We start from the raw sequence: 57,671 nt of genomic DNA on the forward strand, positions 1-57,671 counted from the left end.
TTCAGAACCGTAGCGAGAGCGAGGTTTAGCAGAATAGGATTTACCTTCTCTATCTACTCTCACTTCTGGGGATTGTTCAGAACCGTAGCGAGAGCGAGGTTTAGCAGAATAGGATTTACCTTCTCTGTCTACTCTCACTTCTGGGGATTGTTCAGAACCGTAGCGAGAGCGAGGTTTAGCAGAATAGGATTTACCTTCTCTATCTACTCTCACTTCTGGTGATTGTTCAGAACCGTAGCGAGATGTCCGAGGTTTTGCAGAATAGGATTTACCTTCTCTGTCTACTTTCACTTCTGGGGATTGTTCAGAACCGTAGCGAGAGCGAGGTTTTGCAGTAATGGGTTTACCATCACTTTTGCCTTGATTACGGCTAGGTTGAGGGACAACGCGTTTGCCCTTGATTTTCACTGGCTGACCACGTTTTGGTTGTCCGCCAGAATTACTTTTCTTTGGTTGACTTGTCATAACAGTATTGAGGTTTGATTTAAATGAGGGAACAGCCCGATGACATCAATTTAATGAACAATTACAAATCAGTAACAATCGCCAGATGTAGCTTCTCACTATTTCTCTAGGGGAAGTTTTTGTAATAGCTCGGTTAAACGGGGGTAATCAGTAAGATATAAGTAGCCAACTAAGGTTTCTAAACTAGTTGCCTGTTGATAAATTTCGGGATTCAGTCGTTTATGACGACTCGTAGCAGAGTTACGACCTCTGCGAACAATTTCTAATTCGTTACTCCTCAAGTAAGGAGTTAACATTCGCAAATGTAGCGCTTGTGTTTCTGCTCTTACCTGATCCACGACGGAACGATGGTAGTTGTCTAGTCGTTGTTGTGGCCACAGATAAAACATTCTAACATATAATTCATAAATTGCATCCCCCAAGTAGGCTAAAGCTGAAGGAGATATCTGTTTTATTTGGGCTGGGGATATTTGCTGGGGCAGTTGCGTCGCATTTACCAACCACGGGAAAATATCTGATGAATGCTGTGTAGCGGTTTCATCTTCTTCGTGTTCGCCTGTTTCCTCCTTGGACTTCACAGATTAATCATTCCTTAAAAAAGCACTACATCGGGAGACAATTTTTGCCGGCATTATCTAAAACAACTTAAATTATATTTAACTCTCAACTTGACACTCCCCGCTCTAAAGAGACGGGGATTCTTAAGAGATTACGCTCTTAATATCCTTATCACTAAGGTTCCCAGGCTCAACACGTTTGCCCTTTGGGCGTGCTGATATCTCCTCAAGATTTTCTGGGCGTAGACTTTCCCCCAGTCCGGGGGTAGGTTTTTAAATCTTGTACTGATAAGAGCATTCTAGCATTTTTAGCGCAGTATAAATGCTGCAATCAGCTTTCATCCCTTGCCTGAAGTCCGAAAAATGCAACTGCGTTGCTGTTTCTCAAGGGTTTTCAGCATTTTTCTTATAAGGGTTATTCCCTGATATAACAGTATGCACTTAAAAGACTTTCAACTCCATTCCCTACTATATCCAAAAATTAGGCTATCCAGATTTGACATCGGACAGCCTAATTTAGATTTTCCATTTAAGCAATCAAGCCGCAGAGGGGATGTTTTCTAGGGCTGCTTCAACTGTAAGTTGTAAGGAGAGAAATTTTTCTAAACGAACAAGCTTAACCGTTTGGGTTACACGGGCATTACTGACAATTTGGAAACTGCCTTCACCATCTGGTTCAGGTTTAGCCAGTTTGGCTAGTCTTACGAGCGCACCTAAGCCAGAACTGTCCACAAAGTCGATCTGTGAAAGATCCAAAATGATGTTTTTTGGACCGTCCTCAATTTTACTGCCGATTACTTTAATGAATGTTGGCTCAGAGAAAGCGTCTAATAAACCTGTGAGGCGGAATAGCTGACAGCTATCGCGGACTTCGCGTGTACCTCTCAGGCTCACGGTTAGATTCAGTGGTTCAGCTATGATTTTCTCCTCGTTCTTTTTACTAAAAGTAAACGTTCTAGTGTAGATGGTTTTTGAGCAATTTGTCTATGTTGGGGACTGGCAAAAATTTTTACTAATTACCAATATCCATCATGACATTTTTTATCCTCAAGTTAGGCGATTGCGCCTTGACGTGCTGCTTGCATTTTTAGTACAAACTGCTCAAACAAGTAATCAGCATCATGGGGTCCAGGACTGGCTTCTGGGTGATACTGAACAGAAAACACAGGTAGGGTCTTGTGACGAACTCCAGCTACTGTCAGATCATTGAGGTTCAAGTGGCTGACCTCGACTGTAGCAGTTGGTAAGGAGTCTGGATCAAGAGCAAAACTGTGATTTTGGCTGGTAATTTCCACTCTTGTTTGTAAACCAGCAGGTTGATTTAAACCCCGATGTCCAAATTTTAGTTTAAATGTTTCTGCACCGAGAGCATGACCTAAAATTTGGTGTCCCATACAAATGCCAAATATGGGTTTTTGGCTGTCTAGTAAGGCTCTTGTGGTGTTGATACCTTCTGTGACGGCGGCGGGGTCTCCTGGTCCGTTGGAGAGGAAAATACCATCTGGATTGTATTTGAGAATTTCTTCTGGTTGTGTATCGGCAGGAACAACTATGACGCGACATCCATAACTGGCTAGACGACGCAAGATATTCCGCTTGACACCAAAGTCTAGGGCGACGACGGTGAAGGTTTCGCCAATTTTAGCCACTGCTGCGGAATTGAATTCCCAAGGGGCTGTTGTGGCTTCCAGCCATTCGTAAACGGTTGGTGTGGTGACATCTTTGACTAGGTTTAAGCCTGTCATGTTGGGAGCAGCTTGTACCATTTCTAACAATTCTGCTTCGTCGAGAATTGCTGTGGAAATGCCGCCATTCATCGCCCCAAAGGTGCGAATTTTCCGAGTGAGGGCGCGGGTATCTATGCCGTAAATAGCTGGAATTTGGTGCTGTTGGAGGTAGTTGGGGAGGGATTGGGTGGAACGCCAATTGCTGGGTTTATGACAAATATTCCGAGCGATCGCTCCCTTAACATGGGGTTGATTTGATTCTTCGTCTTCGGAATTAATGCCAGTGTTACCTAATTCGGGATAGGTAAAAATGACAATTTGACCACAGTAACTAGGATCGGTTAACACTTCTTGATATCCGGTCATGCCTGTGTTAAATACGATTTCGCCAATGGCAGTTCCTGTCGCTCCGAAAGACCAACCGCGATAAATAGAGCCATCTGCTAGGACAAGTAGAGCAGGTATTGCGTCAGATAGGGGCATAGATTATTTGTAATTAGTAATTGGAGAGAAAAAAGGGTTTTATATCTTCTATAAATTATTTTTTTAGAAGACAGCAAAGGTATATCTTCTCATGGTTTATGAAGGTGGAGAGTCTACATCTACAATATTCATTTCTTCTATAATTGCAAATTGCTCTTTCAATTCCTGATCGCTAGGTCTTTGCCGATATTCTTCGTGTGTATAAATCCATACAGGATAGACAGAGCAAGAAGCTTGATGAACAACATACATAAATCTGCCTTGACGAGAAGCACCTTGAAGTTCCGGCATTAAAAACCGAATTTTTCTAAATTCAAAATCTGGTTTGTAAGCACCTTTAGGAAAATTCTCGCTATCTGATTCATCAAAAAGCGGATCTTTTGCAAGAGTCTCTATATACTTTTGTATCAAAGTCTCAAATGAATCTCTAGCTCTTTTATTTTTTTTGTAGTGAGTTTTAACAAGTTTAACAAGACTAATCTCAAACTTCGGCAATGGCCTTATCGAATATATTTCGCAACCAGGCACTACTATCCTCCGGCTTTACTTCTGGAATCCGTTCGTAATTTAAACGCAATTCCTCTAAAGTATCAGATAAAACAGCCTGATAGCCGGGATCATCTTGCTCAATACAATCAAGAATTGTATCAACCAAGAAATCAATAGCATCAACACAAGCATCAAAAGATTCTCTTTGGGAGGTAAGATTCAAAAAAAGCAAATAAATTTTTGATTTGAGGATATCCAAAAACCCTGTAGCTTCCTGCGTTGGTTCAATGAAAGAGTAGGCAAAATCTGTTAAGTAATCACGTTGTTCAGAAGAAAAATTGTTCCATTCAGTCTTGATCTCTCTTGATGCTTTTTTTAAACGTGAAGTAATTTCATCAAATTTTGCAGCAGAAGCAACCTTGTTGCCTCGAACTTGATAAATTTGACCAAAATCAATTAAAACTGCGCTAGACATGGTTAATACCTCTACTTGTATTTGACACTCTCCGCGTCTTTAGACGCGGAGATTCTATAGAGAGTTTCAGTCTATGTTTTCGGCATTTCCCTTATAATATCTGGTAATGCCAGACAGACAATATATTCATATTGTTGATCGAAAACTCAGAACCTTCCCGTAGTTACTATACAATCCTTTACAAAAAAAATCATATAAATCATATATATGTATATAAAATCACCAAAAATTCTTCATCAAAACTTTAATTTTAAAATGATTCAATAGTCACGCATCTTTAATTGGGTGGGAGGAGTACACTTGGGAAGAGCAGCCAGGGCGGTTAAAACATTCACTATGCTTCAGTCTTTTTTGTCCCGGACAGCCCTCATTTTTTGTTCCGTTAGTTTAGCGGTTTTGACTGTTGCCTGTGATCAAGATCAGCAGACAACGACAACTGATGAATCTAAGCAATCTTTGTCAACTGGGAGTTTGGCAGCCATCCATTCTCCCCGTCAACGTCAACAATTGTTAGCTAGTCCGAAATCAACGCCACGAGAATCTTCTCTCACCCAATTAAGTCCTTTGGCAATGGCACTAGATAAAGCTGCTGGTGCTAAAAGTATCAGCCAATCTGCTGTGTCTGTGGATGATTGGAATTTGGTAGTGAGTCAGTTGCAAGATGCGATCGCTCTCATGAAGCAAGTCCGCCGTGATAGTGGCAATTTTGCCTTTGCTCAACGCCAAATCGGTGAATATCGCCGTCAAATTGCTTTTGCTCGCCGCAAAGCCTACCCCAAAAATTTAGCATCTTCTTTAACTCAACCGCAATCGGTTGTCATTGATGTTCCTCAGCCACAGAGTCATGGCATAGTTCCCCCCCGTTCCTCTGTCAAAACCCTAAAACCATCCTTATCTAAGCCTAGTTTCCCGTCATCAACTATCCTCCCCCGCAATAATGAGGTATTTATTGCCCCAATTAAGCGGCGAATTGGTGGTACACCAATTATTGAAGTTACCTTCAACGGTACACAGCGATTTGAGATGATTGTGGATACGGGAGCTAGTGGGACTGTAATCACCCAAAAGATAGCAGCGGCTTTAGGAGTGGTAACGGTAGGAAAAGCTAAAGCGAATACGGCCAGCGCTAAGGCTGTGGAATTCCCCATTGGCTATCTTGATTCTATGGAAGTTGGGGGGATGACGGTAAATAAAGTCCCAGTAGCGATCGCTGGGACAGAATTAGAAACAGGACTTTTAGGACATGACTTTTTCGGTAATTACGATGTAACTATCAAACGTAACGTTGTGGAATTTCGTCCTCAAGCCTACTCAGAAGCTAATCCCCCAGGAATTCCACTAAATGTGCCAACTTTGTCCAAGGGCTACCGCTTTGTAAAATTTCTTTAGCTAAAGTCACTCCTTGAGCATGATTTAGCCAGGGAACTGCACCTGCTACTTGTAATGCTAGGGAAGCATTTAACGCCACTATATCCTGTTGCGCTTGTGTTCCTTTCCCTTGCAAAACTTCTTTCAGAATCACCGCATTTTCTTGAACGTTACCACCTTTGACGGCGGTAATGGGGGCAGGTGTGACACCGACTTCTTGGGGATCAACAGTAGTTAACAATACTTTACCATCTTTTAAGATCGCCAAATCGGTAATATCGCCTAAACCAGCTTCATCTAATTTTTCTCGTCCATGGAGAACCATTGCTGTTTGCGTCCCCAAGAGATTTAAGGCTTCGGCAACGGTTTCTATCAGTTGAGAATCAAAAACACCAATTACCTGACCGGTGGGATTCAGGGGATTTACCAAAGGTCCAAGTAAATTAAACACTGTCCGCACTTTGAGATTTCGCCGTAATGGGGCCACTGCTTTCAGGGCTGGATGCCAACCAGGGGCAAATAAAAATGTAATTCCTACCTCTTGCACTGCTGCTTGGACTTTTTCACTCGCAGCAGTCAAGTTTACTCCCAGTGCTTCTAAAACATCGGCGCTGCCTGTAAGACTGGAGGCTGAACGACTACCATGTTTAGCGACAGGTACACCAGCAGCAGCCACTACAAAGGCGACAGCGGTGGAAATATTAAAGGTTGATGCTCCATCACCACCTGTACCACAAGTATCAATTAACGGGACAAATGGGGTATGCTCACGTTTGTTTATGGGTACGGAAGACAGGGATTTTAAGACTTCGGCCATTCCTGTTAATTCTTCTGCACAAACGCCTTTGAAGTTTAAGGCCATTAAAATCGCCCCTGATAGTTCTGGGGGAATTGTTTCATTTATCCATCCTTGCATCAATTCTGCGGCTTGAGTGCGGGATAATGATTGACGTTCTAATAATTGTTTGAGTAAGTTAGACCAAATACTAAAATCCATTGTTCGGGTTTTTTATGATGTTGAATTTGATTTTACCGAAAAATGGCTTTTTGTTTCGCGCTATCGCTGTTAGTGGATATTTTATGGAATGAGAACGAACCGCAGAGGCACAGAGGTCACAGAGGTAGAGAAGGAAGAGATTTTTCGGGTTTTGGTTTTATTTCATAATTACTAATGAATAGTTCTTTACCTTTTTCGGCTTTTTTTTGTTTATAGTTATTCATGCCATATTGTAATTCCCATTCAATGATATTTGCCCATTGAAAATTTTCTCTAATTTCTGGGCAATCGTCGTATGTAATTAACCAGTTATGGGGACATTGCTTTAATATTTGTGCAAGTCTTTGATGATCAAATCCTATATGTAAATCTCCTTTTTTACCATACAATTTAGATTTTTCGGCTTTAACATAAGGAGGATCTAAAAATATAAATACGTCTTTTCCTGGTTCATTAATTAGATGACTATAATCTAAGTTGGTGATTTTCACATCTTGTGTTAGTATATTTTCTAATTTTTCCAGTCTATCTATTGATGAGTTAGTAAATCTTTTATGAAAAGATTCTAGGGAGAAACCTCCTGATTCTATAGTTCCCGAAAATGTAATTCTGTTAAGAACAAAAAAGCGCACTGCTCTTTCTAAATCAGATAAGGTGTTAACATCTACATGAGCTAATTTGGCAAAGAGTAATTTTCCATCTTGGGAGGTTTTTTTAATTTGCCAAACTTCGGAAACTAATTTTGATAAATCAGATTTTACAAAATGCCAAAATAGATATAATTCTGGGTTTAAATCGTTAATAGCAATCTGGAGATGAGGAAATTTTTGTTTAAGATAGATGAAAACTGAACCACCACCAACAAAGGGTTCTCTAAATTCAGAAAACTTTTTTGGGAGACATTCAGCGATGCTTTTAATTGCTCTTGATTTTCCACCAGGATAACGGAGAGGACTTTTGATATTCATTTTGTTCAATGTTCAAGAAGTGATAATATATATTTTACATTTTAATATTTACAACAAAATTACCCTTCTTCAAACTTACTACATCAATCTATGAACCGTTCAGCCCCCTATCAACCATTAATATTCAGAATCCTGCATGGTATAAGCGGGATTTTAGTCATTGGCGCAATTATTAGTGGATTCTTAGTGTACAACACTTTTGACAAAAGATTTGGATATATTCCCATTCCCAAAATCAATCCTATACAGGATATTCATGGGACATTGGCAGTATTTTTCTTGATTTTACTGCCATTTTTTGCTGTTTATAGTTTTCATGCTGGAAAAAGACGACTATTACAACCAGACTCTATCCAAAATTTAACTCAATTTGGTAAACCAATTTGGTGGGTAAGTCTCCAACGTTTAGTAAATACTAAAATGTTACTCGCTGCTGTTTTGGCGGTAGTATCTGGAAGAATGATGAAAGAAGAATGGCTGCCCACAGGAGAACTTGATCATATTTGGTATTATGCTCATTTAATAGCTTGGTTAATCATGATTTGTTGTTTAGCAATTCATGTTTTGATGTCTGCTAAAGTTGGTGGTGTGCCATTATTACTGTCAATATTATCATGGAAATTTCGTCCAGAAGATAGCCCTGCTAACTGGTATGATCGTTTACGTGCTTGGTTCAATGATTTTTCTAATAATCTTAGAGAAGAAATTAATCAATTTATGGCAGTTGGTTTATTAATGAAAATAATCGAGGTGATTGTATTGGCGGGAATTATCACAGCATTTGTTTTACCTTTGTTTTTTTCTAGTGGTGAATCATAAAAGGAGTTATTATTCCAGGTTTTAGTAATTTCTTACGAAGATGATTTATTAATAAAAAATTCTGATAATCAATTGTCAAATGAAGAATCTGAAACTTTGGAAAAATTACTAGCACAGATTGATAAATTGAATATTCTCAAATTGAAAACGTTATTTTGTAAACTATTACTTAAATAATAATTTATTATTTAAGTAATAGCAGCTTCTCTATGATCCGAAAACCCCACTTTAAATAAAAAATCACATCCTGTTAATCCTTAAATCCTGGTTATCCTGATTCAGACAGTCTAAGCAAACGCTACTCAAATCCCCGACTTCTTGAAGAAGTCGGGAATCTTAATTTCACGATAACGGAAATTAACCGAAATGTTTGATGATTGCGTCAGCAAATTCAGAACATTTTAATGGTTGTACAGGTGGTTCCATTAACCGCGCTAAGTCATAGGTAACTTGACCATTTGCTATGGCATCACCTAATCCTTTTTTAATCAAATCTGCGGCTTCTTGCCAACCCATATATTCCAGCATCATTACACCGGAAAGAATTACAGAACCGGGGTTAATTCTGTCTAACCCAGCGTGTTTTGGGGCTGTCCCATGGGTAGCTTCAAAAATCGCGCAGGAGTCGCCAATATTTGCCCCTGGACCCATGCCTAAACCGCCAACGATAGCAGCAGCAGCATCAGATAAATAATCACCGTTGAGGTTCATTGTCGCCAGAATAGAATACTCATCTGGACGAGTTTGAATTTGTTGAAAGATACTATCAGCAATGCGATCATTGACCATGATTTTTTCTTTCCATTTGCCGTTTCCGTGACTTTCCCAAATTGTATTTAGAACTGTTTCTACTTCTTTGACAATTTGCGCTTTTTTCTCTGGAGTCAAAGAATCAAAACCGGGATCAATTTCATGGGCATTTTCTTCTGCGGAAATATGGGGATTTTTTTCCTTATTACCCAAAATCCAAGATTCCCGTTCTGTTACAGTTTCTTGACGGAATTCCGTTGTGGCTAATTCATAACCCCAATCCCGGAAAGCGCCTTCTGTGTATTTCATGATATTGCCTTTATGCACCAAGGTGACTTGTTGCTTATTTTTGGGCAATAATAAGGCGTGTTTAATAGCACGTCTAACTAAACGCTGAGAACCAGTTTTGCTGATGGGTTTGATACCGATACCAGCATCGAGGGGAATTTGCTTTTTACCGTGTTCTGGGGTAGCGGGTATCAATTCTTCATTTAAGAATTTTATCAGGCGATCGCCGATTTCACTACCTTGCTTCCACTCAATCCCCAAATAAATATCTTCCGTATTTTCCCGATAAACAATCACATCCAGTTTTTCAGGAGTTTTGTGGGGAGAAGGTGTCCCAGCGTAATAACGACAAGGACGCACGCAAGTATAAAGGTCAAAGATTTGGCGTAATGCCACATTTAAAGACCGAATTCCACCACCAACGGGAGTAGTTAGAGGTCCTTTAATTGCTATGCCATATTCTTTAATAGCCGTCAATGTATCCTGGGGCAAATACTGATATGTGCCGTACAAATCACAGGCTTCATCACCAGCATAAACCCTAAACCAGCTAATTTTTCTTTGACCATTGTATGCTTTAGCGATCGCAGCATCAAGCACTTTTTCCGTCGCCGGCCAAATATCTATACCCGTACCGTCACCGCGAATAAAGGGAATAATGGGATTTTCAGGAACAACCGGTTCACCATTTTTGAAGGTAATTTTCGCGCCGGTGGTGGGAGGAGTAATCTTTTCGTACATAATTCACAAATTCCAAATAGAAGAAATTCACCGGGTATGGAGTCAGGAGTCATAATTTCTGTAACTCCTGGATTCTGTAACTCCTTACCTGATAAAGTATTGTGGGCTAGGATTTCGCTAAAGCCACCGTGAGTGATTCTTTCAGATATATACTCAAGGGCTTGCCAACTTTACCCAAGATTCGGAGTAAACTACTTTTCGCTATTCGGCTTTCATTTTGTAGAATAACCGATAGCAGTAGATAGTTTATTCACGCTCACGCTAACACGAGTAACGGCATGACAGACCCAATGATTGTATCAGGCACTACAAATGATCTCGACTCCCTCCGCCAAAAGTTAATCGCTGGGTCCGAAAAAGTCCAACAACAAATCATCCCGCAGTTAGCTGACTTGGGTAATGATGGGTTAGATGTGTTGAAGGAATTTTTGCTGAAACGTCGTGATACCCCAGCAACTTGGATTGATGGCAAAGTCTACCAAGTCATCTACAATACTGATGCACCGACAAGTCAAGGATTTCTACAAACTAACTTTCCTGAAGGAATTGTACCTCTAAAATCGGACTGTGGGATCAGTTACAATTCTTTGCAAAAGCTACTTGCAGATCAAGATTTTCAAGCCGCTGACCTCTTGACAATTCAAAAGATGTGTGAAGCAGCAGGTCCCCAAGCAGTAAAAAGAAAATGGCTATACTTTACAGAAGTAGAAAGTTTACCAATTCAAGACTTACGCACCATTAATCAACTCTGGGTAGTTCACTCAGAAGGTAAATTTGGCTTTTCTGTCCAGCGCGAAATTTGGTTAGGTTTAAGTAAAAATTGGGTCAACTTGTGGCCAAAAATTGACTGGAAGAATGGTAATAACTGGACAAGATATCCTAACGGGTTCACCTGGGATTTAACCGCCCCTAGAGGTCATTTACCCCTCTCTAACCAACTACGTGGGGTGCGGGTGATGTCTTCTCTGTTGTGTCATCCTGCTTGGAATAAGTAGTTATATCCCGTTAGATCCCCCACTTCTCAAAGAAGTCGGGGATCTGAAATTAACCAACTGCAAAGCCTGTATATTGTCTCATCAAAGGCTCATGAAAAGCTAAGACAATATCTTCTTTTGGTACACCTAATTTAACTAATTCATCGGCAATACCAATCTCCGTTCCATCATGTTGTATCCAAATCTTGTTGTTTTTAATATCAAGATGTAAAACACAACCATGCTGTCTGCGTCTGTTCTTCCAACCAACATACATTAACTGATAATGATTACCAACGGGATCAAAAATCAGTTGTTGCTCAATCTCATCTTTCTTTGAACCTATTTGAGCATACTCTCTGATAACTTGTTGAACATAATTTTGATATTGCTTTAGTTTTTCCATTCTAGAATCGCCTCCTGAATCGGATCATAAACAATGATTTTAAGTTGATAATGTTCGACAACTGTTTTGATAAATTGCAATTGAAAGAAAGCGTGATAAACACCCAAAGGAACAGCTAAATATAAAACTCTTTCTGATTCTTTTTGTTCTAATGCGAAACGATAATTAAAGAACTGGCCAACTGCTGTATGAAATTGAGAAATATTAGATGTACCAGTGAAACTCTTAATTTCCACTGCTATTTTTTCTCCAGTTCTTTCAGCAGCGAGAATTTCTTCAGCCCCAAGATCAATATACATTTCTACATCACCAACTTCAATCCTCAAAGGATCATCCGTGATTACCCAACCTTCTTTTTCTAATCCTTTCCTCACAGCATCATGAAAAATATCTTTAGCTGGCATTGGTTTAAAATTTAGTCTTTTTATATATTATTATATTTTACTATAGGAATCATAAATGATATTTGAAAAATTTTAAGTAGTGTAGGGTGGGCATTGCCCACCAAAATCCCCCTACGGTGGGCAATGCCCACCCTACGTATATTTCAAAAATCAAATATTAGTCCTATATATCTAACTTGAAATTTATTTTCTAGTATTTTGTACATAAATAAAGCACACATTTTAATACTATTGTGTGTGTTTTTACTCACCATTATATACTGGATCGAGATAAAATAGGCTGTATTGTACTTACTTAAACAATCTCCTAATTAATCTTAGGTAATTTTACGAATTTTTATATAGACAATATATTATTAAAAATAGTAAAATTATATATATTTGTATAATTTTATTGCAAAGTTCAATGGCCATTAGTAATCACGAGCGAATTAATAGAGCTTTAGCTACTCTATCTCAAGGATTATATTCCTATATAGAAAAAGAAATGCGAATAGTGCATGGTGATCGCTGGTTAGTAGTTGCAAAATCTTGTATATCTGAGGATCAAACACTTAGACGAAATTTAGAAGAAACTTTACAAGAAGATGTTTCAGTTCTACTAAAATTAATTATCAAGCAGTGGGATAATGTTTTCAAGAAAAAACTCAGTAATGCTGAACGTGCTTTAGTCAGTGAGTTAATTGACGTGAGAAATAAATGGGCGCATCAATCAAGGTTTTCCACAGATGATACTTATCGCGCTCTTGATAGTATGACAAGAATTATGAAAGCAATTTCCGCATCTGAACTAGATATTATTGAACAGCAAAAGCAAGATGTTTTGAAAATGTTGTCTCCAGAAAAAGCGGAAGAAGCTCGTATTAAAGAAAAACTATCTGATGTACACAAACTTCTGATATTTTCTAACGAAAAACTCCTGCGTCAAGCATTAACCCATCGTTCCTATGTTAACGAAAACCCCGGAGAAGGGGAACATAACGAGCGCTTAGAATTTCTCGGTGATGCTATTCTCAATTTTTTAAGCGGTGAATATCTCTATGAAAAGTTTGCTGAAAAAGGAGAAGATGAATTAACTCGTCTTCGTTCCGCATTAGTAGAAGAAAAACAACTGGCAAAATTTGCTATAGAAGTAGGTTTAGACTTTAGAATGAGATTAGGAAAAGGAACAATTAGAGATGGCGGTTTTCAAAATCCTAACTTACTAAGTAGTACATTTGAGGCTGTAATTGGCGCTTACTATTTAGATAATAATCGTAATGTTGAACCACTCCGTGAGATTGTTAAAATATTATTTAATGATGCCTCAAAACACATTGTAGAAATCCGTTCTAATGTAGATTCCAAAAATCGGTTTCAAGAATTGGTACAAGCTAAAGGTATCACAAATCCCCCTAAGTATGTAACGGAACAAATAGGGGGACCATCTCACGCGCCAGAATTTAGAGCTAAAGTATTAGTAGAAGGTAAAGAAAAGGGAGAAGGTAAAGGAAAGAATAAAAAAGAAGCCGAAAAAGCTGCTGCTGAAGATGCGTTAGCGAAATGGAAAAATCAGGTTTATTAGATTGATAATTGTTGATTTTCTGCTTGATTTGGCGACTAGAAGTCGCAGCTACATAGACAAGACCCAGCTACGTGGGTTCAAAGGTCTTGATTTTTAATAAGTCCACGCAGGTGGACTTTGTTTGTGTAGTAGCGATTTATAATCGCCGGAAATTAATATTCATGACAACTACTGATGTTATTACTGAATATAAATGTTAATGTTCTATCATTATTCATGATTGAGTAAGTCAGCTTAATCCAGTACATTTCAGTTAATAGTGCTGGAACGGAGGAACCAAATTGTGGGGCGTATTTTTGTCTTGATGAGTTTAGGAATTTAAGCTTTAAAACTCAAATCAAATCTAAAATTGAGCAAAAAAGGGGATCTCTCAACCCTAGCCCGTCAGCTAACTTCGTAGGCATTGAGAGGAGACTGAAGAGACAGAATTTTAATTATGTTCTGATCTCATCAGTGTCCAAGGTTGGTACTAGTTAATATTTGCGTATCCAAGCTTAACTCTGCTGAGGTGAAATAAATGATATTGCAACTAAATATAGCTGCCATTTTTGCAGTTGCGGGACAAACTGTTTGGAGAAAAGCCAAACTTGTAATTTTTCAAGATACTTTTTTATTCCCAGCATTAGGCTGTTTAGGAATTATTTTATTGTGGTGGATAGTAGCATTAGCTAATCATGAATTAATGCCCACACCACCAGAAGCTTTAATTGCTAATTGGGACTATATCTTACATCCATTTTATCAAAGAGGTCCCGGTGATTTAGGAATTGGTTGGTTATTATTAGCAAGTTTACGGCGGGTAATATTAGGATTTGGTTTGGGTGCATTAGTCGCCATTCCCTTGGGATTTTTGATCGGAATGTCCAGACCGGCAATGCTGGCTTTTAATCCCATTATTCAGATTTTTAAACCAGTATCACCACTGGCTTGGTTGCCCATTTCTTTATCTCTGTTCAATTTAGCAGATCCTTCTGCTATTTTTGTGATTTTCATTACGTCGCTGTGGCCAACTATTATTAATACAGCGTTGGGAGTTTCTAATGTTCCTAAAGATTATTTAGATGTAGCACAAGTTTTGGGAATGAACCGCTGGGGACAGATTACCAAAATTATTTTACCTGCCAGTTTACCTTATATTTTTACAGGTTTGCGAATTAGTTTGGGGATAGCTTGGCTGGTAATTGTGGCTGTGGAAATGCTGACTGGTGGGGTAGGAATAGGATTTTTTGTTTGGGACGAATGGAGTCGTTTAAATCTGAGTTCTGTATTTTTAGCCGTGTTTGTAATTGGCTTAACTGGGTTGATTTTAGATTACGGTGTGGGGAAACTTCAAGAGTTAGTTACTCACCGTCCTGGAAATTAATGATTTAAACGCTGATAGAAGATGATGAACGCGGATAAACGCAGATGAATTTGTACTTTCATAAAATCCCAAATGATAAATTATGACTGAAAATCATTTAACTCGCAGAGATTTTATTACGGGAATAGGTGCGACTACAGCAGGTTTATTTTTATCATCCTGTGCAGTTTCTGGAGATAGGTCTGCTAGGGGATTAACAGAAGAAGCTTTAGCGGTGACACCTGTAGTTAAATCCCAAGATTTAGAAAAATCGGACATTACTGTGGGTTATGTTCCTGTTAATGATTGTGCGCCATTTGCGATCGCTTGGAAAAAAGGATTTTTCCGCAAATATGGTTTAAATGTCACACTCAACCGCGAAGCCAGTTGGGCTACTTCCCGCGACGGCTTAATTTTTGGTCGTCTCGACGCTTCCCCCGTCGTTTCTGGTGCAGTTACCAACGCTAGAATAGGGGCTGAAGGGGCGCGTCATGCTCCCTTGTGTGCAGCAATGACCATTCACCGACATGGTAACGCTATGACCATGAGTAAGGATATGTGGGACTATGGCATCCGTCCTTGGTTTGAATATCAGCAAAAATACGGTGATGGGGCTTTGGAAGCCTTTGGGCGGGACTTTCGCGGCTATTTTGACAAACAACCCCCGGAAAAGAAAGTTTGGGCTGTAGTCCTCAGTTCTGCCATTTATGAATACTTTGCTCGCTATCTTTCTGCTGCTGCGGGTGTTGATCCTTTAAAGGAATTTCGGGTAATCATTGTTTCTCCACCGCAAATGGTGACAAACATGAGAATTGGGGCAATGGAAGCTTACATGGTTGCTGAACCTTGGAACACTAGAGCAATTACAGGTAATGAAGGTATCGGTTTTACCTTTGCCCAAGGTAAGGAAATTTGGCAAGGACACCCAGATAGACTCCTGGGAGTAATGGAATCTTTTATTGTCAATTATCCCAAAACTTACCGTTCTTTGGTGAAAGCAATGATCGAAGCTTGTCAATATTGTGGAAAACCCGAAAATCGCCAAGAAATAGCCGAATTACTCACACAACGTTCTTTCACTGGGGCAAAACCTAAAAAGCCGGGTGTTCCTATTACTAAGTTTACTGGACCGGGAATTATTGGCAATTATAATTATGGTGGTTTTGATGGTAAAGACAGAACTATCAAAGCAGATGATACCACAATTTTTTATGATCTTCCTAATAGTATTCCCCATGAAATAGGAGAACATTCCACATTTTTATGGCGTTCTCGCAGTCTTTGGTTAATGACTCAAGCAGCCCGGTGGGGACAAATCAAAGAAATTCCTAAAAACGCCAAAGAAGTAGCTGCAAAAGGTTGGAGAACCGATTTATATCGAGACATAGCCGCAGAAATGGGAATTGAATGTCCCCAGGATGATTATAAAGTTGAACCTCCTGAAGCATTTATAGATAAAAAAGGATTTGATCCTAGTGATCCTGTAGGATATCTCAATAGTTTTGATATTCGTGCTAACGCTCCTTCTCAGTTTTTCATGTCTTAAAAATAGCTAATTATATCAAAAGGAATTAATCATGGAATATACGATTTCAAAAGATCATACTTCTCCAGAAATTTTACCCCGTAACGGATTTTTGGAAGTAGAGAATTTAGTTAAATCTTATCCAACCCAGGATAAAGGAGAATTCACAGTTTTAGATAATGTTAATTTGACCATTGGTGAAGATGAATATATTTCTGTAATTGGTCATTCTGGTTGTGGTAAATCCACATTATTAAAAATAATTGGTGGTTTTGAAAAAGCTACATCTGGTTCAATTCGCTTAGATGGTAAAGAGATTCGGAAACCAGGAGCAGATAGAATGATGGTATTTCAAAATTATTCATTATTACCTTGGTTAACAGTCCGTGAAAATATCCGTTTAGCAGTAGATGAAGTTTTGAAAAATGCCAATCGGGCTGAAAAAATTAGCATTGTCAATGAACATTTAGCAATGGTAAACTTAACCGCAGCCGCAGACAAATATCCTGATGAAATTTCTGGAGGAATGAAACAAAGAGTGGGTATTGCCAGGGCTTTAGCAATTCGTCCCAAAATGTTATTAATGGATGAACCTTTTGGGGCTTTAGATGCCTTAACTCGTGGTAAATTGCAACGTCAAGTATTAGATATTTGGGAACATCATCGGCAAGCTGTTATGATGATTACCCATGATGTTGACGAAGCAATTTATATGTCTGACAGAATTATTTTGATGACTAATGGACCATCTGCAAAAATAGGAGAAATTTTAACAGTTCCTTTTGAACATCCTAGAGATAGAGTGGCCATGCGGAACTCTACAGAATATTTTGAACTTCGCAATCATGCTCTTAATTTTCTGGATCAAAATTTCACACCAGAGTAGGGACAAACCCCCCGTGGTTGCCCAGATTTGCCGAGTAAAAGTATGATTTTATTGGGCTTCGCCCCGCTTCGCCCCGCTTCGCTAACACGCTCCAGACGCAGAGGCTCAGAGAGTCAGAGTTTGAGAGATGGAATTTTTGAATTTTATCCCTCAATTCAGCAATTTCAAGTCTGTAGCCTTCAAAATTTCAGTATTATCTTTTCTCACTCTTAAAGTAGAAGTAGAATTACCATCTTCAGTTATCGGTTGTTCTAAAATGTAGACATAATCCCCATTTTTCCAACCTGTAACACATTTACCATCTCGACAGGAAACTTTACCACCTGTTAACTTGAGACATTTACCATTAGTATCACATCCTTGATAATTCACATTTCCTGTACCATTAACCCCATTCCAAGAATCAGTATTACTCAAAGTAATTGTCCATTTACCATTACTTAAAGTTTGTGAATTACCACTTTTTGAATTATCGCTTGAGGATCTTCTCTCTGAACCTTCACTGACAACTTGCATTTTTGTAATGATGGATTCTTTGCGAGTTTTACCGCAAGGTTCTGCACTTTCACAATCACTAACTGATTGTATTTCATAAACAGCACGGACTTTTTTATTGACAAACTTCTTCTCGTCAGCACAAATATCAAAACTCGCACCAACATTGTGTTCAATGCCTTTTTTATCTACTAAGGTAACGTAGCACATTAAATCACCATTAACTAACTCCTTTACTATTCCTAATTTTGGTTTTTTACTTCCATCTCTTTTAGTATTTTTATCCAGGTTTTTACGAACAGGGGTTTTCTCCTCTTCTTTATTATTTTCATCTTCTTGAGTTTCTGATTCTGGAGAAGATTCTTGTTTATCTTCTTGTTCCCTTGGTGCTACTGAAGAAATTTCCCTTTGACTTTGTGTGACAGTATTACTCGAATCTTCTTTAAACATATCCTTTGGTGCGTTACCACAACTTACCAGAGATATGCAGCTAAGAAATAAAGAAGTTGTGAGAATTAATTTTTTCATGGTACAAATTACAATAGTTGAGAATATTCCTATATTCTAACATAGACCTCATTTAATCAGATTTACAGCGGTTTCCGCTCTTATGAGGTACAAAGTTGAATCATGAAACTCTTGTAGTGCGGGCATACTATGGCTAACGCCACGCTGCGCTATCAACAAGCTCAGTACAAGTCTTGCCCGCTAGATATGTACCTAATAACACCGGGAAGTGCTGTATTCTATATTTTCACTTATCAGAATTATTTGCAGATAAAATCTGAATTAATTGATAATCTTTAAAACTACCAATAATCCGATAAGGTATTGGTAACTTAACAAAACTTGGTTGATAAATCCAAGCATAACTAAAAATAGGTAACTGAGAAATTGAATCTACACTTTTACCATGCTGGGGTGTATAAAAGTAAATTAACAGAGATTCTTTATCATTAAATCCTGTTCCTTTGACAAAGTTAATAGGATGATTATGCAAAATTTTATTAATTGATTCTTGTTGATAAAATACTCTAAAATTCGGGTTAAAATCACCTAATAAACCTAAATTACCCGCTGTAGCTAGAGATAACCAACAACTAATTAATAATCCACCTAGCCAATAACGAGAAGTCAAAAACTTGTGGTGATAGTGAAAATTACCTATCCAGATTAATGGTACAATTAAGCTGCCAAAACCAGAATATATTCCTAGAATTGCATATTTGTGAATATCTACTTCACCCCAAATTAAAATACCTGTTCCAGCTAAAACTAAAATAACGCCTAATATTCCCCAAGCATAACTAATATTTCTGGGTAAATAAACTATCTTGTGAGATGAATATTGATCATCAAATCCTTTTTGGTAAATTTTTCCTAACCAATCTAAACCCACCGCAGCTAGAAAGGCAATAAATGGATAAATGCCAAGACTATAATGAGAGAAACGAGTAGAAAATATACTCAATTCAGTAAATAAGACAACAGGAAACCCGATTAATATTAATGGATATTTAGAAATTGAACGCCGTATGACTAATACTAAACCTAATAAACTAAAAAATAACCAAGGAAAAGATTTTAAAGCTAGATTCCACACATAAAAGAAAATGCCATTTTTATGTTGTTCATGACTACCTAGTTCTATGACAAATCCCAATAAAGCCCCAATACTATCGCTACCATAACGCAACCAACTAAAATAAAGCCAAATTAAGCTAGGAATTAAACCCACTAAAAACCCTAAATACAACATGGGGTTAGTTAAATGACGATGACGGCGATGATCTATAATTAAATAAGGTAATAATGCTATCATTGGTAAAAAAATCATTAAGCTTCTCATTAAAAAGCCTAAGCCAAAACTTAACCCAGTTATAAAACCATAAAAATATCGTTTTCGAGGATCTATGTCAGATTTTAATAGGGAGAAAATTCCCATAAATACTAATAAGATAGTTGGGACATCTGGTGTGGCTAACCGACAATATTCTAACCACAAAAATGCTACATTTAAAATCATAATTCCCAAAAATGCTAATTCTTGAGATAGTAAAATTTTCCCAACTTTATAAATAACAAATATGCTCAAAATTCCCGCAATCATTGCCGGTATTCGCGCAGTTGTATCACTAACACCAAATAGCTGATAAAAAATAGCAATTAACCAATAAAAACCAGGGGTTTTATGATGAGGATTACCCCAAGGAGATACCCAGTCACCAGTTTCAAACATTTGTCTGGCTCTTAACGCATAAAGGGTTTCATCATGAGCCATGAGACTGGTTTCCCCAGAAGTAAATAACAACAAAGGAAGTAGCCAAATTAACAACTTGGGATATGGTAATTGCCAAAATAGCCGAATTAATTGGATAATCAAAATAATTAGGGGTGATTTAAAAAACATTTATGAATAGTAAATATAGTATTTACTCATGTAGAATAAGTTAAGTTATCAAAAATAACTTATCAATTAGAATACTATTCAAAATTTTCCAATCGGGGAAAAAAGACGTTTATGCTCCTGCAACCAAGTCAACGCATTAAATTAGATGAATCGGATGATCTGTTATTCTATAGTTACCCTCGCTTTGTCACTCATGTAGATGAGGGTTTTATTCAACAATTAACTGATTTATATCGTCAGCGACTGCAATCAAATACTCGTATTCTTGATTTGATGAGTAGTTGGGTATCGCATCTACCCACAGATATAGATTTTGCTCATGTAGCAGGACATGGACTAAATGCTGAAGAATTAGCCCGGAATCCCCAGTTAAATCATTACTTTGTCCAAAATATCAACACAAATCCCCAGTTACCTTTTCCAGATCAAGACTTTGATGCTGTTATTAACTGTGTTTCTGTGCAATATATCCAATACCCAGAGGCTATATTTTCGGAAATACACCGCATTCTTAAACCCGGTGGGATAGCAATTATTAGTTTTTCTAACCGGATGTTTTTTCAAAAGGCAATTCAAGTCTGGCGAGACGGTTCGGAAGCTTTTAGAGTAAAATTGGTCAAGGGCTATTTTGCCTCAGTTCCTGGATTCACCACCCCAGAAGTGATTTGCTCAAAGTCAGCAGCACCAGGTTTTTTACAGTGGTTGGGGGTACCAGGCGGAGATCCTTTGTATGCAGTGATAGCTCAACGTCTTGCGTAGTATTATTTAAAAGTAAATTTCTAGTTTGTAAATGGCAAAATAGTTGATAATTGCCTCACAAGCTCAAGTATTAAGGAGAAGCCAAAAATGGTGAAAAATCATGGGCGGAGAGTTTTAGCTGCTGTATTGCTATCAATCGTACTACTAACTACAGCCTGCTCGACAAAAGCACCTAGTCGTTTTGATCAAGTACAACAGGAAAGTACCAAGCAAAGAAGTGGACAGGCAGTAGTTAAAAGTGCAACTCAGGGTAGTAAATTAAATAAATTCTTCCCCAGTAGCGAAGATGGCTATGATCGTGTCTATACCCAAGAGAAAAAAGGCTTTTCTGAAGCAAACTTGAAAAAAGGTGGCAAAGTAGTTGCTCAACTCGCTATTTCTGATACTAGCAGCATACCAGGAGCAGCAGCTAAATTTGCTAACAGCACTGAAAAAATAGGCGGTTATCCTGCGGTAAAAGTTGGTAACACTCAAACTTCGGTTTTGGTGGATAAGTACCAAGTCAAGGTAATTTCTAAAAGTCCATCATTTACTGCGAGCGATCGCGCAGCCTGGATAGAAAAATTTAATCTCGATGGTTTAGCAAAGTTGAAATAGGTCAGCAACCGCTTTCCTGATTAGCAACTGACATTAATACAAAACATAGATAAGGAGACTTTTGTGAGTAAACCAATTCAGCAGTTAGTTGATGAACTTCCTAGCAGTAACTTGACTGTTTCCATGTTGAATGCTTTAGATTTTGTTGCTCCTGGTGAATGGCAAAATACTGTTGGTTTTGTGAATACCATTAAAACTGTTACTGGTGAAACTGACGAAGACCTAATTCAACAAATTGGCGAAAGAGCGATTTATCTATTTAACGACAAATCCCAAGGCTATCAAACCGCCCTCTGGCTGTATCAAACCGTTGACGGTACAGATAAAGTTTTAGGTGCAGCCGCTTTAGCTAACAAAGTTGGTCAAACAATTCCCCTGTTCGGTTTTTTAAACTCTTTGACCCCCAAACCTGACAAAGCGCAAACTATTGACTTAACCTTGAAAGTAGTTGCTGAATTAGTCGCCTTTTGTCAAATTAATGGCATTCCTGGGGACAGCATTGGTGATTTTGTTGCTGCTTTAGGTGAGTATGGTGGCGAATCACTGATCCGCATGGTGGCATTAATTTGTGTTGATGGTTTAATTCCCCTCGGACCCGACTTCATTGATAAATCATTATCAATGATTAGTCAAATGAACCCTCAAGAGTTACAACAAAACCCGACTTTTAGAACCATCCAAGATACAATTCCCGGTAATGGTGTGGGTGGTAAAATCGACTTTATTGGCAACAGTTTAGACGGAGTTAAAGGCTGGATGAATGGTATTGTTACAGCTAATGCTTTAACAGCCCAAAAAGTCTTAGGACATTGCAAAGGTTTTCTCGACTTTGCTGATGATAAATTGGACTATGTAGCCGCATTCCTAGACGTGTCTACAAACTACTATGAACACACAGGTACGCAGACATTAGCACGCCGCTTAATTGAACGAGCGATCGCTGAAATCTAGCAGTTAATTGCACAAAAAATCAAATAGGGGCAGGATAAACTCGCCCCTAACCACTGCATAAATTGTACTTGATATCATTAGTAACTACTTGTAATTTGTTTCAATTAACAGGAAATCCGTCGGGATTTCCAGTTGCAGCAGACAAGACTAAAAACTTATCGTTTGAAGCGAGAACGTTGTTGACGACGTTGTTTGTGTCTAGCTATAGCTTTGCGCTTTTCTTTTTCTAAAGGTGTCTCAAAGTGACGCTTTTTCCGCATATCTTGGAAAATTCCCGCTTTGGAAACTTCCCGCTTAAATCTTCGCAGTGCTGATTCAATTCCTTCATTTTCACCTAAGACCACTTGTGTCATTCCTGTTCCTCCGTAGTTTAAATTAATATTTGAGAACTAAAGTCAAAGTAAAATATTCCAGCGGCGTTTAGTCTAGGACTGTATCTGCTGGATACTCTAGATTTTAATTTTTTTTACTGGACTTAATAGCGATTGCGATCTCAACCGAAAATAATCCTTACCTCCCCCATTATAACACTATATGAGAATATTAACCCATGATGAGCAAAATTTCCCCACAAAACTTTGAGCATTGTTAGGGAATTTGCCCCGATCAATACTATTTTAGCGGGAAGCAAACCGTGTGAGAATGCTTTGTGCTTCTTGACATAGTTCCTCATGATTTTGAACATTACTCGCCAGTAATTCCCCCCATTGATGAATGTCGCCGGTGTTGTATTTTAATGGCGTGCAGTCAAAATGGGTAAACTTGCCACCTGCTTCCGTTAATATAAGTTCGGGAGCAGCCATATCCCAGTCTTTCGGTGCGGATTTACCGGCAAGGGAAATATAAACATCTGCTTGCTGTTCAACTATTGCCGCAATTTTGCAACCGACGCTACCAATCGCTTTTTGATTTTGACAGGGCAAGTGCTGTAAGAGATATTCTAACCTATCGTTGCGGTGTGAGCGACTAACAACCAAAATTAGATCTTGGATATTTTTATGGGAGTTAAGTCGCACAGGCATAGAACCAGTTGTGGTTTCGATAAAAGTCCCACTGCCTCTGGTGGCATAATACAACTTTTGTGTCTCTGGAACTGCCACGACGGCTAACATTGTCTGTGTTCCTTGCACTAAGGCAATATGAATGGCATATTCTCCAGTTTTGTTGATAAAGTCTCTTGTCCCATCTAATGGATCAATTATCCATACCCACTCAGCAGGATTTTTTCCCTGTTCTGATTTATGAGTTTCTTCGCTGATATATCCAAAGTCTTCATTCCCGAAAGCGGCTTGTAGCTGTGACAAGATATATTCACTAACAGCCAAATCTGCAACTGTAACGGGTTCATTGTCTTTATATTGAATATCTAAATTTGGTGCAGCGATAGTACCATGATAATAAGAACTGAGGAGACTGGCTGCACCCCAACCAACTGACCGCGCAATTGTTAATATTTCGGATAGGTCTTTCATTTGAGGATAAATTTGGGTGGAATAGGAAAAATGAACATTAAATATTTGAATTTAGCCAAGGGCGCGTACCGAAATATTTACACGCTTCCGTAGCAGTATTACCAGCTAGTGCTAATGCTTCTATAAAATTTGTTTCCAGGATATAGTGACAGAAAGCACCGTGAAAAATATCTCCTGCTCCTAGTGTATCAACGGGCTGGATTTTTGGCACATTTACCACACCAAATTGACTACAATTTAAGTATTGAATGGGATTTTCCCCTTGAGTAATGGCAATGTGAGGAATGTTAAAATTTTGCAAATAGGCAAAAACATCTTGCTGATTTTTGCAGTTAGGGGGATAGAAATTAGCAGAACAAATAGCATAGTTTACAAAAGGTAATATTTCTGCAAATCCTGGTTTCCAGCTACCACCATCAATGACAACGGGAATATTTTGTTTTTTAGCCATTTGGGCAATGATTTTGCTAACTTCTATTTGATGTCCGTCAATTAAGACAATATCAATATTTTGTAAGATATTTGCGGGGATAGAGGTAATATTTGCCTGAGTTTTGATGGCATTAATAGAAATTACCGCTCTTTCTCCTGTAGCTTGCGTAACAATAATTGAAGAAACGGGTGGTGGTGTATGGCGATGGGAGTCTAAGTCAATAATTGCGACTTGGTAATTCTCTAAATCGCTACGAATTAGCTGTGTAATATCGTGGGAACCCAATACACCTAAAACTGTAGCTTGGTTGCCTAAATGACTCAAGGTGACGGCGGCATTTGTTGCTGGTCCTCCTGCTGCTACAGTATAGTCAGTGGCAACAAGTTTTTGATTATTTTGGGGGGAAGAGTCCGCGAGATAAATTAAATCTAAGGTAATTAAACCCACAAATAAGCCAGATTTGATCATTGATAACTTTGTTAAATTAATATGCAAACTGAACCAAAACCAGGAACACTTTATATTGTCGCTACACCCATTGGTAATCTAGAAGATATGACTTTTAGAGCCGTGAGAATTTTGCAAGCAGTGGATATGATTGCGGCAGAAGACACACGCCACACAGGCAGATTACTACAGCATTTTCAAGTGAAAACTCCCCAAGTTAGTTACCATGAACATAATAGTAATAGTCGTATTCCTGAATTATTAGAGCATTTACAATATGGTAAAGCGATCGCTTTGGTAAGTGATGCGGGAATGCCGGGAATTTCTGACCCAGGATATGAGTTAATTAAGGCTTGTATTGATAATGGTATCACTGTTGTGCCTATCCCCGGTGCAAGTGCTGTAATTACGGCTTTGAGTGCGGCGGGATTACCCACAGATAGGTTTATTTTTGATGGTTTTTTGCCGGCTAAAAGTCAACAACGCCAGAAATATTTGGAATCTTTGCAAGGTGAATCTCGAACTTTGGTTTTCTATGAATCACCTCACCGATTGCGGGATACTTTAGCCGATTTGGGGACAGTTTTAGGAAGCGATCGCTCTCTAGTAATAGCACGGGAGCTAACTAAATTATACGAGGAATTTTGGCGAGGAACAATTGCCGAGGGGATTACCCATTACCAAGACAAAGAACCCCAAGGAGAATATACTCTTTTAGTAGCTGGAAATCCACCTAGTAAACCTCAACTCACAGAAACTGAATTAAAAAACGAACTATTATCAATGATTAAACAGGGTATTTCTCGTTCTCAAGCTAGTCGTGAGATAGCAAAGGATACGGGTTTATCTCGTCGCTATCTCTATCAACTAGCTTTGACAATTGAACTTAGCGGCTAAGTACAGAGACGATGATCATGATCTAGAATAGGACAAACTAGACGACCGCTCCAAAGGAGAAAACCGCATCATTAAAATCGTAGTCACTTACCCCCACACCCGCAGGTAAATCTTCAAAACCAAAGGTATTATTCCCAAAACTTCTTAAATGAGCCGCACCGTCCGGGTTAGCTACCCCAAAGCTAAAATAGGCTACAGGTAAAGTCGTGTAATTTTGCGCGGTAGCCGGACTATTATTAGGGTTCGCAGCAAAGAAAGCATTAATCGCTGCTTGGAGATTACCGGAGAAGTTACCACCATTGGCAATTACAAAGGGAGAATAGATTTTACCACCATTGACAATGACATCACTCGCAGCACCACTACTTGAACCCCCTACCCGCACAATAAAGTTATCTACTACCTTACTCAAAGCGGCTTTCGCATAACCGATTTCCCCGGGTTTAATGCCATTTACAGACCCCGTTACATCATCCACCTCATAGAGACCGAACAGATTATTAAAAGCTGCGGTGGTCTGATTTAGGGCATTTTGCAGGGAGTTTTTGACAAGGGATGGGTTGTAGTTATTAGGAAATTCGTAGCCCAATTTATCAACAATACCAGTTAATGTACCTGCTTCCTTGGGAATCAGTTTATCAACAGGAGCAATTGAGATTAGCTGAGTTGGTGCTACTGTAGCAGTTGTAGCTTTACCCGTAACCGTTACCCTAACATCAGCACTTGCGGAAAGACTACCATCAGAGACAGTGTAACTAAAGACATCATTGCCCAAATAATTGCCATCTAACAGCGTATAGGTCAAATTATTGCCATTGATCTCAACTTTGCCATATTTACCGTCGGTTTTGCCGGTGAGCTTTAAACTATCTCCTTCAGGGTCACTATCATTGTTTAAAGGGTTGATAGTTCCCGCACTTCCTTGACTGACAGATAATTGATCATTTTGTGCAACGGGAGGATCATTTACCGGAGTCAGATTGATTGTGATGGTAGCAGGATCAGATTCTGCTTTTGGAGTACCATTATCAATCGCTGCTACTGTCAATGTGGCAACATTACCATTAGCATTAAGAACGGGATTATATCGCAGATTAGCTAGGTCATCAACTGATATCTCTTGATTGACAGTCACTTGTTGACCATCAACAAAAGTCAGGCTTCCAGCGGTTGGTAAACTTATTACCTTAATTGCCATTAAATCATTATTGTCTTCGTCTTGGTATTTACCCTTGTCTTTGAAGTCTCCAATACCAAAACTAATTATTTGATCTTCTTGTCCATTTTGGGTGAAGCTTTGCAGATTTGGTTTTTTGTTGGGTGCAGCGTCATCATTATTAATTGTTCCTTTCGCTGTAGCGTTGGTGGAACTAACAACTGCACCATTATTAGGATTACTCAAACTGACAGTAAAAGTCTCATTGCCTTCAAATAGGGTATCTTGAGTTGTTTGGACAGTAAAGGTTGTAGTAGTCTCTCCAGGTGCAAAAGTTAAAGTCTCCGTTTTTGCCGTCAAGTCACTGGTACTAGCTGTATCATCTGTCGCAATAGAAGTGGCTACAGTCACACTTTGGTTAGCTTGAGCATCACCTGTACGAGTGATAGTGAAATTTACCTCACTTCCTTCCGTTGCGGAAGCAGCAGCAATACTAAATACGGGTGCAGTATCATCATTATTAATTGTTCCTTTCGCTGTAGCGTTGGTGGAACTAATGATTGCACCATTGGTAGCATTGCTTAAACTAGCAGTAAAAGTTTCTTGGTCTTCAAATAGGGCATCTGGAGTTGTTTGGACAGCAAAGATTTTAGTAGTTTCTCCCTGTGCAAAAGTCAGAGTTTCCGTTTTTGCAGTCAAGTCGGTATCACTGGCTGTATCACCTGTAGCAATAGAGGTAACTACAGTCACACTTTGTTGAGCCTGGGCATCTCCTGTTCGAGTTACAGTAAAGTTGATAGCATTTCCTTCTGATGCCTCAGCGGTAGCAATGCTAAATATGGGGGCTGGATCATCATTAGTAATAGTTCCTTGGGCTGTGGCGTTTGTAGAACTAATGATTGATACATTTGTAGGATTACTTAAACTGACAGTAAATGTCTCATTTCCTTCAAACAGGACATCTGGAGTTGTTTGGACAGAAAAGGTTGTAGTAGTCTCTCCCGGTGCAAAAGTCAAAGTTGCTGTTTTTGCAGTCAAGTCAGTATCACTGGCTGTATCACCTGTAGCAATAGAGGTAGTTACAGTTACACTTTGTGAAGATGAATTATTTCCTGTCCGAGTGACAGTGAAAATTATGATATTTCCTTCTGTTGCTGAAGCTGAGGTGATAGCAAACTGTGGTAATTCATAATTCTTCAGAATAGCTAAGGGATTACTATTCGCACTAATTAAGGTGTAATCTCCCTGGGGTGAAAGTGTAAGTTGATTTATGTCCTTAAACCCATCAACATTAACGTTTAATAAATCTTGTGCTGGATTAAAATCGGTAATTATGTTGGGACTTTGCAGATATGCAGCATTAGCTAACCAAAAGGTATCTTGACCATCACCACCTGTTAAGGTGTTACCACCAAGACCGGAGTAAATTATATCATTACCAGCATCACTAAATACTTTGTCATTCTGATCAGGGAATATTTGATCATTGCCTTCACCACCTGATAAAATATTATTACCTTGACCATCGGAGAATATTTGATCATTGCCTTCACCACCTAAAGCCGTATCATTTTCCTTAGCAAAGATTTCATCATCACCTTCACCACCATCTAGGATATTGTCACCTGTTCCTGTGACACCATCAATGGAGTCATTACCTGCTAAACCCAGGAGAGTATAACCGCTGGCAGATGCTAATAATACATCGTTTCCAGAAGTACCACTAATAGTAACAGGTAGATTATTAGGTAGTTCAATAATGCCTAATTTTTCAGGAATTGTTGTTCCTGCGACATTAAAATCATTATCATTAATCACAGCCAGAATATTGGGTGCTACTAATGCCAAACCTTCTAATTTTTCAACTCCGGTGTAACCTACTTGCGCTGCATTAACTATTAAAGTTTTGTTAGCAGCAATAATTCCAGCGGTAGTTAATTCAGCCGCGCTTAATTGTTCAATAGTCTTACCACTTGGCAAAGTAAAGTTAGCAGGATTATTGATATTAGTCGCTGTTGCTAAATCTATTTGATAGATAAGTTTATTGGAAGTATTATCACTTCTATCATCTCGTTCTACAACGGCAAATTTACCATTACCCAAGGCAACAGCATCACCAATTTTATCAGTTTTGGCATTACCACTGCCTGTAATATCATCCAAGAGATAGAGATATTCACCAGTTACCTGTTTAGAAACTATGTCAAATTCCAGAATTCGCAAATTGCGGGAATTTCTGGAAGTTGTATCAGTGCCATTATCGGGATTATCAATTGCACTTTGAATAAAAGCATATAGTTTGTTACCTTCTAATGCTATTGCTTCAAAGCCCCGATTTGCCCGTCTTTGGGCATAAACTGCTGGTAATACCTCAGTTCCAAAAGTTCCTGCGGGTTGATCTGGTTCTGTTGCTATTGCTGTTCCTTGGGGAACAAAACGATCAAGTAATTTCCCATTGACATCGAAATGGTAAATTGCGGGACGATATTCATCTACCAGCCAATAGTCGCCATTTTTCGCAATGACGATACCTTCAACATCAGCCCCTAAAGTATCATTAGGTAAGATTTGACCATTTAAATCAACCCCAATTTCATCAGTGTAAGCTGTTCCAGCAGCCCCAGCTTGGACATTGGGAAGTCCAGTTAATGGAGTTGTACCATCTTCACGAAATAACCCAGTTCTTTTGGTAATGGTGATTTGATTAGTAGTTTGATTAAGTTCAAAACTGACTATTTCTGGTTGAAAATTGGGTAAGAAAAACGGTCTATTTTGACCTGTGGGTTCACCATTAGGACCACGATCTGTATTAGTAACAAATTTGAGATTGCCATTATCCGCTACACCTTGGAAATACAATCCAGAAAACCCACCCAAAAATATATCTTGTCCGGTGGAAGTTGTGCCTAATTTGGGTAGATTTTGAAATTCATAAGTAGTTAACTTTGGTGGGGAAGCTATTTCATAAAAGCTAACAGTATTACTAACTTCATTAGAAACTGCCAACATGGGACGAGAATTGGGACTATTTTCCGCAGAGATGAATTTTAAACCTTCAGGAGAGACATCACCTTCGGTTCTAATATACTGAACAAATTGAGGTGCAGTGGGGTTACTGAGGTTATAAACCATTACCCCACCACCCGCACGTTCTAAGCCCACAAATCCATAAGGAATACCATTAATTACGCCAACAACTGTACTTTCTGGTTCAGGGCCTTTATTATCGGAACGAGTATCAAACTCAGCCGCAGAACCATTATTAGCATTAAAAAATGTAGGCGTTTGTTGTTTGAGAATCTGTTCAATTTGGTCGCCACTGTCATATACTAATTTACCTTGATCATCCCAAATTGAGAAAGAACGAGCACCGTAAGCATAAAGTTGATCAAAGTCTCCGTCTCCGTCGGTATCTCCTAGTTTATTGGTAACGGTTAAACGTCCTAATTTTTCCGGTTTTTTCAACTCAGTAGCATTAGGAAAAGCTGTAGGATCAAGATTTAAACTAGAAACTCTTGCTTCTTCGTTAAATAGTGATCCTTCATTACCAAAAGTACCATTTGCTGTAGGACGAATCCGCGCATCTCCTTCATTTGCGGTGATATAATAGGTCTTATCAGCAATTTGAAAAGAGCTAATTGCATCGGGTTGATACATCCCGAAAATTGGCCAATTTTGAATATTAATTTTACCTCCACCACCAGAAGTACCATTAACATCTCTATCACTAGCATCAAGACCATTTTCTGGTAAATTATGATTTTTAAAACCTAATGGAACAATTTTAGTAATATTAGCAGTAGCAATGTCTAAAACTGCAAAGGCGTTATTTTCTTGTAGGGTAACAAATGCAGTTTTGCCATCGGAAGAAATTGCTATATACTCTGGTTCTAAATCTTGAGCAACGGTGGCATTAAGTCCAAAAAGTCTGACTCCGGCTGATTTTAAAGTTTCTTTTTGCCCATTAAATGTCGTGAAATTTGCAGTTGTAACTTTACTATTATCTAAACTGGCAATATTTCCAGAAACATCAATGATACTAATTGAACCTTCTGGATCAATAGCATAATTTTCACTGGGTTCTCCTTCGTTGGCGACAAGTAATTTGCTACCATCCGCAGTGAAAGTGATCATATCAGGTAAAGCACCTACTGTCACTTCGGAAATTTTAGTGAGAGTTACAGCATCATAAAAAGCAATTTTACCGGGGTCGGTACTTGTATTTGCAGAAATAGCGATCGCCACAATGCTATTTCCAGTTCCTATGTCTTTTCTGACGGCTACACTTTGAATTCCTGCACCTAAGCTAGAAAGATCAATGTTAGTAACTTGAGTGGGGTTATTTGCATCAGAAACATCTACTACTTGGAGAACAGGTTTATTTGCAGATTCTCCAGTCACAAAAATGCGTTGAGATATGGGGTCAAAATCAGAAATTTCTGCGCCGCTTAATTTGATAGTACCGACATGGTTAAGTTGAATTGAATTCATAATTTTTATATTGGCAATTAGAGGTTTGTTGTTACTTAGTCCGCAATGGGTATTTTAGTCTTTTTGAGCTTTAAAAAAATCGGTAAATTCCTGACTATAAAGAGAATTTATCTCAGTTTATTTAAGGAATAAATAATTAAAGGTTAAGGAGAAATTAAAAAAATTAGAATAACAGCTTAGTGTTAACCCTATCTATGTTTAACTAAATAGCCTTTGTTTTCTAACTTTCAGTAATTTTTGTCCTATTAATTTAATCCTATTCCCGCCACCTATTATATCTGAATGTGTAACGCTTACGAGACTCAAAGAAACAGCACTCTGTAGGAATCGCTAAAAATTCAGGAAATTTAGTGTTAAACCGCGTTTACTTTGAAACCCATAGTTTTTTCTTAATTGGGTTTTATTCCCAAATCCTATACTCTTCCCCGTTCCCTGTTCCCTTTTGAAAAACTCCAGTTTTCAACTTGGACGAGGTTTAAGGGAACACCAAAAAATAAATTACCCAATTTTGTGGGATGGGCATCCTGCCCGTCCTTGATGATTAGCGGGCAAGACTTGTACTGAGCTTGTCGATAGCGCAGCGTGGCGTTAGCCATAGTATGCCCGCACTACAAGAAATTTTTGGGGATTTTATTTCTTGGAAGTCCCTAATACTGAATTAGGCAAGCAATTATTTATGATATTCCCGAAAATGCTAATGTATGACATTTAACAATGCGGCACCTGAGTTTAATAATATGTACTGAATAAAAATGACGATAAAGTTTGGCAGTCCTTAGGCGACACAGTAGGATGGAGGAAAGACGGAAAGTGGTTGTATTATAAAGATATTAGTTTTGACAAAACAACAACTAAACAAAACTCAAAGCACACATCCCTGTAGCATTTGGATATGAGGGGGGTGGAAGTCTTCTCTCGTCTACATACTTGTATATCATCAGCGCATTAAGGAAAATTTTCCCATGCTTGGGCAACCAACTGACTTAACCAGCGCCTTTGTTGCCTATCTAACATTTTATCATCCGCTAATACCTGGGTAGTTAATTGATCTAAAGACTGACCCTGAGCGCGAACTACTCTAATTACACCAGCAATTACCGCAGCCACTAATTCTTCATCAACTGGCTGTTTTCTTAATGCAGATATTTCTTGGGGACTGTCTGGGATAGGATAATTCATGGTATGGGTTTAGGAAATTTACAACATGAACAATAAAATTGATAAATGATTAAAATTCTTTATGGAATCTTTATGAAGTTAATTAGCGCAGAGTTTAACCTAGTTTCTGCCTTTTTTTAATCTGTCTGAGTGAGTAGATTCGTTATGAGATATCAGAACAATATGCAAGAACTTCTTTATTTAGAAATTCCTACACCCGATACAGTATCCGTCAGCAAATGGCTACAAACAGATTTCGTTGTCGAAAATAGTCAAAAATTCATCACTCCAGATGGGTTTCGGCTGGGAAGTGCGGCTAAAAGTACCATTGCCAATAGCGTAGAACTATCTGTATTTGTGTGGTCGGTGCAGCGGACAACTTACCTAAAAGTATTCCGTTGGGGAGATAAACCTTTTCCCCAGGAGAGACGCATTCTCCAATCTCTAACGCGGAAAATTAGAAGTCGCTTTCCCAATTGCTACCCAGAACCACCTGTCATTGATCCCCAAAAATCAATTTTCGCAGAGTTAGAACCCTATTATCCTCTAACTGTCAAGTATTTTCAGAAAATGCCTAATGGAGAATATGACCTCAAGCGCGCTTACTGGTGGGAGCAAAGGTGGCGAGAAGGGGTAAGAAATCCTCAAAAGCCTCGTCAAGTAGTATTTTATCAAGGGAATAGTCAGGAAATATCACCTATCCTCTCCCCTGCTGCTAGTCCTCAGTATGACCTCATTTATATTGGTGGTGCTTTGGGGTCAATTCATGCCGCAGTCATGGCTAAATTGGGCTATAAGGTGCTGTTGGTGGAAAGATTACCTTTTGGTAAAATGAACCGAGAATGGAATATTTCCCGTGATGAAATCCAAAGTTTAATAAATTTGGGTTTGCTCACCAATGCTGAATTAGCAGAAATTATTTCTAGGGAATATAAAGACGGTTTTAATAAGTTTTTTGATGGTAATAATCCCTCTAATTTGAAATCCTCTGTTCTCCATACTCCCACAGTCCTAAATATAGCTTTAGATTCAGAAAGGTTACTGGCATTATGTGGGCAAAAACTTCAAGCTGCTGGTGGTGATATTTGGGATGAAACGGAGTTTTCCCAAGTGAATATTAGTCCTACACAAGTTACGATTAACGTTAAACATTTGCCTACTGGTAATGAACAGCAGGTGAGTGGACGTTTATTGATAGACGCAATGGGAACGGCTTCACCAATTGCTTGGCAATTAAATGGTGGTAGGGCTTTTGATAGTGTGTGTCCAACGGTGGGAGCAGTGATTGAAAAGGGCTTTGAGCCTGGGGTTTGGGATTCTGAATATGGGGATGTTCTTTACAGTCATGGGGATATTTCGAGAGGTAGACAGTTAATTTGGGAGTTGTTTCCTGGTGTTGGTGAAGAATTAACAATTTACCTATTTCACTATCATGAAGTAAATGAAGAAAATCCTGGTTCTTTGTTGGAAATGTATGAGGACTTTTTCACAATTTTGCCAGAATATCGGCGTTGTGATCTAGATAAATTAGTCTGGAGGAAACCAACTTTTGGCTATATCCCAGGACATTTTAGCGCAGATAGTAGCGATCGCACAATTGCAGTTGATAGATTAATTGCCATTGGTGATGCTGCTTCTTTGCAATCTCCGCTAGTTTTTACTGGTTTTGGTTCTTTAGTCCGCAATTTAGACCGATTAACTACTCTGTTAAATATTGCCCTTAAACATGATTTATTGAGTCAGCAGCACTTAAATAAAATTCGAGCTTACCAAAGCAATGTGGCTGTAATGTGGTTGTTTTCTAAGGGAATGATGGTTCCCACGGGCAGATTTATCGCCCCCCAAATGATAAATTCGATGCTGAATACTTTCTTTGGCTTATTAACAGATGAAACCCCAGAAGTAACTGATAATTTCATTAAAGACCGTTGTGATTGGTTCACTTTTAACCGTCTAGCTTTGAAAGCAGCTATGAAAAATCCGGCTTTATTATTGTGGATTTGGCAATTAGCTGGTTGGCGAGATTTATTACGTTGGGTTGGGAATTATGTCAGCTTTGCTCGTCATGCTTTCATCAGTGTTATTTTGGGAATATGGTTGCCGCAATTTTTGAAATGGAATCAATCTTGGTTAGAAAATCGCTTTCCAGGATTATGGTTACAATTGTTAGTAATTAACTATGCAATTACTACAGGTAGACCACGATTACCGCCGGCATTGCGTTAGTTTCATATATTATCAAGGAATTGGGGATTTTGGAGTCCTAAAACTTCTAAAATCCTTAATTTCATAACTTATTCGGTTTCAACTCCACTCTATCCCTCTTCTATGAACCGTAGATACAAAAAACGTTTGCAAACGTTCATCAGCTTCAGCCTATTTACCACCGTTCTCATCCCTTATGCCGTCACCGCTACCCCTCCACGTATCCCAGATAAAATCGTTAACTGTGAGCTTCTCGTTGTGGGTGGTGGACTCTCAGGAGTCGCTACAGCTTATGAAGGTTTACTTGCAGGACGCACAGTTTGTTTAACAGAAATAACCGACTGGTTAGGGGGACAAATTTCTTCTCAAGGAACATCTGCATTAGACGAAAGACCAACTCAACGAGATAAACAATTCTATTCTCGCGGTTATTCCGAATTAAGAAACCGCATTGAGCGCAAATATGGCAAACTTAATCCTGGAGATTGTTGGGTAAGTGATTCCTGCTTTCTGCCTCGTGATGCCCACAATATCATGACACAAATGCTCGAAGATGCCGAAAAGAAAGGTAAAGGAAAATTACAATGGTTTCCCAATACGGTAATTAAAGATCTACAAATTAGCAAAGATGGCAAAATTATTAATAACGCCATAGCAATTCAACATCAACCAGCAAAAAATCAACCACCTTTAAATACTAATACCTTATCTCAAACCATTGAAGATGCTTATAGTTATAAAAACTCATCTCGTTTGAGTAAAACTATTATTCAGTTTCTCCCCAAACAATCTCAAAATAACCCAGGAAAATGGTACATTATAGACGCAAGTGAAACCGGGGAAATTATCGCTTTAGCAGATGTTCCCTATCGGCTAGGAATTGATGCCCGTTCCTATCTTGAACCTTCATCTTCTAGCACTACAAATGATCCTTACTGTACCCAAGGTTTCACTTATACCTTTGCAATGGAGGCAACAAAAGCAGCGCAGCAACAAACAATGCCCCCATTTTATTTACAATATTCACCATATTTTAGTTATGAATTAAAACGATTAGCAAACTTTGATTTAGTCTTTACCTATCGGCGAATTTGGAGTCCCCAAAAAGGACAACCAACTACATTTAATGGGGTGAAGTTTACTGCACCCACACCAGGGGATATTTCCATGCAAAACTGGACTTGGGGAAATGATTACCGTCCGGGAACAGCCGCAGATAATCTCATTTATACTCGTCAACAATTAGAAAATTCTGGACAGCTAAAACCTGGAGGTTGGCAAGGAGGACTACGCACAGAAACCCTGCGTAAAGCTGAAGAAAAGGCATTTTCTTTTTTTTATTGGTTATATGCAGGAACTACAGATTCTCAACTAGGTAATGGTGTTAAACAACCGCAAACAAATATTCGTTTCTTAACAGGTTTAGATTCGCCAATGGGGACAGTTCATGGGTTATCTAAATACCCCTACATGAGGGAAGGAAGACGGATTATTGGCCGTCCTAGTTGGGGACAACCGGATGGTTTTGGCATTTGGGAAGTTGATATTTCTCGTCGTAATTATAATGATCAATATTATCAGAAAACTCTGCCAGCAAATATGTATCGCAGTTTAAAAGCAACTGTATCAGGTTTGGAAGCAACATCTGTAATTAGGGGGGGAATTTCCCCAGAAAAAGCTATGCGAAGAACTCGTTCCACAATTTACCCTGATGCTGTGGGTATTGGTCATTATGCCATAGATTTTCATCCATGTATGGCAAAAAGTCCAGTAGAAGCACCTGGTAATACTGAACGTGCTGGAGAAAGACGCGGTGCAGGACAAGCTTATCCTTTCCAAATTGCCCTACGGGCAATGATTCCCCAAAAAATCGATAATTTATTGGTAGGAGGAAAAAGTATTGCTACAAGTCATATTGCGGCTGCTGCTTATCGAGTTCATTCCTTTGAATGGTCTTCTGGTGCTGCTGCGGGAACTGTGGCCAGTTTTGCACTAAAACAAGGAATTGCACCCTATCAATTGGTTGATAATTTACCTAAACAAGAACCACAATTACAAATTTTAAGAAAGCTGTTGGAAGCAAATGGGAATCCTACGGCTTTTCCTGATACTTCTATTTTTAACGAAAATTGGGACGATTGGCGGTAAGTTTAGTATCTTTGGGGTTTACGATGTAAACCCTGATGATTATTTTTAATTGTGATCAGATTTTTCGACTTTTAACTGGAAAGGAAAAAAGTAAACTTGTAGCTTATTATGTTAATCAAGTCTATGGGTCATTTAATTTTTGAGAAGTTGTATATAACACGAAATTAGCAAACAATTATCATCTTACTATGTCGCAACCAAAAAAAGAACCAAATGGATATGGATGTGCAAATATTCCATTTTCTCTAGTTATAGTTATTTTCGGAGGTGGTTATTGGTGGTTAAGCCAGAGAGGAAATTTAGATATCAGCAAATTTTTACCTCAGATGCAACAAATTGCTATTCCAATTTTGAATCCTACACCAGTTGCTTCTCTAATTCCTACTTCTTCGCCATTAAAACCTGTCAATATCTCTCCTAATCAGAAACAAGCTGCAATCAAAAAAATTATACCTAAAAAAATACCATTACCTCCAACTCCTTGGGAGAAAAAAGTCATTAGAGGCATTTATTTAAGTCGTTATCAAATTACTAATAATGCTGATGAAAAAACGATTCGTGAAAGAGTCCGTTACTACCATTCTCAAGGTTTTAATACTATTATTCACGGTGTTTGGGGTAATGGTTGTACGATGTACAATAGTAAGGTGATGCAGCAAACTTTAGGTTATAAAAGTTGTCCAAATTTATTTCAAGATCAATGGCTAGATTGGCTAATTGATGAGGCACATAAACAAGGTATGCAAGTCCATGCTTATTTTGAAAAAGGAATCAAAATAGATAAAAATAGCCCGATTTTTGATTTAGCAATTTCTCACAAATGGATTGTCCCTGGCATAGATAAAACTTATTCTGGCATTGATCATTCTGTTCTTGATGTGGAAATTCCTGAACTTGCTAATTTCTTCAAAAATATCTTAGTAGAATTTGTCCAAAGGTATCCCAAAATTGATGCTGTCCAATGGGATGATTATTTAGGTTATCATGCTGAATTACCTGGTAAAGTAGATCGCACTGCTAAGTTAACTACTTTTGTCCAGCAAATGATCATGGGTATGAAACAAGCTAACTCAACTGTTAGTTTTGATATTTGCCATCATAACCCCTATTGGGCTAAACGATATTTTGCGGCTGATTGGCAAAAATGGAAGGTAGATAGAGTATTTATCCAAGCTTATAATGATGCTAATTTTCAAGAGGAACTAAATTATGTGAAAAATTCGGCGGGAATTGCTATTAGTGAGAAACAATTCCATCGCTTAAAAGAATTAGTAGATAATCCTGATGTCAAGAGTGTTTTAATTTTTCCAGCATCTGGAAAACCAGAAGAAACAGCTTCTAACTTAAACAGCTTTATCATCAAGTCAGGTGGTTTACCTTAACTAAATATTAATCTGGTAAAAATTCAGAATTAAGGGTTTGTTCGCAAGTGTATGGACATATTTCGGGAAATACCTGTTGACCTAATTGAGTTTCTCTCATTGCTAATGCTAAACCTAATTCGTAAGCGGTGAGAAAAACTTCCTCTAAATAAGGTTTTAAACTAGGACTATCTTGTAAAAGTAGTTTGATTTGAATCCGTTGTTCTCGAATCGTACTCAACCAAATACTACTGCGTTTTTCTGCTTGGAATTGCCATTTTAATAGATGTCCTAGCAACACAGCTAATCTATTTCTGAATTCTTGTCTTTCTTTTCTTCCCAAGGTTTCTAATTCTTCAATTAGGTTGACAGTATCTAATGTATCCCATTGTTGAGTTTTGAGTAAATTAACCTGTTCTTGAGTCCAAGCATGAAAGTCGCTTGTATAGAGGAGAAAAGTGTTCATTTTCGCACCTATTATAGGTTTATATATTCTTAGTTCAATTGTATTCTATATCTCATATACGAAGTTATTAAAAGGTAAAATGTTAATTATTTCATAGATATAAATTAATATTTTTACACATTATCGGCTTGTGTCTGACTACTAACTCAGTCAGCAATGGATTAAACTAGTTATTTCTAATGTCAGTTTGTACAACGTCGTTTTTGGCTCATTTTTCTATGGTGACAAGACTTGCAGATGTGTACAGTATGGCTTCAGCACCGACTGTGACACCTGACCGAGTTAATCAAGTGACTCGGAAAACCTATCCTAATTACAAGGTAATTGTATTGAATGATGATTTCAATACTTTCCAGCACGTAGCTGAGTGTTTAATGAAGTATATTCCGGGAATGTCGGGGGATCTCGCTTGGGATCTCACTAATCAAGTCCACCATGAAGGACAAGCAATTGTCTGGACAGGTCCCCAAGAACAAGCGGAATTATACCACCAACAACTCCGTCGGGCTGGGTTGACAATGGCTCCCCTGGAAGCAGCCTAATCATTATGTCTAAACCCACCGATGGTAGGCTAGTTTGGAATCACTCTACCCATATTCCCGGTCTAATTCCTATTTTAGAACGTTTGTGTCGAGAGGATGGTATTGGGACGGTGACACCTGCGGTGATTGGTAGAGCTAGAGGTCATGCACCAAAAATGCAGTTGCGTGTGTCTGTACCCATTCGCGGTGGTTATAAAATCATTGCTCGTCAAGGCAAAACTGTGCAAGAGGTATTTATCCTCACAACTTTACTCCAGGAACAACTCGAAGGTGCGATTCCTACGGAGCGCTTCGCTATCGCTATTGCTATGAGAATTGCCTAAATTATGAATTTACAATGGCAAGGTTGGAGCTAAATATAGTTCTAACCTTGACTTTTGATTATTCTTCAATTTTATGAACTGCAAATTTATGTAACGGCAAACTCAAGATACAAGAAAATGTTAAGAAATATGACAAAGCTGTAGTAATTCTCAAAGTTATAATTACAGCTTCCCAATTGAATAAAAATACTTTTTCCATCCCAAAGGCGATGCAATATACTAACCAGTAAGCAAAGCTCATTGTTAAAAGACTTTGTTCTGTTTCTTGAAAATCATCTATTGCTTGATTATGATCCTTCAATAACCATAGACCAACTATACAAGCGACGGAGGAAATAGCAACTACAAACTCATGGCAACATAAATTTACCGTAGGCATTTGTCCTAGTCTCCATTTTCAATGTTTTGATATTCCTATGGAAACCTAGTCTAAAGGAATATGCCTCAGAGTTATCCAAAATAGTTACAAAGCGCAATTCCTCAACAACTTTCTTCACATACAGCAGATTTCGCTCTAATGAGATACAAACTTGAATTATGAAACTCTTGTAGTGCGGGCATCTTGCCCGCTATATATGTACCTCACAAAACCGGAAAGTGCTGTATCCCAATACTCACCTCGGAAATAGGCTATTGACTTTGTGTATTTTTGAGTGATATTTTTCATACAATGCTAACTATTTTGACAGGAATGACTGATAATCAAGGATAGTCAATCTTTTGCTAGTTCTAGTTCCATAGGTAATTCTGGTGGTAAAGGAATAGTAGCACCATCATAGAAAACAGCAGCTTTACCTTCACTTCTAGTCTCATTAACAGCGGCTTTCAGCTATTTTAATAAAATGCCAGGAACGAGACTTGAACTCGTGACACGAGGATTTTCAGTCCTCTGCTCTACCAACTGAGCTATCCCGGCAGGGGGCTTTTTCTTCACCACCGATATTGAATTTAGCATAGAAAAAAAGATAAGTCAAGGGGTTATTTAAAATAATTTTAGCTAACCTTCATTGTCAACTTCACCCAGGTAAACACAGTCACAAATACCAGAAACTGCACAAAAACAATACTCGGACCAGAAGCTAGATTAAATAACCCAGAAACCATCATTCCTGCGATACTACTGCTACAGCCGACAACCACCGATAGAATCAGAAAGCGGCTGAAATGGTGACTCATAAGTTTGGCTGTAGCAGCCGGAATTACCAAAAACGCATTTACTAATAACACACCAACGGCTTTAATCGCCACAGCTACAGCGAGGGAAAGCAAAACAACGAATCCATAACGATATAATTGCACAGGCACGCCTTGGACTTGAGCAACATCGGGATTAAGAGTTAATAAAATCTGTTGTGGCAGAGTTGATAATAAAAAAACGCTACTACCAACAAGTACCAATAGCGTCAAAATTAAATCTGTGTTATCTATAGCCAAAATATCGCCAAATAGTACCCCCATTAAGTTACCGCGATATCCTTTAATAAAACTGGTGAGAATTACACCAATTGCTAACGCCCCAGATAGCACTATACTGAGAACGCTATCACTAGCCAAATCAGTCTTATCAATTAGGTAGAGAACAACAACCCCAAAAATTAAAGTAAAAGGGAGTAACATCCAAGTAGGATTAGTGTTGAGTAACACCCCTAATGCCACACCTACCAGGGCTGCATGACCAACGGCATGACTAAAAAAGGATAATTGTCGTAAAGTAACAAAACTACCCAATAAACCGCCTAAAATGCCCATTAACACAGCACCCATAATGGCACGCTGCATAAAGGGAAATTGTAATAAATTCAGCAAATCATGATAGTTAATGGTCATATAAGAGGAGTCAGGAGTCAGGAGTCAGGAGTCAGGAGTCAGGAGTCAGGAGTCAGGAGTTCAGGAGTCAGGAGTTCAGGAGGAAGAAGAAAGAAGAAAGAACAAAGAACAAAGAAGAAAGAACAAAGAACAAAGAACAAAGAACAAAGAACAAAGAAGAAAGAACAAAGAAGAAAGAAGAAAGAAGAAAGAAGAAAGAACAAAGAACAAAGAAGAAAGAACAAAGAAGAAAGAAGAAAGAAGAAAGAAGGAAGAAGAATAGTTTATTACCAATTACCAATTACCAATTACCAATTACCAATTCCCTAATGATGATGTTCATAGCGACTAAAACCTGGTCCATAAGTAGCTAAAAGATTTTGTGGGGAAAGGGCTATTTCCGGTTTACCAGAACAGACAAGAGTTTGATTTAGACAGATGACGCGATCGCAATGACGGCTTACCATATCAATATCGTGAGAAACTTGCAACACCGTCCAATTCTCTTCTCGTTTTAATTCATTTAATAAAGCATAAAAATCCGTTGTTCCTTGGACATCTACCCCTGCAAAAGCTTCATCCAATACTAACAACTTTCGTGGTGTTACCAAACAATAAGCTAATAATACCCGTTTGAGTTGACCACCGCTAAGAGTCCCAATAGCCTGATTTCGCAAGCGATAAGCATCAGTACGGTGTAAAGCTGTGGTAACTGCTGCTGATATTTCCCGTTTTTCTTGCCAAAATTTCGAGAAAAATGAATGTTTTTTATTCCCTATTCCTAAAGCTACCAATTCACTAACTGAAATGGGAAAACTGCGATCAAAAATAAAGTTTTGTGGCATATATCCCAACTGATTCCGCAAACTTGCTAATCTAGAAATTGGGCGACCAAAAACTTCAATTGTTCCGGCACTGCGGGGAATTAAATCTAAAATAGCTTTAATTAAGGTACTTTTCCCAGCCCCATTTGGACCAACTATGGCTGTATCTGTTCCTGCTAACAATTCAAAGGAAACATCTCGCACAGCTAGATAGCTGCTTTGGTAGACTGTTAACCCAGAAACTTTTAATATTGGTAATGTAAATTCTGCTTGTTCGTCAGTCATGTAATTTAGGATTTAAGATGCCAATAATTTATAGTGATAAGTAGTGAGACAGAATTAGTTACACAATGTCATTGCAAATGGAACGAAGTGAAATGAAGCAATCGCAAGGGTTGTGATTGCTTCCCTTCGCTCGCAATGACTGTAAATATTTTTGTCCAATTACTTATAGCAAGAGTCAGAAGTCCGAAAAAAAGAAGGATTCAGGAGTCGTAGTATTGATAGGGGTAAAGCAAGAGCTTCATCCGACCTTCCGCACCCTAAACTGTCACACAACGAAAAATGGTCGTTTGGGGATTTGAGATCGGCGATCGCCACCTAAGATTTCGACGATTTTGTATCAAAATTATCATCAAAGGTATTCAAAAATCCGAAATTACCGATTGTGACACTGGGGGGTGCGGAATGTGGGCTTCATTGGTGTCAACTTAAGCTACGGATGGCTTATTTGTTTGGCTGACAGACCCGCCTAAAAATGAATTTCCGGGCTAATAGCTAAAGTTTACTAAGTAGGTGGACGTGAAATAACCAAAATGTGTAACGATATGTAAATTCACCTCGATGGGTTATTGTCGTTGGGTTTTAGCCATTTCAAAAAACGAAATATATTTTGATTTTCCTCCGCCCACCTACTTAAAGTAAACTAAACAAGTTCAAAAATTTTCTAGTTCTTTTAGAGGATGTTTGAAAAGTGTTATTCCGTAATTTTTATCACATTGCTACCCCCCTTAGTCCCCCCTTGTAAAGGGGGGAAACAATAAAAATCCAGTTCCCTCCCCTTTACAAGGGGAGGGTTAGGGAGGGGTAAAAAATATTTGATACATCAACCATAACTTTTCAAACACCCTCTTAGTCATCTTCAGATGACTTCTGCTATAAGACTGGCAATTCATTCCCAGTTGGGTTATGGGTTTTACGTTAGGTTGACACCAATGAAGCTCTTGCTTTACCCCTACGTCACTTGCATCCAGCGGCTAAACTCTCCAAATTAGCTTTCATTGCTTTAAAATAATACTCTGGATTTGTATCACCAGCTTCTAAAGAATCCAAAGTCCGCACAGTTAACCCCAAATCCTGGGAAATGCTGGTGAGTAATTTGTTATCTAACCCTGGTTCGCTAAATAAGGCTTTAACTTGGTATTTTTTGACTGTATTCACCACTTTTTGCACATCTGTTGGGGAAAGTTGCTTTTCAGGAATTTCTACTACTGCTAATTGTTTAATATTATAACGTTTGGCCAAATAGGGAAAAGCATCATGAAAGGTGATAAAGGTGCAGTTTGGTATTTGTTTAATAGTCTGCTGAAATTCATTATTTAAATTATCTAATTTCTGGATATATGCGGCTGCATTGGTTTGATAGTTGGCTTTATTGACCGGATCAGCGATAATTAAACCATCTCGAATATTGATAATTTGCTGTTTTGCTAAAACTGGATCTAACCAAATATGAGGATTTCCAAATTGGTGTTCGTGATCATGATCATCTTCTCCTGTTGTTGTTTTATCTATGGGGGAAATTTTATTAATAGCTGGAATACCTTTACTAGCATCAATTTCCATTAGTTGGGAATTTCCAGCATTTTTAATTGTATCTGCCAAAAACTCCTCTAAGCCTAAACCATTTTTGACTAATACCTTGGCTGTAGCGATCGCTTTTACATTAGTCGGTGTCCCTTGATATTCGTGTATCTCTGTACCAGGCTTAACTAAAATCTCTACATCTGCTACATCTCCAGTTACCGCTTTAGTAAACAAATAAACTGGTAAAAATGTGGTAACTACCTTAGTTTTTGGTGATTTTTGGACTGGGGCTGGTTCTGTTTTTACAACCTCCCTACTGTTAGGATTATTACATCCATAAACTGCTGACAAAATTATTAAGGTAATCAGAGGTAAGAAATTTCTGGTTTTTCTATCTATTTTAACTTCTCTAGAACTTCTCATGGTTTGAGGTTGACAATAAAACTTCATTGGCATTATATCTTATAATGAGATCCATTCTCATATAAGTCATCAAAAAATACTACCGTATCAAGAATTACAAACTATTTGGGAATTTCGGGTAATACTGCTGTATACTGAGAATATTTCCAGTTCATAAAGATTTCTTAACTTTTTATTGTGATCAACTTAACTTAGGACTGTAGTATATTAAAAATCACTATTAATAGCTGTACTAACTCAAGTGTAGCATTATCAACTTTAAACACGGGTGTGAGGAAAAATGCAAAAATTCTGGACTTATCTAATTGCTAGTTCAACAGTTGTGAGTGGCATATTATGTATGAATGTTGTTGCAAGGGCAGAAGCATTACCAGTACCAGCAACTAATTCAGAACAACAAGTTAATAATAGCCAAGAAGAGACAGTATCTCAAGTTACTTCCGTATCTCAGTTATCCGATGTTCAACCTAATGATTGGGCATTTCAGGCTTTACAATCATTGGTAGAACGCTATGGATGTATTGCAGGTTATCCCAACGGGACTTTTCGTGGTAATCGGGCGTTGTCAAGATACGAGTTTGCAGCCGGTTTGAATGCTTGTTTAGATCGAGTCAATGAACTAATTGCTACTGCTACCGCTGATTTGACGACAAAACAAGACTTAGCAACAATCCAAAAATTGCAAGAGCAATTTTCCACAGAATTAGTCACCCTCCGGGGACGTGTAGATACAGTAGAAGCCAAAACTGCTGAGTTAGAAGCTAATCAATTTTCTACCACCACTAAGCTACAAGGGCAGGTTGTGGCAGTTGTTAGTGATGTTTTGAAAAATAAAAAAGTTAATAGTGAGGAAATAACTGATAAAAATACCACTTTAGGCACAAGAACACGGCTAGAATTGGTAAGCAGTTTCACTGGAAAAGATACACTTTTTACCAGAATCCAAAGTAATAATATCAACAACCCTGATATTAAAACCAAAGAAGGCAACTTATTTTTTGCCAATCTTCCTGGTACTACTGGTACTAATGATGTTACCATAGATGCGCTATGGTATGCTTTCCCTCTGGGCAAAAATACCCAAGTCAAACTAATTGCTAATGCTGGTGCAGCGGACGATGTTACCAGTACAGTCAATCTATTTGATGGTGATGGTGCTTTTGGGGCTGTGTCTACTTTTGGGACAAGAAACCCAATTTATGGACAACTGGGTGATAAAGGTATAGCAGTTAACCATCAGTTTGGCGATAAAATAGCCCTCAGTTTAGGCTATTTAAGTAGTACGGCTAATGACCCTACCCCTGGAAATGGCTTGTTTGATGGGAATTATGGTGCTTTAGCGCAGTTAACTGTCAAGCCAAGCGATCGCATTTCTCTTGGTTTAACTTATATCAATTCCTACAATCAGCCACTACTCACTGGTAGTAATGCGGCCACATCTGATATCGTTCTTTCCGGTGAAAATTTTTCTAGCAATTCCTACGGTGTTCAAGCATCTCTAGGTATTAGCAAGAAGTTTGTTCTTGGTGGTTGGGCTGGTTATACCAATAGTAAGGTTTTGACGACAAAGGGAGAAGTTGATACTTTTAACTATGCTGTTACCCTTGGTTTCCCTGATTTGGGTAAAAAAGGTAATTTGGCTGGTGTCATAGTTGGTATGGAACCAAAAGTCACAAGTTCTAACGTTGTTGGAGTTACGAAAGATCCAAATACCTCTTATCACATTGAGGGATTTTATCAATACAAACTCAGCGACAATATCACCCTTACTCCTGCTGTGATTTGGCTAACAGCCCCAGATCACAATGATAACAATGATAATGTGGTGATTGGTGCTTTAAGAACTACTTTCAGTTTCTAAGTTTTTCAGGTAACAAAAAAACCAGCCCTCCCACAGGCTGGTCAGCGAAAAAACGTTGTTCGAGTTGTCTTCTCAGTAGAGTCAAAACCAAATTGCGCGTTCCCAAAATTCAACGGGCAACTTTTCTTAACAAGATTGTAACAGGCAGTACAATTTTTTCATGAAAATATCTCAAAAAATATCTGTCTTTCGGTGAGTAGCTTTTCTATTCGAGGAAAGATGAGGGAACAGGGGAAGTTGGGGAAGTTGGGGAAGTTGGGGAAGTTGGGGAAGTTGGGGAAGTTGGGGAAGTTGGGGAAGTTGGGGGGGGAGAAAGAATTTTCCCAATGACCAATGACCAATGACCAATGACCAATGACCAATGACCAATGACCAATGACTAATGACCAATAACCAATTGCGGTTTCCCCCAAATAATCGTTTCTTGTTTATAAACCACAAGTCCTGGTTTAGTGCCTTTGGGTTTGTAGACGTGCTTGAGTTGGGTGTAAACTACTGGTACTTGGTCACTTTGACGGGCGCGACTGAAATAACCTGCTAGATTGGCTGTAAATTGTAAATCAGCTTCTTCCGCCACTGTACCCGGTTCTAGACGCAGGAGGACATGACTCCCCGGAATTTCTTGGGCGTGAAACCACAAATCATAGTCTCCAGCGACACGGAATGTTAGTTGATCATTTTGGATGTTATTACGACCAATGAGGACTTCAAAGCCACTCGGACTGCGGTAACGATGAAAATTAGTGCCGGGAGTGTCGTTGCTGCTACGGCTGCGATATTCTAAGTTTTCTAGATATTTTTGCCCAATGAGTTCATCACGGATTTCTTCTAAGGCTTGTAAATCTTCTGGATTTTGGTATTTGTCTATTTGCGAAATTGCGGCTTCTACTTGTTCGAGATAGTCAATTTCTGCTTGAACTGCAAATAGTAGCGGTTCAACAGCCGCACGGGCGCGTTTGAGTTTTTGGTGCTGTTTATAAAGCTTTTGGGCATTTTGGACGGCGTTTTTATCGGGCAAAAGAGCGATCGCAATTGGCTGTTCGGTTTCAAAATCTGGTAGAATTATTTCCTGCATCCCTGGTTGCCAATGGTGCAGGTTAGCCATTAATAAGTCAGCTTTTTGACGATATTCTTCAGCTTGATCTGATTGTTGCAGGCGATCGCTAAAAGTTTTCGCTTTGGTGCGTAATTTACCCAAAATATTCAATAATTTCTGACTTAACTGATGACGCAGTTGCCCAAATAACTGTTCATTCAGTTGATCAGAATAATAACGGTAAAGTAACTCTTGGATATTCTTTGTGGGTGCAACTCCACCCCAACCCATCACCGTATATCCAGTTTCTGTCCAAGCAGGTTGGAATTTACCTAAATCTAAAGCTTGTAACCATTCTTGCCAACGTTGAAATAAATTTTGCCAATCTTGGGGAGTAAGTTCATCAGTATTCGTATCTGGGATGATATTTGCCGCCAACAGCATCGTATCTAGCAAAGCCGAACTTAACCCACTATAACTTTTGAGTAATTGGCGTTTAATTCCCCCTGGGACCAAACTTACCCGTTCTTGCCAACGTTCTAGAGATTCGCTTAAATTAGGGACTTTTCCCGTCAGTTTCGGTGGTGTTTCGTAACTTTGTCCAGTTTGAATCGGACGAACACTAGATTGTTGGTGACTAACTTGATGGGCAGCAGTGATAATTTCATTACTAGCATCAGTTAAAATCACATTACTATATTTGCCCATCACTTCCGCATAGAGGTGATACAGGGCTGTTTCTTCAGGACGACGGGCAAATTGTAAATCAATTACCCGTTCCCAAGGGGAAATCGCTTCAATTCCTACTAAGGCCAACCCACCCAATTGGTGTTTTAACTGTTGACTAAAAGTAAAAGTATCTGGGGCGCGTGGTGGTGGTTCACTAATACAAATATGGGCGGCTTGGGGATGCCAAGAAATATCTAGCCAACCCCGTTGATTTAAGGTGCGTAAGGCAATGGCAATGGTAAAGCGATCGCGCTGATATACCTGTTCTATGCGTGCAGGCAACCAATTAGCGCGGATTTCGCCACAAGCGGCGGTTAAAGCGGTAAAGTCCAGGGGTTGCAAAACAATTACCCCTTTTTCCCGACAAAATTACTTTTTTCTTGATTATTTTCTTGGTTCATTAAATAAATATTTTTCAGCTTGCTAAGTCTATGTTCTCTGATTTCAGACAAAAATTTTGAATAATGAATCTTATCCCTGTTCCCTGTTTCCTGTTCCCTGTTCCCTGTTCCCTGTTCCCTGTTCCCTGTTCCCTTTTTTTGTAAGATTCACTCAAATCTAGCTAATAATTCCTCACGAGACAATTGTAGAAGCAAAGGCGTGAATTCTTCTCTGGACATTGCAATTAGAGGGTTGATAATTGTTGCTAACTGTGAATCAACTGCACCAAAACGTACTTGCAATATACTTTCAATCATAGCGCGTCGTTCTCTTTCTATACCTTCTTGTTGTCCTTCTTGTCGTCCTTCTTGTCGTCCTTTTTGTCGTCCTTCTTGAAGTCCTTCTTGAAGTCCTTGTTTTTTCAGTTCTTCTAATTGTTGTTGATACATTTCCGATAATTTCATAATTAACTCCTGATCATCTTTATCAATATCTTGTTCTTGACGCTGACGAGCCGATAACACAGCAATTAGGTTATGTACTAATTGTATAATATCCGAAAGGAACGGACTATTATTGGCTAGTGCTTCTAATTCTTCTACTGCTTGTCTTTGGACTTTCCCTTTGCCTAAAACCCTCAAAAATAGTGTTTCGGGTGTACTCGGTAGTTGATGAATCGCCACAACTACGGTTTTAAATCCTTTTGGCAAGAAATAAATACCTTTTCCCCAGTTTGTTTCATCCAGAGTCCCATGAAAAATCTCTAGGATTTCTGATGATACTGTAGGTGTAAAAATCCATAATTGAGCTAATTCTGCTTCATTTATTCGCGTATTATTACGTTTTGCTTGCCGTTCTAGGTCTGCATGAATGTCAAACAATTTACCTATACAACTGCGAGTTTCACTTTTGCTGACGGCATTACGGAATGGTTCAAATATTGCATAATTTGTCACCATTTTCCCCAGTATTCCTAGTGTTTCTAGACTTTGTGTTGGTTGGGGTGAAGGAATAAATAATACGTCTATTTGTCTGACTTCTGCGGTAATATCTTTGCTGGTTTCTACTTCTCCATAAGGCGTTAATAATTCCGTTAGATATTGTTTAGCAAATTGATCATGTATAAAGCGAGTCATTTACATTAATAATTTAAAGACAGAATTATTAATTTAACATTTTTTGGGTGATGGCGATAACTTAGTAAAACGCAGGGGTTTAGCATTGCGCTTTACCCCTACATATCTAGGTTGCTCGTAATCTTGTAAAAGTTCACATCTCAACCGTCAAGAGTATCATCCAAAATCCAAAATCTAAAATCTAAAATTCACTCATCCTTGCCAGGGTGAAGGGATAGGTGTAGTGGAAATCACCTTTTCTGCCATCAACCTCACGGCAGTTTTCCCACAACTTGGGCATTCTACCTCTAAATACTGTGAAGTTGATACGTCTACCTCAGATAATATCCCCTGTTTGCAGTGCCAACACTCACAAATTACCCTGCATACTGGTTCGTTGCAGTCAAGGATCTTGACGTGCTGAAAATTTTGGGATTCGCTGTCTGGTTTCCTGGGCTTAGGGAATTTTTTGATTTCTTGAACTTCCATCATTTCACCGTCTAACTGCAACTATGTTTAGAGCTTACTTGATCTTTCCTATCTTACAACTATGTACGAATTGTCAGTTGTTAGTTGTTAGTAGGGGCGAAGCATTTGGAAGATAAATTATCGGTCATTGCCAAAAATAGTTCTCCAAATGCTTCGCCCGTACAGTTGTTAGCATTTGGAAGATAAATTATCGGTCATTGCCAAAAATAGTTCTCCAAATGCTTCGCCCGTACAGTTGTCAGTTGTCAGTTGTCATTGGGAAAATTCTTTCTCCCCCCCAACTTCCCCAACTTCCCCAACTTCCCCAACTTCCCCAACTTCCCCAACTTCCCCTGTTCCCTATTTAATTGCTAATGCGGGTTCTTTAACAGATTGTTGCAACAGTTGGGTATATAGTTTATCTAACTGAGCAGCTACACCATGCCAGCTAAATTTATTAATGACACGCTTTTTAGCAGCTTTCCCTAATTCTTCCTGCCATACAGGATTACCAAGAATCCGATCAATAGCGTGGTTAAAAGCTGGGACATTTTGTGGCGGTACTAATAAACCAGTTTCTTCATTGACAACAGTAAATTGCAGTCCACCGACATCACTAGCGACTACAGGTGTACCGCAGGCCATGGCCTCGATAGCTACCAACCCAAAAGGTTCGTAGTGGCTGGGAACAACACAAATATCCGCAGCGGCGTAATAAGCTGGCAATATCTCCCGACTCAAACAACCGGGAAAAGAGGTACATTCATTCATCCCTAATTCGTTGACAATTCCGGTAAGGCGATCGCGTTCTTTTTCATCACTATTTCCCGGTGTGCAACCACCACCAATAATCAACTGCAATTGTTTTGATTCATAAAACTTAGATTCTCTCATTGCCCTGACTAAAGTTTCTATGCCTTTCCGGGGGTCAAATCTACCTACATATAACACCACTTTAGCTTCTGGAGCAATTCCTAAAGTAGCCCTGGCAGCTTGTCTTTCCACTGAACCAAACTGCTGAATATCTGTCCCACAGGGAATAATATCAATTTTGCCTTTTTTGGAAACAAGCGATCGCATATGTTCCAGTTCTTGGGGACTGGTGGCCACAATTCTTTCCGCTGTTTCCAATACTTGTTTTTCAACTATTAAACGTTGACTAGCCACCAAAGGAATATTTTCTATGGTGTTATATTTAATCACCCCTAAAGAATGGTAGGTATGAACCTGTTTAGTTCCTTGTCTTTTCTTTAGTTCCATCCCTACCCAGCTAGATAACCAATAATTAGTATGCACTAAATCATAATTAATCCCAGCTTCTTTTTGAAATTCTATTAACTGAAAGACGAAATCTGGCAAATATTGAAAACCCTGATCTCTTGGCACAAATTCCACCGGACCTGCGGTTAACCGAATAGTCCGACAATTAGGGTGATGTTGCACTATCCTTTCTTGATCAGCACTGACCCTCCGGCTAAACATATCTACCTGCCATCCTAGCTGTGCCAGGGCTTCACCCACTTGGCGGACATAAACATTTTGTCCTCCTGCCTCTTCTCTGCCTATTTCAATTGCTGGATCGCCATGAACTGAAATTAAAGCAATGTGTTTTTTAGTGGTAGCTTTCATAAATTTGTTGTGTTCCTGATTTTAACAATATGGGAGTGAATTTTCAACTTGCGCTTATTAAACTTAAATCTGTGTTTTTCTGGGGAACTTTGCATAATTAATATTTATTATATTTTAACTATTACCAAAATATTGGTTAATTTTCCCCACTTTCTATATTTATGTTTAATACCTTCGATAGATATTTTTCTCTATCTTTTTATAGCGACAAACGAATATTATCTATCATGATATATGAGTTAATTCATGATAAAACCTATCTGAAGTAGCAAAGCCACATCCTAAGTTAGATATTTACAATTCATTATTTACAAGGTTCAAGCAATCAAAATTATTTCCATGAAAGTAAATACATCAAAATTAAATTGCCGAAAATATCACCTTAATTACCATCATTTTCAAAAGCACTGATTTAATCAAGATAATTGTATTAGCTTATACTATTCCTACATTGTCAGAATTTTTGTTAATTTAGATACAGTTTTCCTAAAAAATCACAAATTTTGTGTAATTGCACCGTCAAACCTCAAAAATTGCCAAAACAAACAGTGCAGATAACCTGATGTGGCTACCTGCACTGCTTGTTGATTGGATTTGAAAGAAATTTCTAACCGCTGAAACTGATATCGAAGCAGCTTCAAGAATTACTCTCAAAGCACATTGATTGAATAGACAATCTAGTTGGTAGCTTGTGCTTCCAACATCTGTCTGAGCTTTTCTAAATCCGCTGCCCAACGGGGATCTGGACGAAAAGCTTCGTTATCAACGTTACCAACAGTCTCACGCGCACCACCACCACCACCACGGCGAGGTTTTTTAGTTCTCTCCCGACGGTTGCCTTCTTTGTTGCTGCTAGGAGCGGGGGAACTACTACCTTGGATGACTGGTTTAGGGACCTGTTGTTGTGGTTGTTCGTCCCCTTCCTCACCTTTAGTCCGTGGTAAAGCTTTTTCTAGCTTAATGGGTGTATCTTTGAACATTTGACCATTATATTTTTCAATAATTTGATCGGCTTGTTCGTCATTGTTCACCGTTAAAAACCCAAAACCACGGCATTTGCCTGTTTTACGGTCTTTAATTAGTTTAGTGGTGACAGCATCGCCTTCTTCTGCAAATACAGCTTGCAAATCTTGACGATCAATTTCTTCCTTGGGCAAATTTCCTATATATAGGCGAATGGACATGGAACATACCTCCAAATTGGGATTAAACAGGGCAAGATAAAAACAATCAATTGGCTTTGGTTTTTGAATAGATACTATGGACTAAAAACTGCCACAAACCAATTTCTGTAATCCGATAGTGTAGCGTGGCGTAAGTCATGCTATCAACTTATAGAATACAGTTTTTTATTGGGATCAAGCTTATTTGCCACGAAAGCACTTATGCACTCGTGGGCTAATATCACTTTAATTTTCGGAATTGTTAATTTAATAGCCAACTATCCACCACAGTAAATTCATTCTTCTTAATTCTTGCCCGCAGAACAAAATACCATTGCTTAACATTATCATGGTATTTCCTACGTAGCTAGTTCCGCAGAAACTTTTCCGCCAATAGCCAATAGTATGAGCTTATCGTAACATAAAACACATTTTTAAAGCAAGAGGCAAAACAGGCAGGGAGCAGGGGGAATATTTCTTCCCACTGACAACTGTACGGGCGAAGCATTTAGAGAACTATTTTTGGCAATGACTGATAATTTATCTTCCAAATGCTTCGCCCCTACTGACAACTGTACGGGCGAAGCATTTGGAGAACTATTTTTGGCAATGACTGATAATTTATCTTCCAAATGCTTCGCCCCTACTGACAACTGTACGGGCGAAGCATTTGGAGAACTATTTTTGGCAATGACCGATAATTTATCTTCCAAATGCTTCGCCCCTACTGACAACTGTACGGGCGAAGCATTTGGAGAACTATTTTTGGCAATGACTGATAATTTATCTTCCAAATGCTTCGCCCCTACTGACAACTGTACGGGCGAAGCATTTGGAGAACTATTTTTGGCAATGACCGATAATTTATCTTCCAAATGCTTCGCCCCTACTGACAACTGTACGGGCGAAGCATTTGGAGAACTATTTTTGGCAATGACCGATAATTTATCTTCCAAATGCTTCGCCCCTACTGACAACTGTACGGGCGAAGCATTTGGAGAACTATTTTTGGCAATGACCGATAATTTATCTTCCAAATGCTTCGCCCCTACTGACAACTGACTAATATCTAAGAACCTGTGAGCATAATATAAGCACCCCAGGCTTGGGCAACAACTGCGATGACAGTGGAGCAGATAGGATGAGGGCTATTAATTTTTTTGCCACCTTTAGTTTCTAAAGTTTGGATATCAATCCAAGGAGTTGCCCCCCGTCGTAACCAACCTGTAACAGTGATTTGTCTGCCAATCAAGTCTTGAGGATTGAATGACTTTCCTAACCAGGGAATATGATGTAATTTAATTAAACCTTGGCTAGATTGCAGGATTAGGTCTTGTGCTAAACAATTGCCAATACCAGGGCGGCCTAATAGCTTACCAGTAAACCGAACTCTAATGCTATCAATTGGTAAAATAGCGGGATTTGCTAAGAGGTTGGTAAAGTTTTCATCTTTTTGAACATTGACAGGTGTAATATCGGGAAATAAAGCATTTATCCGCATAACTGTGCCAATGCTAAAGCCAATCAACATACAACCGCCGACAAAAGACCAATTATCATAGATCCACTTGAGGTTTAACAAGTGTAAGGTGTATGCTGTTTGCCAAATTAACCAAGTTAGACAGGCAAATACAACACCGAGGGGGATTCCCAACCAAGGGGCAATTTGTAAATAGAAGGATTGGGGCCTGATGAGAATGGGTTGTGATGGCTTTGTTTGATATAATTCGGTGTCTAAATGCCAATGACGGGCTATTTGACAAAGGCGTTCGATGCGATCGCCTATTGTTGGATGACAACTATTAATTGTAAACCATTGCCGATAGGGATGAAAATTTTCCCACTTTAAAAATGATTCAAAAGGTAGATGACCGGCGGTGCTACCTAAAATTATGCTGTGTTGGTATGCAACTGGCGAGAGGAGATTCAGGCTTTCTAACTGCCAACAGGTTTGTTCTTTGAGGCTGATATCATGGGCTACACCAATGGATATTTTCAGTAAAGCGCGAATTAGTCCATTAGGATTACCGGTGATTTCTGCGGCCAGGCGATCGCTATGGTAAAGCCGCAATTGGCAATTAAGTAAGGCCGTACCCGTGAACAGACACCAAATTGCATAGTTGATGGCTGCTAAAACTGTACCTGGCCAACGCCAAATTTTACTGTCATGTTGATTTCCCCAAACTGACACTTGCTGATATATTCCATAAAATGGCATGGCCACGAGTAAAACTAGGGACATGACCGCAAAATCCCAACGCCCAATTTGTCCTAAAGATAAAGCATAGATGGCAGCTATTTCGTCATCTGCCAGTTGTTCTAATAAACCTTGACTAACAGTTATTCTCGCTGTGCGGGGGAGGTTGCCATAACTGATAATCATCGGGGCGGAAATTGGTAAGATTCTCAGTTGAGGGGTTGACCCGTGCCGCTGTTGGCAAGCGCGTTGTAATACTCTGGGTGTTTCCCGGCTGTAGGAGTTTAATTTCTCTTTGGTTAACTCTTCTTGACCGGAAAATCTTGTTAGTACCCAGTCGAGCAACCAAGGAGACGATGCCATGAAGATGATCAACAATCCCAACATCAAGGAACTAGGATCGCTATATAAAATCTGGATGGGTTCTAAGTAGGGCAGTTGATAGAGAATTTGATTGATTAAACCCAATACTAATTTAAGCACTTCTCGACAAGTCCAGAACAATGCCATGAATGTTCCCAGAGCAAGTAGTCGAGAGGGAATGATGTTAGGCTTGCCTAGGGGTTGCCACACTTTAGCGCGTCTAGCATTGCGCCAATAAACGCTAATCGGTTTGATAGTGTTGTTACCATCATTACCAGTATAAGCTGTTTGTAGCTGTGGTTGGGCAGGATTTAAACTAGAAACAAGTCCATTACTGGTTTTATGGGATTTTTTCTTCTGGTTTTTGCGTTTATGCAGGTGTTCAAGAGCAAGTGTTGCCCACTCTTGAACTTGGGGATTACTATTAGCAATCAGATTTTGACACAGAGCGATCGCCTTAGAGACTTCACCCGTGCGGGCATAGGACATCACTAACCCAACTTGCGCCTGTAAACAAATCCTTTCTTGACTTTGATCTTTGGCTAGTGGTTGAAGGTTAGCGATCGCTGTGTAGTAATTCCCCTGCTTGAGAGCAGCTAAACCAGCCTCTAAACATGATTCAGCGTGGGAAGGCATACAAACTTTGGTACTCCAATCTGTTCTAGGTGACAAATAGCACGCTTATTGAGATACCCTGATCATTGGTGATTGGTGATTGGTCATTGGGTAACTTTGGGTAACTTCTTTCTTCCTCCTGACCACTGACCACTGACCACTGTACGGGCGAAGCATTTGGAGAACTATTTTTGGCAATGACCGATAATTTATCTTCCAAATGCTTCGCCCCTACGGACAACGGACAACGGACAACTGACCACTGACCACTGACCACTGTACGGGCGAAGCATTTGGAGAACTATTTTTGGCAATGACCGATAATTTATCTTCCAAATGCTTCGCCCCTACTGACAACGGACAACGGACAACGGACAACTGACCACTGACCACTGACCACTGCGTCTAACTTTCTGCTGATTGTTGATGGGAAAAGACGGGAGCGATGGCGCTTAATTTCAACTCTGGATGATCACCCTCCAACTGTTGACAATTCCATTCATTGCGGAATAACAATACTGGTCGTCCCATGCTATCTTTAACAGTAGTGGTATTGAATAAACGTCCCACCTGCTTTAAAGCTTCCCAACCACCTTCAACCCAACGGGCGACACTATAAGGTAATAAATCGAGAATAGTTTCCACACCATACTCATTTTCTAAGCGGAACTGGACTACTTCAAACTGCAATTGACCAACCGCTGCTAAAATTGGCTCCCGCTTGGCTTCATCGGTGGAGTACATAATTTGGACAGCACCTTCTTCTCGCAATTCGGAAACGCCTTTTTGAAACTGCTTAAATTTCGATGGGTTGGGGTTTCTCAACGTGGCAAAAAGTTCAGGTGAGAAATAAGGAATTCCCTCATATTCTAATTTTTGTCCTGTGTAAATTGTATCACCAATTGCGAAAACACCTGGATTATTTAAACCAATCACGTCCCCTGGATAAGCGACATCAATAGATTCTCTTTCTTGGGCAAATAGTTTTTGCGGACGTGATAGACGGACAACTTTGCCAGTTCGAGCGTGATTTACTGTCATATCTTTTTCAAACTTGCCTGTGCAAACCCGGACGAAAGCCACCCTATCTCGATGTTTTGGGTCCATGTTGGCTTGCAGTTTGAAAATAAATCCGGTAAATTCTGGATAGGTAGGAGGAATATCGCCGACAGTGCTGCTATGTGTACCTGGTTTGAGGGCAAAGTCAAGGAAGTTCTTGAGGAATAATTCCACCCCAAAGTTAGTCATGGCGCTACCAAAAAATACTGGGGTCATTTTGCCGGCGTGTACTAAGTCTAAATCTAGTTCTGGACAAACTCCTTCTAAGAGTTCTAACTCGTCTTTAAGTTGGTGGTATAGTTCTTTTTCTAGTAATTCTTCAAGTCGCTGATCGCCTATATTGAGGATAGTTTCCTTTGCTTCTTTACTACCATGAGAACTGCGCTCAAATAAATGAATTTGCTGCTGTTGGCGGTCAAATACGCCTTTAAAGCGATCGCCCATCCCAATAGGCCAATTCACTGCATAAGTCTGTAATCCCAATTCTTTCTCAATTTCATCTAACAAATCTATGGGTTCTCTGCCCGGACGGTCGAGTTTATTCACAAAGGTAAAAATTGGGATACCCCGCATTTTACAGACTTCAAAGAGTTTCCGAGTTTGGGGTTCTAAACCTTTAGCCGCGTCTATTAGCATCACCGCATTATCGGCTGCTGC

52 protein-coding genes, 1 tRNA gene, 2 pseudogenes and 1 riboswitch (1 of these 56 only partly in view) are annotated in these 57,671 nt (G+C 39.0%); of the genes and pseudogenes, 20 read left to right on the forward strand and 35 right to left on the reverse strand.

Translation table 11 applies throughout. The features are described 5' to 3' along the window. The 6 genes and pseudogenes from FJR09_RS15045 to FJR09_RS15070 form a co-directional block, all read right to left on the reverse strand. Positions 1–465: pseudogene (locus FJR09_RS15045) on the reverse strand (hypothetical protein); the annotation flags it as partial. A 98-nt stretch (positions 466–563) separates the two neighbouring features. Next, positions 564–1,043, reverse strand: a complete 480-nt coding sequence (locus FJR09_RS15050; RefSeq protein ID WP_015078720.1) for a Mini-ribonuclease 3 — start codon at positions 1,041–1,043, stop codon at positions 564–566. 516 nt (positions 1,044–1,559) lie between these two features. Beyond that, positions 1,560–1,916, reverse strand: a complete 357-nt coding sequence (locus tag FJR09_RS15055) for an STAS domain-containing protein (protein WP_041457647.1) — start codon at positions 1,914–1,916, stop codon at positions 1,560–1,562. A 158-nt stretch (positions 1,917–2,074) separates the two neighbouring features. Next, positions 2,075–3,232 (reverse strand): glutamine-hydrolyzing carbamoyl-phosphate synthase small subunit, encoded by a 1,158-nt coding sequence (gene carA / locus FJR09_RS15060; RefSeq protein WP_015078718.1) that lies wholly within the window; start codon positions 3,230–3,232, stop codon positions 2,075–2,077. A gap of 96 nt (positions 3,233–3,328) precedes the next feature. Continuing rightward, positions 3,329–3,727 (reverse strand): hypothetical protein, encoded by a 399-nt coding sequence (locus tag FJR09_RS15065; RefSeq protein ID WP_174783315.1) that lies wholly within the window; start codon positions 3,725–3,727, stop codon positions 3,329–3,331. Then, the gene (locus FJR09_RS15070) at positions 3,714–4,196 is read right to left on the reverse strand and encodes a hypothetical protein (RefSeq protein WP_015078716.1); all 483 of its coding nucleotides are present in this window, start codon (positions 4,194–4,196) and stop codon (positions 3,714–3,716) included. The genes FJR09_RS15065 and FJR09_RS15070 overlap by 14 nt, the downstream gene beginning before the upstream one ends. A gap of 336 nt (positions 4,197–4,532) precedes the next feature. On the opposite strand from FJR09_RS15070, the gene FJR09_RS15075 reads away from it, so the two are divergent. Next, positions 4,533–5,585, forward strand: coding sequence for a TIGR02281 family clan AA aspartic protease (locus tag FJR09_RS15075; protein WP_168651390.1), 1,053 nt, complete (start codon positions 4,533–4,535; stop codon positions 5,583–5,585). Here FJR09_RS15075 and trpD read toward each other — a convergent pair. Together trpD and FJR09_RS15085 are read right to left on the reverse strand one after the other, a co-directional pair. Next, positions 5,515–6,561 carry an anthranilate phosphoribosyltransferase gene (gene trpD / locus FJR09_RS15080; protein ID WP_015078714.1) on the reverse strand — a complete coding sequence of 349 codons (1,047 nt, stop codon included), beginning with the start codon at positions 6,559–6,561 and terminating at the stop codon, positions 5,515–5,517. The two genes, FJR09_RS15075 and trpD, sit on opposite strands and share 71 nt — an antisense overlap. 116 nt (positions 6,562–6,677) lie before the next feature. Continuing rightward, positions 6,678–7,529 (reverse strand): DNA adenine methylase, encoded by an 852-nt coding sequence (locus FJR09_RS15085; protein ID WP_168651391.1) that lies wholly within the window; start codon positions 7,527–7,529, stop codon positions 6,678–6,680. Positions 7,530–7,619: 90 nt separating this feature from the next. Between FJR09_RS15085 and FJR09_RS15090 the strand changes: the two genes are divergently transcribed. Then, entirely contained in the window at positions 7,620–8,348 is a 729-nt protein-coding gene (locus tag FJR09_RS15090; RefSeq protein WP_015078712.1) for a cytochrome b/b6 domain-containing protein, read from the forward strand. 357 nt (positions 8,349–8,705) lie between these two features. Here the strand turns inward: FJR09_RS15090 and FJR09_RS15095 are convergent, their stop codons facing one another. Beyond that, entirely contained in the window at positions 8,706–10,127 is a 1,422-nt protein-coding gene (locus tag FJR09_RS15095; RefSeq protein ID WP_015078710.1) for an NADP-dependent isocitrate dehydrogenase, read from the reverse strand. Between the two features lie 278 nt (positions 10,128–10,405). Here FJR09_RS15095 and FJR09_RS15100 point away from each other — a divergent pair, with 278 nt between their 5' ends. Next, on the forward strand, positions 10,406–11,122 hold the full coding sequence (locus FJR09_RS15100; RefSeq protein ID WP_015078709.1) for a GUN4 domain-containing protein: 717 nt from the start codon (positions 10,406–10,408) through the stop codon (positions 11,120–11,122). A gap of 49 nt (positions 11,123–11,171) precedes the next feature. On the opposite strand, the gene FJR09_RS15105 is transcribed toward FJR09_RS15100, so the two are convergent. Both FJR09_RS15105 and FJR09_RS15110 read right to left on the reverse strand, forming a co-directional pair. Then, on the reverse strand, positions 11,172–11,507 hold the full coding sequence (locus FJR09_RS15105) for a XisI protein (protein ID WP_015078708.1): 336 nt from the start codon (positions 11,505–11,507) through the stop codon (positions 11,172–11,174). Next, positions 11,495–11,911 (reverse strand): XisH family protein, encoded by a 417-nt coding sequence (locus tag FJR09_RS15110; RefSeq protein ID WP_015078707.1) that lies wholly within the window; start codon positions 11,909–11,911, stop codon positions 11,495–11,497. Before FJR09_RS15110 ends, FJR09_RS15105 begins: the two co-directional genes overlap by 13 nt. Positions 11,912–12,317: 406 nt before the next feature. On the opposite strand from FJR09_RS15110, the pseudogene FJR09_RS25915 reads away from it, so the two are divergent. From FJR09_RS25915 to FJR09_RS15130, 5 genes and pseudogenes are all read left to right on the forward strand, one after another. Beyond that, positions 12,318–12,680: pseudogene (locus tag FJR09_RS25915) on the forward strand (Swt1 family HEPN domain-containing protein); the annotation flags it as partial. A gap of 60 nt (positions 12,681–12,740) precedes the next feature. Next, a complete protein-coding gene (gene rnc / locus FJR09_RS25300; RefSeq protein WP_083881496.1) occupies positions 12,741–13,475 on the forward strand; it encodes a ribonuclease III in 735 nt (244 codons plus the stop codon). Positions 13,476–13,696: 221 nt separating this feature from the next. Next, a riboswitch (cyclic di-AMP (ydaO/yuaA leader) is annotated at positions 13,697–13,893 on the forward strand. 99 nt (positions 13,894–13,992) lie between these two features. Further along, positions 13,993–14,838: a nitrate ABC transporter permease gene (ntrB, locus tag FJR09_RS15120; protein ID WP_148763329.1), complete on the forward strand. Its 846-nt coding sequence runs from the start codon at positions 13,993–13,995 to the stop codon at positions 14,836–14,838. A gap of 82 nt (positions 14,839–14,920) precedes the next feature. Beyond that, the gene (locus FJR09_RS15125; RefSeq protein ID WP_015078704.1) at positions 14,921–16,363 is read left to right on the forward strand and encodes an ABC transporter substrate-binding protein; all 1,443 of its coding nucleotides are present in this window, start codon (positions 14,921–14,923) and stop codon (positions 16,361–16,363) included. A 31-nt stretch (positions 16,364–16,394) separates the two neighbouring features. Next, the gene (locus tag FJR09_RS15130) at positions 16,395–17,228 is read left to right on the forward strand and encodes an ABC transporter ATP-binding protein (protein ID WP_015078703.1); all 834 of its coding nucleotides are present in this window, start codon (positions 16,395–16,397) and stop codon (positions 17,226–17,228) included. 150 nt (positions 17,229–17,378) lie between these two features. On the opposite strand, the gene FJR09_RS15135 is transcribed toward FJR09_RS15130, so the two are convergent. Together FJR09_RS15135 and FJR09_RS15140 are read right to left on the reverse strand one after the other, a co-directional pair. Then, positions 17,379–18,251 carry a hypothetical protein gene (locus tag FJR09_RS15135; RefSeq protein ID WP_015078702.1) on the reverse strand — a complete coding sequence of 291 codons (873 nt, stop codon included), beginning with the start codon at positions 18,249–18,251 and terminating at the stop codon, positions 17,379–17,381. Positions 18,252–18,477: 226 nt separating this feature from the next. After that, complete coding sequence (locus FJR09_RS15140; RefSeq protein ID WP_168653872.1) at positions 18,478–20,133, reverse strand: glycosyltransferase family 39 protein; 1,656 nt, start codon at positions 20,131–20,133, stop codon at positions 18,478–18,480. A gap of 111 nt (positions 20,134–20,244) precedes the next feature. Between FJR09_RS15140 and FJR09_RS15145 the strand changes: the two genes are divergently transcribed. From FJR09_RS15145 to FJR09_RS15155, 3 genes are all read left to right on the forward strand, one after another. Then, positions 20,245–20,892, forward strand: coding sequence for a class I SAM-dependent methyltransferase (locus FJR09_RS15145; protein ID WP_015078700.1), 648 nt, complete (start codon positions 20,245–20,247; stop codon positions 20,890–20,892). A gap of 87 nt (positions 20,893–20,979) precedes the next feature. Next, positions 20,980–21,489, forward strand: a complete 510-nt coding sequence (locus FJR09_RS15150; protein ID WP_015078699.1) for a hypothetical protein — start codon at positions 20,980–20,982, stop codon at positions 21,487–21,489. Positions 21,490–21,552: 63 nt separating this feature from the next. Next, complete coding sequence (locus tag FJR09_RS15155) at positions 21,553–22,440, forward strand: hypothetical protein (protein WP_015078698.1); 888 nt, start codon at positions 21,553–21,555, stop codon at positions 22,438–22,440. A gap of 155 nt (positions 22,441–22,595) precedes the next feature. Here FJR09_RS15155 and rpsU read toward each other — a convergent pair whose 3' ends face one another. The 3 genes from rpsU to FJR09_RS15170 form a co-directional block, all read right to left on the reverse strand. Then, positions 22,596–22,793, reverse strand: coding sequence for a 30S ribosomal protein S21 (gene rpsU / locus FJR09_RS15160; protein WP_015078697.1), 198 nt, complete (start codon positions 22,791–22,793; stop codon positions 22,596–22,598). Positions 22,794–23,057: 264 nt separating this feature from the next. Continuing rightward, positions 23,058–23,912, reverse strand: a complete 855-nt coding sequence (locus FJR09_RS15165; RefSeq protein ID WP_015078696.1) for a 3'(2'),5'-bisphosphate nucleotidase CysQ — start codon at positions 23,910–23,912, stop codon at positions 23,058–23,060. A 37-nt stretch (positions 23,913–23,949) separates the two neighbouring features. After that, on the reverse strand, positions 23,950–24,813 hold the full coding sequence (locus FJR09_RS15170; RefSeq protein ID WP_015078695.1) for a sugar kinase: 864 nt from the start codon (positions 24,811–24,813) through the stop codon (positions 23,950–23,952). 21 nt (positions 24,814–24,834) lie between these two features. Here FJR09_RS15170 and rsmI point away from each other — a divergent pair, with 21 nt between their 5' ends. After that, positions 24,835–25,689 (forward strand): 16S rRNA (cytidine(1402)-2'-O)-methyltransferase, encoded by an 855-nt coding sequence (gene rsmI, locus FJR09_RS15175; protein ID WP_015078694.1) that lies wholly within the window; start codon positions 24,835–24,837, stop codon positions 25,687–25,689. Positions 25,690–25,726: 37 nt separating this feature from the next. Here the strand turns inward: rsmI and FJR09_RS15180 are convergent, their stop codons facing one another. Together FJR09_RS15180 and FJR09_RS15190 are read right to left on the reverse strand one after the other, a co-directional pair. Further along, positions 25,727–31,336, reverse strand: a complete 5,610-nt coding sequence (locus tag FJR09_RS15180; RefSeq protein ID WP_168653873.1) for a choice-of-anchor I family protein — start codon at positions 31,334–31,336, stop codon at positions 25,727–25,729. Positions 31,337–32,281: 945 nt separating this feature from the next. Further along, on the reverse strand, positions 32,282–32,515 hold the full coding sequence (locus FJR09_RS15190; RefSeq protein ID WP_015078691.1) for a hypothetical protein: 234 nt from the start codon (positions 32,513–32,515) through the stop codon (positions 32,282–32,284). 162 nt (positions 32,516–32,677) lie between these two features. Between FJR09_RS15190 and FJR09_RS15195 the strand changes: the two genes are divergently transcribed. The 3 genes from FJR09_RS15195 (at position 32,678) to FJR09_RS15205 (ending at position 38,229) form a co-directional block, all read left to right on the forward strand. After that, the gene (locus FJR09_RS15195) at positions 32,678–34,720 is read left to right on the forward strand and encodes an NAD(P)/FAD-dependent oxidoreductase (RefSeq protein WP_015078690.1); all 2,043 of its coding nucleotides are present in this window, start codon (positions 32,678–32,680) and stop codon (positions 34,718–34,720) included. A gap of 102 nt (positions 34,721–34,822) precedes the next feature. Further along, positions 34,823–36,847 (forward strand): FAD-dependent oxidoreductase, encoded by a 2,025-nt coding sequence (locus FJR09_RS15200; protein ID WP_168653874.1) that lies wholly within the window; start codon positions 34,823–34,825, stop codon positions 36,845–36,847. A gap of 188 nt (positions 36,848–37,035) precedes the next feature. Further along, positions 37,036–38,229 (forward strand): family 10 glycosylhydrolase, encoded by a 1,194-nt coding sequence (locus tag FJR09_RS15205; RefSeq protein WP_168653875.1) that lies wholly within the window; start codon positions 37,036–37,038, stop codon positions 38,227–38,229. A gap of 7 nt (positions 38,230–38,236) precedes the next feature. Here the strand turns inward: FJR09_RS15205 and FJR09_RS15210 are convergent, their stop codons facing one another. Then, positions 38,237–38,674, reverse strand: coding sequence for a DUF29 domain-containing protein (locus FJR09_RS15210; RefSeq protein ID WP_015078688.1), 438 nt, complete (start codon positions 38,672–38,674; stop codon positions 38,237–38,239). Between the two features lie 218 nt (positions 38,675–38,892). Between FJR09_RS15210 and clpS the strand changes: the two genes are divergently transcribed. Both clpS and FJR09_RS15220 read left to right on the forward strand, forming a co-directional pair. Further along, positions 38,893–39,216: an ATP-dependent Clp protease adapter ClpS gene (gene clpS / locus FJR09_RS15215; protein WP_148766963.1), complete on the forward strand. Its 324-nt coding sequence runs from the start codon at positions 38,893–38,895 to the stop codon at positions 39,214–39,216. Between the two features lie 5 nt (positions 39,217–39,221). Continuing rightward, the gene (locus FJR09_RS15220; RefSeq protein ID WP_015078686.1) at positions 39,222–39,539 is read left to right on the forward strand and encodes a DUF2103 domain-containing protein; all 318 of its coding nucleotides are present in this window, start codon (positions 39,222–39,224) and stop codon (positions 39,537–39,539) included. A 58-nt stretch (positions 39,540–39,597) separates the two neighbouring features. Here the strand turns inward: FJR09_RS15220 and FJR09_RS15225 are convergent, their stop codons facing one another. The 3 genes from FJR09_RS15225 to FJR09_RS15235 form a co-directional block, all read right to left on the reverse strand. After that, the gene (locus tag FJR09_RS15225; RefSeq protein ID WP_015078685.1) at positions 39,598–39,918 is read right to left on the reverse strand and encodes a hypothetical protein; all 321 of its coding nucleotides are present in this window, start codon (positions 39,916–39,918) and stop codon (positions 39,598–39,600) included. Between the two features lie 464 nt (positions 39,919–40,382). Beyond that, positions 40,383–40,455 (reverse strand) — tRNA-Phe (locus tag FJR09_RS15230). A 77-nt stretch (positions 40,456–40,532) separates the two neighbouring features. Then, entirely contained in the window at positions 40,533–41,366 is an 834-nt protein-coding gene (locus FJR09_RS15235) for a metal ABC transporter permease (RefSeq protein ID WP_015078684.1), read from the reverse strand. Here FJR09_RS15235 and FJR09_RS15240 point away from each other — a divergent pair. Then, entirely contained in the window at positions 41,349–41,675 is a 327-nt protein-coding gene (locus tag FJR09_RS15240) for a hypothetical protein (RefSeq protein ID WP_168654117.1), read from the forward strand. The genes FJR09_RS15235 and FJR09_RS15240 overlap by 18 nt on opposite strands. Here the strand turns inward: FJR09_RS15240 and FJR09_RS15245 are convergent. Next, positions 41,672–42,454, reverse strand: a complete 783-nt coding sequence (locus FJR09_RS15245) for a metal ABC transporter ATP-binding protein (protein WP_168653869.1) — start codon at positions 42,452–42,454, stop codon at positions 41,672–41,674. The two genes, FJR09_RS15240 and FJR09_RS15245, sit on opposite strands and share 4 nt — an antisense overlap. Positions 42,455–43,408: 954 nt before the next feature. Continuing rightward, the gene (locus tag FJR09_RS15250) at positions 43,409–44,398 is read right to left on the reverse strand and encodes a metal ABC transporter solute-binding protein, Zn/Mn family (protein ID WP_168653870.1); all 990 of its coding nucleotides are present in this window, start codon (positions 44,396–44,398) and stop codon (positions 43,409–43,411) included. Between the two features lie 280 nt (positions 44,399–44,678). On the opposite strand from FJR09_RS15250, the gene FJR09_RS15255 reads away from it, so the two are divergent. Continuing rightward, a complete protein-coding gene (locus FJR09_RS15255; protein WP_015078681.1) occupies positions 44,679–46,259 on the forward strand; it encodes an iron uptake porin in 1,581 nt (526 codons plus the stop codon). Positions 46,260–46,430: 171 nt separating this feature from the next. Here the strand turns inward: FJR09_RS15255 and FJR09_RS15260 are convergent, their stop codons facing one another. The 4 genes from FJR09_RS15260 to FJR09_RS26210 form a co-directional block, all read right to left on the reverse strand. Then, positions 46,431–46,649, reverse strand: coding sequence for a hypothetical protein (locus tag FJR09_RS15260; RefSeq protein WP_168654118.1), 219 nt, complete (start codon positions 46,647–46,649; stop codon positions 46,431–46,433). Then, positions 46,639–48,366, reverse strand: a complete 1,728-nt coding sequence (locus FJR09_RS15265) for an NFACT family protein (RefSeq protein ID WP_015078679.1) — start codon at positions 48,364–48,366, stop codon at positions 46,639–46,641. Before FJR09_RS15265 ends, FJR09_RS15260 begins: the two co-directional genes overlap by 11 nt. A gap of 206 nt (positions 48,367–48,572) precedes the next feature. Beyond that, the gene (locus FJR09_RS15270) at positions 48,573–49,541 is read right to left on the reverse strand and encodes a hypothetical protein (RefSeq protein ID WP_015078678.1); all 969 of its coding nucleotides are present in this window, start codon (positions 49,539–49,541) and stop codon (positions 48,573–48,575) included. Positions 49,542–49,733: 192 nt separating this feature from the next. After that, positions 49,734–50,009 carry a hypothetical protein gene (locus FJR09_RS26210; RefSeq protein WP_015078677.1) on the reverse strand — a complete coding sequence of 92 codons (276 nt, stop codon included), beginning with the start codon at positions 50,007–50,009 and terminating at the stop codon, positions 49,734–49,736. Positions 50,010–50,227: 218 nt separating this feature from the next. Here FJR09_RS26210 and FJR09_RS25920 point away from each other — a divergent pair, with 218 nt between their 5' ends. Then, a complete protein-coding gene (locus FJR09_RS25920; RefSeq protein ID WP_256370262.1) occupies positions 50,228–50,356 on the forward strand; it encodes a hypothetical protein in 129 nt (42 codons plus the stop codon). Here the strand turns inward: FJR09_RS25920 and FJR09_RS15285 are convergent. The 7 genes from FJR09_RS15285 to FJR09_RS15315 all read right to left on the reverse strand — a co-directional run. Continuing rightward, positions 50,349–51,617, reverse strand: coding sequence for a glycosyltransferase family 1 protein (locus FJR09_RS15285; protein ID WP_168652841.1), 1,269 nt, complete (start codon positions 51,615–51,617; stop codon positions 50,349–50,351). The genes FJR09_RS25920 and FJR09_RS15285 overlap by 8 nt on opposite strands. Positions 51,618–52,294: 677 nt before the next feature. After that, on the reverse strand, positions 52,295–52,801 hold the full coding sequence (locus tag FJR09_RS15290; protein WP_168652842.1) for an RNA-binding protein: 507 nt from the start codon (positions 52,799–52,801) through the stop codon (positions 52,295–52,297). Between the two features lie 413 nt (positions 52,802–53,214). Then, positions 53,215–53,838: a hypothetical protein gene (locus FJR09_RS15295; protein WP_254433123.1), complete on the reverse strand. Its 624-nt coding sequence runs from the start codon at positions 53,836–53,838 to the stop codon at positions 53,215–53,217. A gap of 11 nt (positions 53,839–53,849) precedes the next feature. Then, the gene (locus tag FJR09_RS15300; RefSeq protein ID WP_015078672.1) at positions 53,850–55,976 is read right to left on the reverse strand and encodes a zinc metalloprotease HtpX; all 2,127 of its coding nucleotides are present in this window, start codon (positions 55,974–55,976) and stop codon (positions 53,850–53,852) included. 25 nt (positions 55,977–56,001) lie between these two features. Next, positions 56,002–56,196 carry a hypothetical protein gene (locus tag FJR09_RS15305; RefSeq protein ID WP_148279021.1) on the reverse strand — a complete coding sequence of 65 codons (195 nt, stop codon included), beginning with the start codon at positions 56,194–56,196 and terminating at the stop codon, positions 56,002–56,004. Further along, positions 56,187–56,333 carry a hypothetical protein gene (locus FJR09_RS15310; protein ID WP_158310503.1) on the reverse strand — a complete coding sequence of 49 codons (147 nt, stop codon included), beginning with the start codon at positions 56,331–56,333 and terminating at the stop codon, positions 56,187–56,189. Before FJR09_RS15310 ends, FJR09_RS15305 begins: the two co-directional genes overlap by 10 nt. Before the next feature lie 27 nt (positions 56,334–56,360). Further along, positions 56,361–57,671: the 3' portion of a peptide chain release factor 3 gene (locus tag FJR09_RS15315; protein ID WP_168653071.1), read on the reverse strand. 318 nt of this gene lie beyond the right edge of the window; 1,311 of the gene's 1,629 nt are visible here — the last part of the coding sequence; the start codon falls outside the window, past its right edge; it ends in the stop codon at positions 56,361–56,363.

The organism is Dolichospermum sp. UHCC 0406 (genome assembly GCF_009712025.1).
Classification (GTDB): domain Bacteria; phylum Cyanobacteriota; class Cyanobacteriia; order Cyanobacteriales; family Nostocaceae; genus Dolichospermum; species Dolichospermum lemmermannii.

Excerpts from the sequence above, each read along its gene's own strand:
- FJR09_RS15220 (WP_015078686.1), top strand. The coding sequence starts at position 39,222 with ATGTCTAAACCCACCGATGGTAGGCTAGTTTGGAATCACTCTACCCAT.
- FJR09_RS15095 (WP_015078710.1), bottom strand. The coding sequence starts at position 10,127 with ATGTACGAAAAGATTACTCCTCCCACCACCGGCGCGAAAATTACCTTC.
- FJR09_RS15110 (WP_015078707.1), bottom strand. The coding sequence starts at position 11,911 with ATGCCAGCTAAAGATATTTTTCATGATGCTGTGAGGAAAGGATTAGAA.
- FJR09_RS15145 (WP_015078700.1), top strand. The coding sequence starts at position 20,245 with ATGCTCCTGCAACCAAGTCAACGCATTAAATTAGATGAATCGGATGAT.
- FJR09_RS15270 (WP_015078678.1), bottom strand. The coding sequence starts at position 49,541 with ATGACTCGCTTTATACATGATCAATTTGCTAAACAATATCTAACGGAA.
- carA (WP_015078718.1), bottom strand. The coding sequence starts at position 3,232 with ATGCCCCTATCTGACGCAATACCTGCTCTACTTGTCCTAGCAGATGGC.
- rpsU (WP_015078697.1), bottom strand. The coding sequence starts at position 22,793 with ATGACACAAGTGGTCTTAGGTGAAAATGAAGGAATTGAATCAGCACTG.
- FJR09_RS15290 (WP_168652842.1), bottom strand. The coding sequence starts at position 52,801 with ATGTCCATTCGCCTATATATAGGAAATTTGCCCAAGGAAGAAATTGAT.
- FJR09_RS26210 (WP_015078677.1), bottom strand. The coding sequence starts at position 50,009 with ATGGAAGTTCAAGAAATCAAAAAATTCCCTAAGCCCAGGAAACCAGAC.
- FJR09_RS15210 (WP_015078688.1), bottom strand. The coding sequence starts at position 38,674 with ATGAACACTTTTCTCCTCTATACAAGCGACTTTCATGCTTGGACTCAA.
- FJR09_RS15205 (WP_168653875.1), top strand. The coding sequence starts at position 37,036 with ATGTCGCAACCAAAAAAAGAACCAAATGGATATGGATGTGCAAATATT.
- FJR09_RS15250 (WP_168653870.1), bottom strand. The coding sequence starts at position 44,398 with ATGAGAAGTTCTAGAGAAGTTAAAATAGATAGAAAAACCAGAAATTTC.
- FJR09_RS15105 (WP_015078708.1), bottom strand. The coding sequence starts at position 11,507 with ATGGAAAAACTAAAGCAATATCAAAATTATGTTCAACAAGTTATCAGA.
- FJR09_RS15100 (WP_015078709.1), top strand. The coding sequence starts at position 10,406 with ATGACAGACCCAATGATTGTATCAGGCACTACAAATGATCTCGACTCC.
- FJR09_RS15300 (WP_015078672.1), bottom strand. The coding sequence starts at position 55,976 with ATGCCTTCCCACGCTGAATCATGTTTAGAGGCTGGTTTAGCTGCTCTC.
- FJR09_RS15125 (WP_015078704.1), top strand. The coding sequence starts at position 14,921 with ATGACTGAAAATCATTTAACTCGCAGAGATTTTATTACGGGAATAGGT.
- FJR09_RS25920 (WP_256370262.1), top strand. The coding sequence starts at position 50,228 with ATGCTTCGCCCGTACAGTTGTCAGTTGTCAGTTGTCATTGGGAAAATT.
- FJR09_RS15235 (WP_015078684.1), bottom strand. The coding sequence starts at position 41,366 with ATGACCATTAACTATCATGATTTGCTGAATTTATTACAATTTCCCTTT.
- FJR09_RS15195 (WP_015078690.1), top strand. The coding sequence starts at position 32,678 with ATGCAAGAACTTCTTTATTTAGAAATTCCTACACCCGATACAGTATCC.
- FJR09_RS15150 (WP_015078699.1), top strand. The coding sequence starts at position 20,980 with ATGGTGAAAAATCATGGGCGGAGAGTTTTAGCTGCTGTATTGCTATCA.
- ntrB (WP_148763329.1), top strand. The coding sequence starts at position 13,993 with ATGATATTGCAACTAAATATAGCTGCCATTTTTGCAGTTGCGGGACAA.
- FJR09_RS15075 (WP_168651390.1), top strand. The coding sequence starts at position 4,533 with ATGCTTCAGTCTTTTTTGTCCCGGACAGCCCTCATTTTTTGTTCCGTT.
- FJR09_RS15285 (WP_168652841.1), bottom strand. The coding sequence starts at position 51,617 with ATGAAAGCTACCACTAAAAAACACATTGCTTTAATTTCAGTTCATGGC.
- FJR09_RS15190 (WP_015078691.1), bottom strand. The coding sequence starts at position 32,515 with ATGAATTATCCTATCCCAGACAGTCCCCAAGAAATATCTGCATTAAGA.
- FJR09_RS15255 (WP_015078681.1), top strand. The coding sequence starts at position 44,679 with ATGCAAAAATTCTGGACTTATCTAATTGCTAGTTCAACAGTTGTGAGT.
- clpS (WP_148766963.1), top strand. The coding sequence starts at position 38,893 with ATGGTGACAAGACTTGCAGATGTGTACAGTATGGCTTCAGCACCGACT.
- FJR09_RS15240 (WP_168654117.1), top strand. The coding sequence starts at position 41,349 with ATGATAGTTAATGGTCATATAAGAGGAGTCAGGAGTCAGGAGTCAGGA.
- FJR09_RS15200 (WP_168653874.1), top strand. The coding sequence starts at position 34,823 with ATGAACCGTAGATACAAAAAACGTTTGCAAACGTTCATCAGCTTCAGC.
- FJR09_RS15070 (WP_015078716.1), bottom strand. The coding sequence starts at position 4,196 with ATGTCTAGCGCAGTTTTAATTGATTTTGGTCAAATTTATCAAGTTCGA.
- FJR09_RS15140 (WP_168653872.1), bottom strand. The coding sequence starts at position 20,133 with ATGTTTTTTAAATCACCCCTAATTATTTTGATTATCCAATTAATTCGG.
- FJR09_RS15245 (WP_168653869.1), bottom strand. The coding sequence starts at position 42,454 with ATGACTGACGAACAAGCAGAATTTACATTACCAATATTAAAAGTTTCT.
- FJR09_RS15165 (WP_015078696.1), bottom strand. The coding sequence starts at position 23,912 with ATGAAAGACCTATCCGAAATATTAACAATTGCGCGGTCAGTTGGTTGG.
- FJR09_RS15180 (WP_168653873.1), bottom strand. The coding sequence starts at position 31,336 with ATGAATTCAATTCAACTTAACCATGTCGGTACTATCAAATTAAGCGGC.
- FJR09_RS15090 (WP_015078712.1), top strand. The coding sequence starts at position 7,620 with ATGAACCGTTCAGCCCCCTATCAACCATTAATATTCAGAATCCTGCAT.
- trpD (WP_015078714.1), bottom strand. The coding sequence starts at position 6,561 with ATGGATTTTAGTATTTGGTCTAACTTACTCAAACAATTATTAGAACGT.
- rnc (WP_083881496.1), top strand. The coding sequence starts at position 12,741 with ATGTTGTCTCCAGAAAAAGCGGAAGAAGCTCGTATTAAAGAAAAACTA.
- rsmI (WP_015078694.1), top strand. The coding sequence starts at position 24,835 with ATGCAAACTGAACCAAAACCAGGAACACTTTATATTGTCGCTACACCC.
- FJR09_RS15085 (WP_168651391.1), bottom strand. The coding sequence starts at position 7,529 with ATGAATATCAAAAGTCCTCTCCGTTATCCTGGTGGAAAATCAAGAGCA.
- FJR09_RS15170 (WP_015078695.1), bottom strand. The coding sequence starts at position 24,813 with ATGATCAAATCTGGCTTATTTGTGGGTTTAATTACCTTAGATTTAATT.
- FJR09_RS15130 (WP_015078703.1), top strand. The coding sequence starts at position 16,395 with ATGGAATATACGATTTCAAAAGATCATACTTCTCCAGAAATTTTACCC.
- FJR09_RS15135 (WP_015078702.1), bottom strand. The coding sequence starts at position 18,251 with ATGAAAAAATTAATTCTCACAACTTCTTTATTTCTTAGCTGCATATCT.
- FJR09_RS15225 (WP_015078685.1), bottom strand. The coding sequence starts at position 39,918 with ATGCCTACGGTAAATTTATGTTGCCATGAGTTTGTAGTTGCTATTTCC.